The sequence below is a fragment of the Streptomyces sp. NPDC001770 genome (assembly GCF_053596135.1).
Window position 1 is genome coordinate 115,343 of sequence record NZ_JBSFFN010000007.1, and the last position, 57,671, is coordinate 173,013.

A 57,671-nucleotide genomic window follows, 5' to 3' on the forward strand; every position below is an offset into this window, starting at 1 on the left:
CGGCATCTCCACCTGGCTGCCGTCGCTCTACACCAAGGAATTCGGCCTGGATCTGACCACCGCCCTCGTCTACACCCTGGTCAGCAACGTCACCGGCCTGCTCGGCACCTTCGTCGTCGCGCTCCTCATCGACCGCGTCGGCCGCAGGCCCGCCCTGGTCGGCGCACTCGTCGGCACCGTGCTCTCGCTCGCCGTCCTCGCACTGGCCGGAGCGACCTCCGGCGGTCAGGTCGCCCTCTTCGCGTCCTGTACGACCTTCTTCCTCTACGCCATCAACGCGGCGCTCTACCTCTACTCGCCCGAGCTCTACCCCACCTCCACCCGGGCCAGGGGTGCGGCCTTCGGCGGCCTGTGGAACCGGATCGGCGTCATCCTCGGTCCCGTCACGGTCGGCGCGGTCATCGGCTCCGGCGGCGGCCTCCCCCTCGTCTTCGCCCAACTCGCCGTGGTCGCGGGGGTGGGCGCGGTGATCGCGTGGTTCGCGGTGGAGACGAAGGGGCGGACTCTGGAGGAGCTGAACTCCTGAGGGGGCCGGCCCCGCGAGCGGGGGTGCCGGCCTCGGCCGCGATCAGCCATGGGATGCGGCCCCTCCGCCAGTACCCCTCGTCGCCGACACGGCCGGACCGCAGGACCGTCTCCGCAGTCCAGGCGGTCATCCTCACGCACGGGATTCACTGCGTCGCGCTGTTCGCCACTCCCGGGGCCGCTGTGCGTGACGTGCGCCGCCCGTCGGCCGGAATCCGGTCGCTCCACGGGTGCGACGGCCCTGCGGCCACCCGTCCCCACCCTCATCGTCTCAGCAGTAAGATTCTCGGCACCGTGATAAATCGGCACGAGCCGTACGAGGTGATGACGATGGCCGCACCGAGGCCTGGGGACCGCGACGCCGTCGCGAAGGTGATCGAGGACTGGGCACGCGAGCGGCCCGAGCTGGACACGAGCCCACTGGAAGTGCTCGCGCGCCTCCACCGCTCGTTCCTCCGCTACAGCACGCGCCTCACCGCCTCCATCGAGCGCCACGGTCTCTCCGTCGCCGGGTTCGACGTCCTGACGGCGCTGCGGCGGGCGGGCGCGCCCTACCGTCTGACGGCGGGTCAGCTCGCTGATTCGGGGCTCGTCTCCTCCGCAGGGGTCACCCTGCGCATCGACCGCCTGGAGAAGGGCGGGCTCATCGTGCGGGAGCGGGTCGCCGACGACCGCCGGGTGGTCTACTCCCGGCTCACGGAGAAGGGCCTCGCCACGGTCGACACCGTCTTCTCCGAGCACCTCGACAACGAGGACCGGATGCTCGCCGGGCTCTCCCCGGCCGAGCGGCGCCGACTGGCCGTGCTGCTGCGCAAGCTGGAGGTCTCGATCCTCGACTCCGACGAGGAGCCGGCGGGCGCCGAATAGGCGGTGGCCCAGGAGAAGTGCCGCCTTTCCGGCGCCCGTGGTGGGTGCGGCGTCACTCGATGGGCAGTTCCAGCCCGCGTGCGTCGTCCGCCGAAACCACGGCGGAAGGAGCGGGCGGTTCCGCCTCGAAAGGCATGTTCGGGTCGTCGATGTCGACCAGGACAGGTACGTCCCCGATCTCGAACTCGATGTGACGAGGCGTCGGCGTGCCCGTTTCGGGCACCTGGACGACCACCTCGCCGTCCTCTTCGGGGTGTGTGAGCGAGACCAGGCGTACCCCGTCCTTCGTTCCGCCGTTGCCCCGCTCGGCCGTGGTCACCGAGTCGGGCACCTCCTCGTACGCCCGGTCCATCCCGCACAGGGACAGGGCGACGACGTTCTTCAGCTCACGGGCCGACCATTCCACGTACTTGCCGCGCGTCTTCTCGACCGCCGCTTCCGTGGAGGCCACCGCCTCGGGTCTCACCAGCTTGGCGAATTCCACGAAACTGCTCAGGCCCCCCTCGTCGTAGGTTTCCCAGACCTGGTTCCCGACCATGACGAACCGGGTGGTGTTCCCCAGCGTTTCGTAGCTTCCGGCGCAGTTGCCCCGCCGGTCGACGTGCAAGTCGATCCGGGTGCCCACGTCGTCCCTGACCTCCCCCTTCAGTCCGTAGGACCGGTACCCCCTGAACAGCGCCAGTGCCTCGGTCATGCGCTCCGCGTCGCTCGCGGACGGCACCGGCGAGGGCTTGCCCTCCGACCTTCCGGTGCCGCTCCCACCGCACGCGGTCATCGCCCCCGTCGCCACCACGCCGCACAACAGCACGGACAGAGTTCTCCGCGTCACCATTTCTGTGTCCTCCCCGATGTGCCACCTCGCCGGAAGTCCGGCGGGCTGATCAGCATCACATCAGCCCGGTCGGCAGTCCGCCCGGCGGGGGCGCGCTCGAGGCCGGGCGTGAGTGCGTCCTCCTGCGGGCCGGTCTGCCGCTGCTGGGTCTGACGCTTCGCGCACCAGACCTGATTCATCCGATGACCTCCTGTCCCACCCCTTCTCCGCGATGCTGTGCGCCGCTACCATCGGGCTGCGTTTGGGAGCGCTCCCACAACCCGCAATCGGCCCACTGCCACCCGTGTGGCGGTTCAGCTCGGAGAGGACTTTCCCCCGTGCGCTTGAGAGCCAGACCCCTAGCCGCCCTGCTGGCGGTGTTCGCCCTGTCAGCAGGCCTGTCGGGCATCGCCACCCCCTCGGTGGCGCAGCCCCGGACGTCGGGGACCGCCGCCACCGCGGCGGAAGCATCCGATCTGTCGTCGGCCACCACCCTGGCCGCGGACTCGTACACCTGGAAGAACGTCCGTGTCGACGGCGGTGGTTTCGTCCCCGGCATCATCTTCAACCGGAGCGAGAAGAACCTCGCCTACGCCCGTACCGACATCGGCGGCGCCTACCGCTGGGACCAGTCGGGCAAGCAGTGGAAGCCCCTGCTCGACGCGGTGGACTGGGACCACTGGGGCTACACCGGTGTGGTGAGCCTCGCCTCCGACCCGGTCCAGCCGAACAACGTGTACGTCGCCGCCGGGACGTACACCAACGACTGGGACCCGAACAAGGGCGCGGTGCTGCGCTCCGCCGACCGGGGCGCCACCTGGACGACGTCGGTGCTCCCCTTCAAGCTCGGCGGCAACATGCCCGGGCGCGGGATGGGCGAGCGGCTCGCCGTCGACCCGCACAAGAACTCGGTGCTCTACCTCGGGGCTCCGAGCGGCAACGGCCTCTGGCGGTCCACCGATTCGGGTGCCACCTGGGCGAAGGTCACCTCCTTCACCAACCCCGGGAACTACTCCCAGGACCCGACCGACACCAGCGGCTACGGCAACGACAACCAGGGCGTCACCTGGGTGACGTTCGACGGGCGCGGCGGCAGTTCCGGTACGGCGACCAAGAACATCTACGTCGGGGTGGCGGACAAGGACAACACCGTCTACCGCTCCACCGACGCCGGTGCCACCTGGTCGCGGATCGCCGGACAGCCCACCGGCTACCTGGCGCACAAGGGCGTCCTGGACGAGGGCACCGGCTACCTCTACCTCTCGCTGAGCGACACCGGCGGCCCGTACGACGGTGGCAAGGGGAAGATCGCCCGCTACGACACGGCCACCGGCACCTGGCTGGACGTCAGTCCCGTCGCCGAGGCCGACACGTACTACGGCTTCAGCGGGCTCACCGTGGACCGGCAGAAGCCCGGCACGCTGATGGCGACCGCCTACAGCTCCTGGTGGCCGGACACCCAGATCTTCCGGTCCACCGACAGCGGCGCGACCTGGACCACCGCCTGGCAGTACACGAGTTACCCCAACCGCTCCACCCGCTACACCCAGGACGTCTCCTCCGTGCCCTGGCTCACCTGGGGCGCCAACCCCTCGCCGCCCGAGACCAGTCCGAAGCTCGGCTGGATGACGGAGTCGCTGGAGATCGACCCGTTCGACTCCAACCGGATGATGTACGGCACCGGAGCCACGCTCTACGGCACCGAGAACCTCAAGAACTGGGACACCGGCAGCCAGTTCAAGATCACGCCCATGGTGAAGGGGATCGAGGAGACGGCCGTCAACGACCTGGCGAGCCCGCCCTCCGGCGCCCCGCTGCTCAGCGCGCTGCTCGACGTCGGTGGCTTCCGGCACACTAATCTCGACGCCGTGCCGGCGATGATGTACACCTCGCCCAACTTCACCTCCTCCACCAGCCTCGACTTCGCCGAGGCATCGCCCAACACCGTGGTGCGCGTGGGTGACGCGGACGCCGCGCCGCACGTCGCGTTCTCCACCGACAACGGCGCCAACTGGTTCGGCGGCTCCGACCCCTCGGGCGTCACCGGCGGCGGCACGGTCGCGGCGGCGGCGGACGGCAGCTCCTTCGTGTGGAGCCCGGCGGGCACCGGGGTGTACCGCACCACCGGCTTCGGCTCGTCCTGGACGGCCTCCACCGGCATCCCGGCCGGCGCCACCGTGGAGTCGGACCGCAAGAACCCGAAGAAGTTCTACGGCTACAAGTCCGGTGTCTTCTACGTCTCCACCGACTCCGGCGCCACCTTCACCGCGAAGCCGTCCACCGGCCTCCCGGCCGAGGGCAACGTCCGCTTCAAGGCCGTCCCCGGCACCGAGGGCGACGTCTGGCTCGCGGGCGGCGCAGCCACCGGCACGTACGGCCTGTGGCACTCCACCGACTCCGGCGCCACCTTCACCAAGCTGTCCAACGTGGCGCAGGCGGACTCCATCGGGTTCGGCAAGGCGGCCCAAGGCGCCTCGTACCAGACCCTGTTCACCAGCGCGAAGATCGGCGGGGTGCGCGGCATCTTCCGGTCCACCGACGCGGGCGCCACCTGGACCCGGATCAACGACGACGCGCACCAGTGGGGCTGGACCGGTGGGGCGATCACCGGCGACCCGCGGATCTTCGGCCGGGTGTACGTCTCCACCAACGGCCGCGGCATCCTCTACGGCGACTCCGCGGCCGGTGACACCGGCACCACCGACCCGGGCACCGACCCCGGAACCGATCCGGGCACGGACCCCGGGACCGACCCCGGCACCCCTGCCGGTGCGGCCTGCAAGGTGACGTACAAGATCACCAACCAGTGGTCGGGCGGCTTCCAGGGCGACGTCACCCTCACCAACACCGGCACCACCGCGATCGACGGCTGGAAACTCGCCTGGAGCTTCCCGGGCGGGCAGCAGATCTCCCAGGCGTGGAACGCCACGGTCCAGCAGACCGGCACCGCGGTGACGGCCACCGACGCAGGCTGGAACGGCAAGCTCGCGGCCGGATCCTCGGCGTCCTTCGGCTTCACCGGCAGCTGGACCGGGAGCAACGCAGCGCCGAGCGCCTTCACGCTGGGAGGCAAGAGCTGCACCCTCGGCAGCTGAGGTGAGCTGAACCGAGCGTCGCTTTCGCGCGTCTCCCCGCGCGGAAGCGACGCTTCCCTTTACACCATGCGGCGAGGCGGCTGGACGGGTACCCCCGTTGAGGATGAGTTATTTATTAGGTTAGCTTTACCTAAGTATTTACTTTACTCATCCACGATCATGGGAACAGAACATGTTCGGCTCCATTCGCGCGCGCCGTCACGCGCTCGCCGCCTCCGCCACCGTCGCCGCACTCACGCTCGCCCTGGGCGCCTGCTCGTCCGACGGCGACGACAAGGAGCCGGCGAAGTCCGCGGCGAAGAGCGACGCGGCGTTCCCCGTCTCGATCAAGAGCTCGCTCGGCACCGCGACCATCGACCAGAAGCCCGAACGCGTCGTCACCCTCGGCCAGGGCTCGGCCGAGACCGCCATCGCGCTCGGCACCACCCCGGTGGGCATCGAGAGTTACGCGTGGGGCAGCGACTCCTCCGGCTACCTGCCGTGGATCGACGAAGCCGTGAAGAAGAACGGCGACAAGCTCCCCACCCAGTTCACCGGTGGCGAGGAGATCGACTTCGAGGCCATCACCGAACTGGAGCCGGACGTCATCCTCGCCCCCTGGTCGGGCATCACGCAGAAGCAGTACGACGTCCTCAAGGACATCGCCCCCACCGTCGCCTACCCGGACCAGGCCTGGAGCACGGACTGGGACCAGCAGATCGACATCATCGGCAAGGCGCTCGGGCAGACCGAGGACGCCGACGGCCTGAAGACGACCATCGAGAAGGAACTCGCGGACGCCGCCGCGAGCCGGCCCCGGTACAAGGACGTGACGTTCTCGTACATCTACACCTCGGGCCCCGGCACCCTCGGCATCTTCAAGCCCACCGAGCAGCGCGTGACCATGGTCTCCAAGCTCGGTCTGACCGTCGACCCGGTCGTCGACACCTTCAAGGAGACCGAGGGCACCGACTCCGCCCTCATCGGCCTGGAGAACGCCGAGAAGCTGAAGGACAGCGACCTGCTCTTCACCTTCTACACCGACGACAAGACCCGTAAGGAGACCGAGGCGCAGAAGCTGTACGCCGCGATGCCCGCCGTCGCGAAGGGCGCGGTCGTCGCCTCGAACGACAACTCCTTCGTCACCGCCTCCTCGATCATCAACCCGCTGACCGTGCCGTGGGTGATCGACCGCTACCTGCCGCTCATCGACAAGGCCGTCGCCGCCGCCGGCAAGTAACCCCGCGGGAGCGTCCACCCTTCCATGGCAACCACCACGGTCGCGCCGTCGAGCGGTGCCGGTACCTCGCGTACCGGCACCGCCCGTTCGGCGTTCCTCATGCTCCTGGCGCTCGTCGCCCTCGGAATCGCGCTCTCGGCGAGCGTCATGTTCGGCAGCCGTGCCACCTCCCCCGGGGAGGTCGTGGACGTGCTCACCGGCCGCGCCGCCCCCGGCGTCACCGCCGTCGTCGAGAGCCGCTACCCCCGCACGCTCCTCGGCGTGCTGGCCGGAGCCGGTCTCGCCGTCGCGGGCACCCTCATGCAGGGCGTCTCCCGCAACCCCCTGGCCGAACCCGGCCTGCTCGGCATCAACGCGGGCGCCTCCGCCGGAATCGTCACCGCCACCGCGTGGTTCGGTGCCTCCGGCACCACCGCCACCATGTGGTGGGCGCTGCCCGGAGCCCTGCTCGCCGGAGTGCTCGTCCACGTCGTCGGTACGGCGGGCGCCGGTCCGGGCGTGGTGCGCCTGGTCCTGGCCGGCGCGGTCCTCTCGGCCGTCCTGATGGCGTACATCCAGGCCGTGACCCTCAGCAGACCGAAGGTCTTCGACAGCTACCGGTACTGGGTGGTCGGCGCCCTGGGCGGCCGGGACTTCGACGTCCTGTGGTCCGTGCTGCCGTTCGCGGCGGTGGGCCTGGTGATCGCCCTCCTGCTCGGCCCCGGTCTCAACGCCCTCGCCCTCGGCGACGCCACCGCCATCGCGCTCGGCTCGCGCCCCGCGCGCACCCGCGCCGCCGGACTCGTCGCCGCCACCCTGCTCAGCGCGGCGGCCACCGCCGCCGTCGGCCCGATCGCCTTCGTCGGTCTCGCGGTGCCCCATGTGGTCCGCGCGCTCGTCGGGGTCGACTTCCGGGCGCAGATCGTGTTCTCCGCCCTTCTCGGCCCCACGCTGCTGCTCCTGGCGGACGTGGTGGGACGGGTCGTCATGCGGCCCACCGAGCTGATGGTCGGCGTGGTGACCGCCTTCATCGGGGCACCCGCACTGCTCGTCGCCGTACGCAGGATGAAGGGGACGGCATGACCTCCACCACCCGGCCCGCGCGGCCGGCCCCCGGGCGGGCGCGGGGATACCTGCGCATCGGCACGACGGTGGCGATACCCGTCCGCAGGGCGTCCGTCCTGGTGGCCCTCGCGCTGGTGGTCCTGCTGCTCGCCGCCGCCGTCGCGACCCTCACCCTCGGGCGGCTGGGCGTCGACCTGGCCGACCTGCCGGCCGCGCTCACCGGCGGAGCGCGGGGCAAGGACCGCTTCGTGCTGGAACGCCTGCGCGGCCCCCGGCTGGTCACCGCCCTCGGCACCGGCGCCGCGCTGGGCCTCTCCGGCGCTCTCTTCCAGTCCGTCACCCGCAACCCCCTCGGCAGCCCCGACGTCATCGGGCTCTCCTCCGGGGCGGGCGCGGGCGCGGCCGTCGTCGCCCTGTTCTTCCCCGGCGAGGTCCCCGTGCCGGCCGGTGCCCTCGCCGGAGCCGTCGTCGCCATGGGGATCGTGTACGTCTCCACCGGCACCGGCTTCCGCAACCCCGCCCGGCTGGTGATCGCGGGCATCGGTGTGGCGGCGATCGGCGGCGCGATCACCCAGTACGTCGTCTACGCCGTCGAGCGGGACAAGGCCTCCGCGCTCACGTCCTACGTCAACGGCAGCCTGACGGCCCGGTCCTGGACGGACGCGGCCACCATCGGGGTGGTGCTCGCCCTGGTCGTCCCGGTCACCGCGCTGCTCGCCCGGCGGCTGGTCGTCGGCGAGATGGGCGACGACATCGCCGAAGGGCTCGGCTCCGGACCGAAGAGGACCAAGAGCGTCGCTATCGTCCTCGCCATCGTCCTCTCGGCGGGCGCGGTCGCCGTGGCCGGTCCCATCGCCTTCGTCGCGCTGACCGCGCCGCAGATCGCCAGACGCCTCACCCGCCTCTCCGGCCCGCACCTGCTGCTCTCGTCGCTGACGGGCGCCCTGCTGCTGGTGGTGGCCGACCTCTGCACCCAGCAGGTGCCGCTCTTCGACGACCTGCCGGTGGGCATCTGCACCATGGCGATCGGGGGCCTCTACCTCGGCGGGCTGCTGGTGCGGGAGTGGCGCAAGGGGGTGCTCTGAGCAGAGCGGGAGGCCCGCGACTGGTTCTCGTACAGGTTCGTGGACCATACTGCCCGCCGTGGAGCAGAGCATAGATGCGAAGACGAAGTCCGAGTTCGCCGCGGGAACAGACCCGGCGTACATTCCCGGCCTGACGGCCCCCGTTCCGGTACGGACCGGGGACGAGGAGGAGGCCGGCACGTCGGCGGAGGCGGCAGCCGACGACGCCGGGATCCAGGACGCCGTCCCGGCCGGGCCTTCCGCGACCACCGCCGAGGGGGTGGACGAGGACGTGGAGGACCGGGCCGGCGGGTCCGCCGCCTCCGGTACGGAGCCGACGGCCGCCGCCGACGACGCGTCCGGCGACGGTGACGTGCCCGCCGGTGCGTCCGCCGACGACTCCGCCGGTGCCGACGAGTCCGGTGCGCCGGCCTTCGAGATCAGCGACCGACGCGGGTCCATCCGTGTGGCCAAGGCGGGAATCCGGTTCACGCTCGACGACCAGGAGGCCGTCTTCGACTGGTCCGAGGTCTCCGCGGTCGAGGTGAGGACGGCCGGCCTGGCCCGCCGGTTCACCCTCACCGTGCACGTCTCCTCGCGCCGCTGGTTCAACGGCGAGGTGGTCGCGGAGAGCCGGAAGCGGCTGAAGGAGTGGCCGGAGGAGCTCGACGTGGTCCTGGACGCCTACTTCGAGGAGTCGGAGGAGTCCTGACACGGGACGGCGAACGGGAACGCCTGATTCCACCACCAGGAGGGCCGGGAGGCTGCGGAGGCCTGCCGGCCCTCCGTCACGCGCCCTGAGGGGACGTACGCCTCAGGGTGCGCGCATAATCGCGACCATGCCGAACACAGGTGGGGACATGGTCGGTCTGGGCCGCGGACTGTACGTCTGGCAGCCGCCGGAGAGGGGCTGGGGGCTGGCCAACTGCGGCCTGCTCGCCTCTGCGAAGGGGGCGTTGTGGATCGACACCCCCTACGACCGGGCGCTGGCCGGGCAGTTCCTCGCGGCGAGCGAGGAGCGCCTCCCCAAGGGCGTGTCGGTGGACCGGGTGATCGTCACCCACGCCAACGGCGACCACTTCTGGGGCGCCGGGGTCGTACCGGACGCCGAGATCATCGTCACGCGCGGGGCCCGTGAGCACATCCACTTCGAGCCCACTCCGCGGCAGCAGCACTCCCTGATCGCCTCCGGCGACCCCGATACGCCTCTCGGGGCCTATCTGGCCCGGCACTTCGGGGCCTTCGACTGGGCGGAGACCGAACCCGTGGTGCCCACCACGTACTTCACCGGCGAACTCGAACTGACCCTGGACGGCCACCCGGTACGGATCACCGCGCTGCCGCCCGCCCACACCACGGGCGATCTGATCGTCCATCTGCCGGACCACGAAGCGGTGTTCACCGGAGACGTGATCTTCGGCTCCACGCCCGAGCGGCCGGGCGACCACCCGTGCCACTGGGCCGGTCCGCTCGCCCACGTGATCGAGGCGTGCGAACGCGTCCTGGCCACCGGCGCCAGGACGATCGTGCCGGGCCACGGACCGCTCCTGGGTCCGGCCGGAGTCCGTGACCACATCGACTACCTCGGCCACGTTCGGACACGCGCCCACACCTTCCACGCGGCCGGAGTCCCCGCGCCGGAGGCGGCCCGCCGGATCGTCGCCGAGGGCCGCCACCCCGACCTGGGCCTGCCCGAGCGGCTGGCCGTGACGGTCGGCACCGAGTACCGGCACCTGAACGGCACCGAGCAGACGGGCGTGTTCGAGGTGATGTCCGAAGTCGCCTCGCTGGCTCAGGACATCGAGCGGGGCCTGGCCGGCCCGGCCCGCGCCTGATCCCGTACCCGTGCACGCCGCCGGCCGGCCGCCCCGGTCGCGGACGGGAACATCCTCCCCGGTCCCGGCCGGTCCGCTCCGCCGTACGCCCGCCCGGCCCGTCCGCCCGCGCGCAGGGCGACTGGATCGGCCCCGGCCTCTCCGGCTACGTTGATGCCGCGGCCAGAGCCGGCCCGGTACACGGCGGGGCCGATCCGGGGAATCGGATTCCCGGCCGTGTCGCTGGTGGGCCGAACGGGTGAGTAACGAGAGGATTGGCCGATGAACAGCGAGCGCAGCCGGCGCACCGTCGACCGGCACACGGACGAGGTGACCCTGTGAGCAGGTACGACAGGTACGACGCCACTGACGCACAGTGGGAGGGCCTGGCGCAGGTGGTTCCGCTGCGGGGCCGCAACGAGTGGCCCTCCCGGGTCGATCACGGTGCGATGGGGCAGGACAGGGCCGAGGAACAGCGCCGGCTGGTGGTGCTGCGGGTCCAGGTCTTCTCCGACGCCCGCGAAGTGGCCGAGTACCTCGTCGCCCAGGTCCCGGTCCTGCTGGACCTGACGGCGGCCGAGACGGACGTGGCCAAGCGCATTCTCGACTTCAGCAGCGGGGTCGTCTTCGGACTCGGCAGCGGCATGCACCGGGTGGACCGGAACGTCTTCCTCCTCGCGCCCATCGGCATGGAGGTGGAGGGCGTGACCCCGGCGGGCATCCCTCAATCGTAGGAAGCTCGTCCGGGCAAAACGGTTCGCCCGCCGGAGCCGTGCGTACGGTCCGGGCATGACCACCACAGCCCCTCCTCCGAGCACCACCCGCGTCTGCCCGCCCCGGGCCGCCCCCGACGCCCCGGCCCGGCCCGTCCGCCCCGTCGTCACCGAACTGCGGCTGGCCGCCTTCGCCTCGCACTGGCGCCGAACCCTGCCGCTGGGGCCGCTGACCCTGCTCACCGGCCCCAGCGGCAGCGGTACCTCCTCCGCGCTGCGCGCCTACGAGGCGCTGGCCCGGCTCGGCGCGGGCGACGCGCTGGAGGAGGTGTTCCCCGACTCCGTCTCCTGCGTGCCCGAACGCGCGGTGGCCGACACCGAGGGCCGGCGCGGGTTCCGCATCGGCTGCACCGTGGACGGTCCGGCCGGACCGGTCAGGCTCGACGTCGCGGTCCAGGCCGAACCCTCGCTGCGCATCGTGGGCGAGCGGCTCACGGCGGACGGGCAGATCCTGCTCAGCACCGCGCTGCGCGACCCGCGCCGCCCGACCGTGCAGGCCGCCTGGCACACGGCGGGCCAGGTGCCGGTGACCCGGGCCCCCCTCCCGGACGGCCGTCTCGCCACGGCGCTGCTGCCGCTGCGGGTGGCCGGCATCACCGAGGGCCAGTTACGCGTACTCGCCGCCGCCGAGCAGGTGGTGGTGGGCCTGCACTCGGCCTTCCCCTGCGATCCGTTGCCCCGGGGGATGCGCGGACCGGCCCGCGCCGGTGAGGATCGGCTCCGCCCCGGCTGCGACAACCTCGCCGCCGTGCTCGCCCGGACCCGTACACAGTGCGCACAGCGGCACGCCCGGCTGGTGGCCACCGCGGCGGCGGGGTGCGCGGGGCCGGTGACCGGGCTGACCACCCGGGACCTGGCGGACGGCACGGTGGAGGCCCTGGTGGGCCGCGGCGCCGGGCGCGCCACCCCGCTCGGGCGCCTCGGCGACGGCGAGCTGCGCTACCTCGCCCTCGCGCTGGTGCTGCTGACGGGACCTCATGTGCTGGAGGTGAACACCCCGGACGAGATCCCCTGGGCCATGCGTGCCCTCACCGTGCTGACGGACGGGTTCGACCGGGGGCTCGACGGGCGCCAGTCGGGCGAGCTGATCCGGCTCGCCGCCGGGATCTGCGCCGACGGGCACCTGCGGATGATCGGCACGGTGGGGGAGCCGGGCGCGGCACTGGCCGGCCGGACCGAGGGCGCGACAGTGGTAGACCTGTCCGGGTGAACGAACTCGATGTGGCACAGCTCCAGCAACGGCTCGCCTCCTTCGCCGAGTCCAGGCAGTGGGGCCAGTACCACACCCCCAAGAACCTGGCCGCGGCCCTCAGCGTGGAAGCCTCCGAACTGCTGGAGATCTTCCAGTGGCTGACCCCGGAACAGGCCGCGGCCGTGATGAGCGACCCGGGGACGGCGCACCGGGTGGAGGACGAGGTGGCCGACGTCCTCGCCTATCTGCTCCAGTTCTGCGAGGTGCTCGGAGTGGATGCGCTGGCGGCGCTGTCGGCGAAGATCGACCGGAACGAGACGCGTTTCCCGGTGCCGGGGCGGTCCGAAGCCCCTGAGCATCACTCTTCGGAGTGATCGACTTATCCACAATCGCCTTCGTATCCACAGATTTCCGAATTCCTCTGTCCTTTCGGTACCGCCTCACTCACTGTGGGTAATGGACTGGGTGACCGGGTTTTCACAGTGACGGGGGACAGGATGGAAGCGGAACGACTGGTCGAGATCGGACGGCGCGCGCTGGCGGAGAGCCGGGGCGCGGCGGACATCATGACCGAGGCATGGCAGGCCCAGGCGCTGGCGCGGGCCATCGGCGACCGGCTGGCCGTCGCCGGGCCCGCCGAGTTACGCGGTGACGCGCGTGGGCTCGGTGAGATCGGTGGGAGGGACTGGTCCGCGCCGGATTCGCCGGTGCGCCTCCCCGGGCAGGCGCGTGCGGCCCGGCTCACGGAGGTGGCCGACGTGTCGCGCACCCTCGACGGGCTGGCGCTGCTCCTCGGCGAGGCGGGCATGGCGCTCGTCGGGGTCGCCTGCGACACCGGCGAGGACACCCTCTACTGGCAGTGCATCGAGGCGATAGACGCCGCCGACGAGTCGATGGACCGGGTGCGGGGCATGCTCGGCCGCCTCGCCGAACAGGCGCGGGAGCGGGCGAGGGAGCGGGACGGCCCGTACGGCGCGATGCGGGGGTAGGCCCTGGGGGTGCGCTCCGAACTGCCGTCGTTCGGACTGCCGTCGTTCGGCCGGAGACCGGGCTGGGCGGCGTCCGGTGCGTGTGATCGCAAGGCGGAGGATCACCCCGACAAGTGGAAGTGCCGGGGTGATCCCGACAACGCGGCGAGCGGGCGTGCCGGGCGTCGCCGGCCAGGCGGGACTTTCGCAGCGCGCTTCAGAGGGCTCGGGTCGCGTCCGGTGCCGTGTCGTGACGGGAACGGACCCGGTCCGGACGGGCCTGTGCGGGGGAGGCGCGTCGGGAGCCGCGCGAAGGGAGCCGGGCGGGAAGAGGCAGGATGGAACCATGGATCTGCGCATTTTCACCGAGCCCCAGCAAGGGGCGAGCTACGACACCCTGCTGACCGTCGCCAAGGCCACCGAGGACCTCGGGTTCGATGCCTTCTACCGCTCCGACCACTACCTCCGCATGGGGGCCGGTGACGGCCTGCCCGGCCCGACCGACGCCTGGATCACGCTGGCCGGCCTGGCCCGCGAGACCAAGCGCATCCGCCTCGGCACGCTGATGACGGCGGGCACCTTCCGCCTTCCCGGAGTGCTCGCCATCCAGGTCGCCCAGGTCGACCAGATGTCCGGCGGGCGGGTCGAGCTGGGGCTGGGCGCGGGCTGGTTCGAGGAGGAGCACAAGGCGTACGGCATCCCCTTCCCGAAGGAGAAGTTCGGACGCCTGGAGGAGCAGCTGGCCATCGTCACCGGCCTGTGGGCCACCGAGGTCGGCAAGACCTTCAGCTACGACGGCACCTACTACCAGCTCACCGACTCGCCCGCGCTGCCCAAGCCGGCCCAGCCCAAGGTGCCGGTGCTGATCGGCGGACACGGCGCGGTCCGTACCCCGCGACTGGCCGCGCGGTACGCGGACGAGTTCAACATCCCGTTCGCCTCGCTGGAGGACACGGAGAAGCAGTTCGGCCGGGTCCGGGAGGCCGCGAAGGCGGCCGGGCGCGGACCCGACGACCTGGTGTACTCCAACGCCCTCGTGGTCTGCGTCGGCAAGGACGACGCGGAGGTGGCCCGCCGGGCCGCCGCCATCGGCCGGGACGTGGAGGAGCTGAAGGCCAACGGCCTCGCCGGTTCGCCGGCGGAGGTGGTCGACAGGATCGGGCAGTTCGCGGCGGTCGGGTCCTCGCGGATCTACCTCCAGATCCTCGACCTCGACGACCTGGACCACCTGGAACTGATCTCCTCGCAGGTCCAGTCGCAGCTGGGCCGATGAACCGGTGAGGTGACGCGGAGGAGTGGAAGGAGTGCCTGTGCGACCCGTCCGGAGATCCCTCGCCGACGCCCTCGCCGAGGGCCCGGTGGTGCTCGACGGAGGGCTCTCCAACCAGTTGGAGGCCCAGGGGTGCGAGCTGTCCGACGCGCTGTGGTCGGCGAGTCTGCTGGCTGACGCGCCCGAGCAGATCGAAGCCGCGCACACCGCGTACGCACGGGCGGGCGCGCAGGTACTCACCACGGCCGGCTACCAGGCGACGTTCGAGGGGTTCGCACGCCGGGGGACCGGACGCCGCCGGGTGCGGGAGCTGCTCGCGCGGAGCGTGGAGCTGGCCCGCCGCGCGGGCGACCGCTCCGGACGCGAGACCTGGGTCGCCGCCTCGGTCGGGCCGTACGGGGCGATGCTCGCGGACGGCAGCGAGTACCGGGGCGGGTACGGACTCTCCGTGCGGGAGCTGGAGCGCTTCCACCGCCCCCGGGTCGAGGTGCTGGCCGCGGCCGGACCCGACGTACTGGCGCTGGAGACGGTGCCGGACACGGACGAGGCGCGGGCGCTGCTCCGGGCGGTCGCCGGCACCGGAATCCCGGTGTGGCTCTCGTACACCGTCGCGGGCGGGCTGACCCGGGCGGGGCAGCCGCTGCGGGAGGCCTTCGCCGAGGCCGCCGGGAACGACCAGGTGATCGCGGTCGGGGTGAACTGCTGCGACCCCGACGACGTGGACGGTGCGGTCCGGTGCGCGGTGGAGGCGACCGGCAAGCCGGTGGTCGCCTACCCCAACAGCGGTGAGCAGTGGGACGCGCGCGCACGCCGGTGGACGGGCGCGAGCACCTACGGCGGCCCGGAACGGGTCCGCACCTGGACGCGGCACGGCGCACGCCTGGTCGGCGGCTGCTGCAGGGTCGGCCCGGAGCGGATCGCCACGCTCTGCCGCGTGCTGGAGAGGGGCGAGGGCACCGCCCACGACCCGGGCCCGGGCGGGGACCCCACGCCGGACGTCGGGGGCGCGGAAAATCCCTGGTGAGGAGGGGGCAGCCCGCCCATACTCGGACGGGTGTTCATGACGATCAGTACGACCGGCACCCCTGAACGCCCCGCGACCGACCTGGGCTTCCTGCTGCACAAGCATCCCGACAAGGCGCAGACGTTCTCCACCTCGCACGGCACGGCGCACGTCTTCTACCCCGAGGCGTCCCCCGAGCGGTGCACGGCCGCGCTGCTGCTGGAGGTCGATCCGGTCGCGCTGGTCAGGCGCGGCAAGGGCAAGGGGCGGGGCGGAGCCCCCGACGCGGCGCTCGCGCAGTACGTCAACGACCGCCCGTACGCGGCCTCCTCGCTGATGTCGGTGGCCATGACGACCGTCTTCAAGTCGGCACTGCGGGGCGACTGCCGGGCCATGCCCGACCGGGCCGGCGCACCGCTGCCGCTGCGGATCGAGGTGCCCGTCCTGCCCGCGCGCGGCGGCGGCGAGCTGGTGGCCAAGCTGTTCGGGCCGCTCGGCTGGGCACGGGTGGAGGCGGAACCCGTACCGCTGGACGAGCGGTTCCCCGAGTGGGGCGACTCACGCTACGTACGGCTCGTACTGGAAGGGGAGTTGAGGCTCTCCGACGCGCTGCGCCAGCTCTACGTCCTGCTCCCGGTGCTCGACGACGCCAAGCACTACTGGGTGGCGCCGGACGAGGTGGACAAGCTGCTGCGGGCCGGTGAGGGGTGGCTCGCCGCGCACCCGGAGCACCGGCTGATCACCAGCCGTTACCTCTCCCGCCGTTGGGGGCTGACCCGCCAGGCCGAGCAGGCGCTGGAACTCGTACGCCTCGCCGAGTCCGACGACCTCGACGTGGAGAGCGTGGACAACGCGGTGGACGAGACCACGGACACCCCGGAGCGCCCGGTGCCGCTCGCGCAGCAGCGGCGCGAGGCGATCCTGTCCGCCCTGCACGGTGCCGGAGCGGCGCGGGTCCTCGACCTCGGCTGCGGGCAGGGGCAGTTGGTCCAGGCTCTGCTCAAGGACGTGCGGTTCACCGAGATCCTCGGCGTCGACGTGTCGATGCGCGCGCTCACGATCGCCGCCCGCCGGCTCAAGCTGGAGCGGATGGGCGAGCGGCAGGCCCGCCGGGTCGCGTTGCTGCAGGGCTCCCTCACGTACACCGACGAGCGGCTGCGGGGATACGACGCGGCGGTGCTCAGCGAGGTCGTGGAACACCTGGACCTGCCGAGGCTGCCGGCGCTGGAGTACGCGGTCTTCGGCTCGGCGCGCCCCCGGACGGTGCTCGTCACCACGCCGAACGTCGAGTACAACGTGCGCTGGGAGACCCTTCCGGCCGGGCACGTCCGCCACGGCGACCACCGTTTCGAGTGGACCCGGGCCGAGTTCCAGGACTGGGCGGACGGCGTGGCGGACCGCTACGGCTACACGGTCGCGTTCACCCCCGTCGGGCCGGACGACCCCGAGGTGGGACCGCCCACCCAGCTGGCGGTGTTCACGCTGGCCGAGAGCGGTACCGCGAGCCGCAGCGAGAACGAGAGCACGAACCGGAGCACGAACCGGCGCGAGAACGAGAGAGCGAAGGAGGTGAAGGCGGCATGAACGGCACCAGCGACAGCAGCAGCGACAAGCACCTCGACACCACCAACACCACTGACACCACCAACACCACTGACATCACCAGCACCGACACCAGCACCACCGACACCAGCAGCACCCCCGGCGGTACGTCCGTCAGGCCCCGGACCCTGCCCGTGCCCGACCTCTCCCTCGTCGTACTGATCGGGGCCACCGGCTCCGGCAAGTCGACGTTCGCGCACCGGCACTTCAAGCCCACCGAGGTCGTCTCCTCGGACTTCTGCCGCGGCCTGGTCGCCGACGACGAGAACGACCAGAGCGCGAGCGGCGACGCCTTCGACGTGCTCCACTACATCGTCGGCAAGCGCCTCGAAGCGGGCCGGCTGACCGTCGTGGACGCCACCAACGTGCAGTCCGAGGCCCGCCGCAGGCTCGTCCGGCTGGCCAGGGAGTACGACGTGCTGCCGGTGGCCGTGGTGCTCGACCTGCCCGAGGAGGTCTGCCTGGCGCGCAACGCGAAGCGGCCCGACCGGGCGGACCTGCCGCGCCACGTCGTCCAGCGTCACCGGCGCGAGCTGCGCCGCTCGCTGCGCGGTCTGGAGCGTGAGGGCTTCCGCAAGGTGCACGTGCTGCACACCGAGGAGGAGACCGACCGGGCAACCGTCGAGCGCGAGCGCCGGTACAACGACCTGCGCCACCTCACCGGCCCCTTCGACATCATCGGTGACATCCACGGCTGCAGCAGTGAACTGGACTCCCTGCTCGCCGAACTCGGCTACACGGACGGCAGCCACCCCGAGGGGCGCACGGCGGTCTTCGTCGGCGACCTCGTCGACCGGGGCCCGGACAGCCCCGGGGTGCTGCGCCGGGTCATGTCCATGGTGGCCTCGGGCGACGCCCTCTGCGTGCCCGGCAACCACGAGAACAAGCTCGGCCGCTACCTCAAGGGCCGCAAGGTCCAGCACACCCACGGACTCGCCGAGACCATCGAGCAGCTTGAGCGCGAGGACGAGACCGCCCCCGAGTTCCGCAAGCAGGTCGAGGAGTTCGTCGCGGGGCTCGTCAGCCACTACGTGCTGGACGGCGGCGACCTCGTGGTGTGCCACGCCGGGCTGCCCGAGAAGTACCACGGCCGCACCTCCGGCCGGGTCCGCTCGCACGCCCTGTACGGCGACACCACCGGCGAGACCGACGAGTTCGGCCTGCCCGTGCGCTATCCGTGGGCCGAGGAGTACCGGGGCCGCGCCGCCGTCGTCTACGGCCACACCCCGGTTCCCACGGCCTCCTGGGTCAACAACACCCTCTGCCTGGACACCGGCGCCGTCTTCGGCGGCAAGCTGACCGCGCTGCGCTGGCCGGAGCGCGAGATCGTCGACGTACCCGCCGAGAAGGTCTGGTACGAGCCGGTCAAGCCGCTGGCGACCGAGGCTCCGGGGGGCAGGGAGGGCCGGCCGCTCGACCTCGGGGACGTCCACGGCCGCCGGATCGTGGAGACCCGCCACATGGGCCGGGTCTCGGTGCGCGAGGAGAACGCCGCCGCCGCGCTCGAAGTGATGAGCCGGTTCGCCGTCGACCCGAGGCTGCTGCCGTACCTCCCGCCGACCATGGCGCCGACCGCCACCTCCCACGAGGACGGTTACCTGGAGCACCCGGCCGAGGCCTTCGCGCAGTACCGGGCGGACGGCGTCACCGCGGTCGTGTGCGAGGAGAAGCACATGGGTTCGCGCGCGGTCGCCCTGGTCTGCCGGGACGCCGCCGCCGCCCGCGAGCGGTTCGGCACGGACGGGCCGGCCGGTGCGCTCTACACCCGTACCGGACGGCCGTTCCTGGACGACGCGGAGCTCACCGGGACGCTCCTCGGCCGGATCGGGGCCGCCGTCACCGCCGCGGGGCTCTGGGAGGAGTGGGACACCGACTGGGTCCTGCTCGACGCGGAACTGCTGCCCTGGTCGCTGAAGGCGGGCGGACTGCTGCGCTCGCAGTACGCCGCCGTGGGCGCCGCCGCCGGTGCCGCGCTCCCGCCGGCCCTCGCCGCGCTGGAGGCCGCCGAGGCCCGGGGCGTCGACGTGGCCCCTCTCGCCGGGCGCCAGCGGGAACGGGCCGGGGACGCAGCCGCGTTCACCGAGGCGTACCGGCGTTACTGCTGGAACACCGAGGGGCTGGAAGGCGTGCGGCTCGCGCCGTTCCAGGTCCTCGCGGTGCGGGGCCGTTCGCTCGCCGCCGAACCGCACGACGCGCAGCTCGGGTGGCTGGACCGGCTGGTCGAGCACGACCCGACCGGACTGCTCCAGGTCACCCGCCGGCTCGTCGTCGACACCGGCGACGAGGCGTCCGTCCGCGCGGGCGTCGACTGGTGGCTGGAGATGACCGGAAGCGGCGGCGAGGGCATGGTCGTCAAGCCGCTCGGCGCTCTCGTACGGGACGCCAAGGGGCGGCTCGTGCAGCCGGGGGTCAAGGTGCGCGGCCGGGAGTACCTCCGGATCATCTACGGCCCCGAGTACACCCGCCCCGACAACCTGGAACGGCTGCGCTCCCGGTTCCTCGGCCACAAGCGGTCGCTGGCGCTGCGGGAGTACGCACTCGGTCTCGAGGCGCTGGACCGGCTGGCCGGGGGCGAGCCGCTCTGGCGGGTCCACGAGGCGGTCTTCGCCGTCCTCGCCCTGGAGTCGGAGCCGGTCGACCCCCGGCTGTAGCGGACCGGGGCCGGCCCGGCTGTGACGCACGCCCCGCGATCGGCAGGCGGTTCGCGGGGTGAAGGGGGTGCCGCCCGGTGAGGATGAGGACATGGGATTCCATGTCGACTCCGAGGCCGGGCGGCTGCGCCGCGTCATCCTGCACCGCCCCGATCTGGAACTGAAGCGGCTCACCCCGAGCAACAAGGACGCGCTCCTCTTCGACGACGTGCTCTGGGTGCGCCGCGCCCGGCAGGAGCACGACGGCTTCGCCGACCTGCTGCGCGACCGGGGCGTCGAGGTCCACCTCTTCGGCGACCTGCTCCGGGAGGCCCTGGGCGTCCCGGTGGCCCGGCGGCTGGTGCTGGACCGGGTCTTCGACGAGAAGGAGTACGGCCCGCTGGCCACCGAGCACCTGCGCGCGGCCTTCGAGGAGCTGACCCCGGCGGAACTGGCCGAGGCGCTGGTCGGCGGGATGACCAAGCGGGAGTTCCTGGACCGGCACGCCGAGCCGGTCTCGGTCCGCTTCCACGTCATGGAGCCGGACGACTTCCTGCTCGGCCCGCTGCCCAACCACCTCTTCACCCGGGACACCTCCGCCTGGATCTACGACGGGGTCTCCATCAACGCGATGCGCTGGCCCGCCCGGCAGCGCGAGACCGTCCACTTCGAGGCGATCTACCGCCACCACCCGCTCTTCACCGGCCCCGACGCGGGCGTCTTCCACCACTGGTCGCAGGGCCAGCACGACTACCCGTCGACCATCGAGGGCGGGGACGTGCTGGTGATCGGCCGGGGCGCGGTGCTCGTCGGGATGAGCGAGCGCACCACCCCGCAGGCGGTCGAGATGCTGGCGCGCGGACTCTTCGACGCCGGGTCCGCGCACACGATCGTGGCGCTGGACATGCCGAAGCGACGGGCGTTCATGCACCTGGACACCGTGATGACGATGGTCGACGGCGATACCTTCACCCAGTACGCCGGTCTCGGCATGCTCCGCTCGTACACCATCGAGCCCGGCGACGGGCCCCGTGAGCTGAAGGTCACCGACCATCCGCCCGAGCACATGCACCGGGCCATCGCCGCGGCCCTAGGCCTGGACGCGATCCGCGTCCTCACGGCCACCCAGGACGTCCACGCCGCCGAGCGCGAACAGTGGGACGACGGCTGCAACGTCCTGGCCATCGAGCCCGGGGTGGTCGTCGCCTACGAGCGCAACGCCACCACCAACACCCATCTGCGCAAGCAGGGCATCGAGGTGCTGGAGATCCCGGGCAGCGAGCTGGGCCGGGGCCGGGGCGGCCCCCGGTGCATGAGCTGCCCCGTCGTACGCGATCCGGTGTAAGGGCTGCCCGGCCACTTCCGCCGGGTGGCAGGCCCCGCAGAGCTCTGTATAGCGATGCATTGCCTCGTATACACTTCCAGAGTTACGGTACGCCGAAGATCCCCGTCCGACCCAGGAGCAAGAACCATGGCCATAGACCTCGCAGGCCGTCACTTCCTCAAGGAGCTCGACTTCACCGCCGAGGAGTTCCTCGGGCTGGTCGAGCTGGCCGCGGAGCTGAAGGCGGCCAAGAAGTCGGGGAGCGAGGTCCAGCGGCTGCGCGGCAAGAACATCGCGCTGATCTTCGAGAAGACGTCCACCCGCACCCGCTGCGCCTTCGAGGTCGCCGCCGCGGACCAGGGTGCCTCCACCACGTACCTGGACCCGTCCGGTTCGCAGATGGGGCACAAGGAGTCCGTACGGGACACGGCCCGCGTGCTCGGCCGGATGTTCGACGGCATCGAGTTCCGGGGCGACAGCCAGCACGCGGTCGAGGAGCTCGCCGCCTACGCCGGCGTCCCGGTCTTCAACGGCCTCACCGACGAGTGGCACCCCACCCAGATGCTGGCCGACGTCCTCACCATGGTCGAGCACACCGCCAAGGACATCCGCGACGGCGGCTTCGCCTTCGCCTACCTCGGTGACGCCCGCTTCAACATGGGCAACTCCTACCTGATCACCGGCGCGCTGCTCGGCCTGGACGTGCGGATCGTGGCGCCCGAGGCGTACTGGCCGCACGAGGACATAGTGGCGCGGGCCCGGGAGCTGGCCGCCGGCAGCGGCGCGAAGATCACCCTCACCGAGGACATCGCGGAGGGCGTGGCCGGCAGCGACTTCATCGCCACCGACGTCTGGGTCTCCATGGGTGAGCCCAAGGAGGTCTGGGCCGAGCGCATCGCCGCCCTCGCCCCGTACACCGTGACCATGGACGTGCTGCGCGCCACCCGGAACCCCGACGTGAAGTTCCTGCACTGCCTGCCCGCGTTCCACGACCTCGGCACCGCGGTCGGCAGGGAGATTCACGCCGTGCACGGGATGACCGAGCTGGAGGTCACCGACGAGGTCTTCGAGTCGGCCCACTCGGTGGTCTTCGACGAGGCGGAGAACCGGATGCACACCATCAAGGCGATCCTCGTCGCCACGCTCGCGGGCGCCTGAGCGGAACGACCGGGCACGACGGACGCGGACGGCTTCCACGACCCCGTCCGGTCTGCATGGTGATGCATCCAATTGGGTGAACATGCGCGTCGGCGGCTACCATGGTCCGTCTCGTTGGGGTCCGAGCTTGCAGGCTCGGGCCCCATTGCCATGCACGGCACCGCTCTCCACTGCGCGCCGCGCCCCCCACGGCGCCGCGCCCCCGCGGTGCGCCGTGCGTGGTCCCCCCACCGCACCACCAGAGAAGAGAAACGCCGCATGAGCGCGCAGCGCACGATCCGGCCGGGCCCACCCAGCTCCGGCCCGCGCCGCAAGAGCCCCGAACAGCTGGTCGCCGAGTCCGGTGCCGACCTGGAGGGGCACGGCCTCAAGCGCACCATGGGCCTGTTCCAGCTGGTCTGCTTCGGCATCGGGGCGGTCGTCGGCACCGGCATCTTCGTCGGGCTCTCGGACAGCGTCTCGGAGGCCGGCCCCGCGGTTGTGATCTCGTTCGTGCTGGCGGCGATCACCTGCATCTTCACGGCGTTCTCCTTCGCCGAGCTGGGCGGTGCGATCCCCGTCTCCGGCAGCTCCTACTCCTTCGCCTACGCCACCTTCGGCGAGCGCACCGCGTTCCTCGTCGGCGGCTGCCTGCTGCTGGAGTACGGCGTCTCGGTCTCCGCGGTCGCGGTGGGCTGGAGCCAGTACGTCAACGAACTGCTGCACAGCCTCTTCGGGGTGCAGCTGCCCGAGGCGCTCTCCGGCGGCCCCGCCGACGGAGGTGTCGTCAACCTGCCGGCCGTCCTGGTGATCGCCATGGCCGCCGCGCTCCTCGTGCGCGGCGTCCGGGAGAGTGCGGGCGCGACCGCCGCGATGGTGGTCCTCAAGATCTCCATCCTGATCGCGTTCTGCGCCATCGCCTTCACCGCGTACCAGCACGACAACCTGTCGCCGTTCGCGGGCAGCGGCATCTCCGGGATCACGTCCGGGGCCTCGCTGGCCTTCTTCTCGTACATCGGCTTCGACGCGATCACCACCGCCGGTGAAGAGGTCAAGAACCCCCGGCGGAACATCCCCGTCGCGATCATGATCTGCCTCGGCCTGGTCACACTGCTCTACTGTGCCGTCGCCGTCGCCGCCATCGGGGCGCTCGGCCCGGAGAAGGTCGCCGACACACCCGCCGCGCTCTCGGCCGTGGTCAACCAGGTCACCGACTCCACCGTGGGCGGCGGCATCGTCGCGTTCGGCGCGGTCGTCGCCATCGCCTCGGTGGTGCTGGCCGTGATGTACGGCCAGACCCGCATCCTCATGTCGATGGCCCGGGACGGACTGGTGCCGAGGATCTTCGAACGGGTCTCGCCGAAGACCCACACCCCGGTCGCGAACACCTGGATCGTCGCCGCCGTCTTCGCGGTCCCGGCCGCCTTCTCCTCGCTCGACGCGGTGGTGAACCTGACCACCATCGGCACCCTGGGAGCGATGGCCGTCGTCAACCTCGCCGTCATCCAGCTGCGCCGCCGCAACCCCGGACTGAAGCGCTCCTTCCGGGTGCCGCTCTACCCGGTCAGCCCGGTCCTGGGCGTCGCGTTCTGCCTGTACCTGATGTACGGGACGGGCTGGGAGGCCTGGGCCGAGTTCGCGGGCTTCCTGGTCGCGGGCTCCCTGCTGTACTCCTTCTACAGCCGGAGCCGCTCGCGCCTGGTCAGCTCAGCGGAGCCGGACCCGGCTGGGCAGGCACCACCGGCAGCGTGAACCAGACCGCCTTGCCGTGCTCCGTGGTGCGGTGACCGCAGGCGGAGCTGAGGGTACGGATGAGCAGCAGACCGCGCCCGTGCTCCTGCCAGGGATCCGGCATGGTGTCCGGGCCCGCGGCGGCCAGCCCGCCCGGCGGTTCGGGGTCGCGGTCGTGGACCTCCACCTGGCAGCCGGTCGGCAGCAGCTCCACCACGAGCTCGATGGGCTCGTCGCTGTCGGTGTGCTCGACGGCGTTGGTGACCAGCTCGGCGGTGAGCAGCTCGGCGGTGTCACTGTCCGGGGGTGCGTCGATGTCGTTGAGCGCGCTGCGGACAAGGGCGCGGGCGATCGGCACGGCCGCGGTCGTGTGCGGCAGCTCGATGCGCCAGGAGGCGGGTGCGGGATCGACGGGCGGCAAGACGTCTTCCGTTCGGGTCGCGGGATTCCTTGCGCGGAAGCCTTCCGGTGACAGCGGGGCCGTCGCGCGGTGCGCGCGGCCGTCCATGTGCGGATGGCTTCCGTGTTCCAACCTACGGATCGGGACGTCCATGTACAGGGGCCACCCGACCGGTATGAAAAGGACTTTCGGGCCACACTCTCACGAACCGCCCGACCCGTGGCTGTGAGGACAGTCACTCTACGCGGCACCGGGTGGTGCCCGTACACCCTGTGTGGTCGCACGTGCGCGGCCCACGCCCCGGACGCGGGACGGGGCCCGGCCGTCCGTGCGGACGGCCGGGCCCCGTCGGGGTGCCGGGTGTTGCGGGGTGGATCAGTAGGGCTTGACCAGCACGTGGGCGGCGCCCGGGATGCCGATCTTCAGCAGCTCGTCCTCCTCGGGCGTCGTCGGGTTGCCGGTCTCCTGCTTGAGAACCGCCCGCGACAGGCTCTGCACGAACATCGCGCGGGGCCGGCGCCGGGCCTCCCACGCGGCGAGCGCCGCCGGGACGTCGGCCTCGGCGTCCAGCGACCGCGCCAGGACGAGGGCGTCCTCCACGGCCATCGCCGCGCCCTGCGCCAGCTGCGGCGCGCTGGCGTGCGCGGCGTCGCCGGCGAGGACGATCCGGCCGACGTGCCAGGGCTCCTCGACGGTCACCTGGGAGATCCGGGAGTACACCACGGCCGCCGGGTCGGTGACGTGCTTCACCGCCTCGGCCACTGGCCCGCCGAACGCGGTGAGCCGCTCCACGAGCTCCTCGTGCGCCCGCTCCGGGTCCGGCCGGAAGTCCGGCTCCTCGCCGAAGACCGCGCCCAGGTACATCAGCTCGTCGGTGATCGGGGTGAGCAGCGCCTTGGCGTCCTCGTTGCCCGCGCTCATCACGACGCCCTGGACCTCCGGCAGCCGCGGCACGGTGACGCGCCAGTTGGCGAAGCCCGTGTACTCGGGGGTGTACGCGTCGCCGTACAGCCGGGTCCGCAGCGGGGAGCCGATGCCGTCGAAGCCGACGACCAGGTCCCAGCGGGCGGACGAACCGTCCGACAGGGTCACGTCGACCCCGGCGCCGTCGTCGGACAGCTCGGTGATCGTCGTGCGGTAGGAGACGGACGCGCCCGCGGCCGCCGCGGCCTCGGCGAGGATCCGCGCCAGCTCGGGCCGGGGTATGCCGTTGTTCGACGGGGCGTCGTCCATGCGCGGCTGCGGGATCTTCGCCAGCGGGGCGCCGGCCGGGTCGCAGATGGTGAGGATCTCCCACTCGAAGCCCGCTTCGAGGCAGGCTTCCAGGGTCCCGATCTCCCGCATGACGTGCAGGGCGTTGGACGGCTGGATGATGCCGACGCCGAGAGCCTCGACGCCGTCGCGCACTTCGGCGACCTGAACGGTGTGACCGCTCCGGGCGAGCGCGGTGGCCAGGGTGAGGCCGCCGATCCCGCCACCGTGGATCAGCACGCGCAGGGGTGTTGCCATGTCTGTTCTCTTTCCGAGGAGGTCGAGGGGTGTGGAACGGGGGGAGGGCGCGGCCGGCACGCGGTCAGCCGACCGCCGCCGGCAGGGCCATCAGATGGTCGACCAGGGCCAGCAGCACGTCGCGGCCGAAGGACCGCTCGCGCACGTCCCCGACGAGGAGGGGGACGTGCGGGTCCAGGTCGAGCGCCGCGCGGATCTCCCCGGGGCTGCGGGTGTTGTGCCCGTGGAAGCAGTTGATCGCCACCACGAACGGGATGTCCCGGCTCTCGAAGAAGTCGATCGAGGCGAAGCTGGTGTCCAGCCGGCGGGTGTCGGCGATGACGACACCGCCCAGGGCCCCGTTGACCAGGTCGTTCCACATGAACCAGAAGCGTTCCTGGCCCGGCGTCCCGAACAGGTAGACCACCAGCTCGGGGCTGACCGTGATGCGGCCGAAGTCCAGCGCGACCGTCGTGGTGCTCTTCTGGCCGACACCGGCCAGGTCGTCCACGCCGATGCTGGCCTTGGTCAGGAACTCCTCGGTGCGCAGCGGGGCGACCTCGCTGACCGCGCCCACCAGGGTGGTCTTTCCGACGCCGAAGCCACCGGCGATGAGTATCTTGACGGCGCTGGGCGCCGTTTGAGGCGTTGTCATCTTGCTCAGAGTCTCCGGAGTCCGTCACGTACGGCGGCCAGCAGGCCCATGTCGGCCCCGCCGGAGGCCCGTGCCACCGAGAGCGGGGCGCGGGCCAGCAGCAGGCCCTGGGAGACCAGATCCGCCAGCAGGATCTTGGTCACCGAGATCGGCAGGTCGAGATCGGCGGACACCTCGGCGACCGCGGCGGGGTGCACGCAGCGGTCGAGGATCATGCGGTGTTCCGGCTGGAGCCGGACCGGCCGCAACGGTGCACCGTGCTCGTCCCGCGGCTCGCGCGCGGTCGTCAGCACGGTGATGAGGGTGAAGTCGTCCCGCTCGGGAGCGGTCCGGCCCCGGGTGATCGTGTACGGGCGCACCATGGTGCCCGCACCGTCGTCCTCATACGCGTCGGTCTCGTCGTCGTCCCAGTAGGGCGTCACACCCGCTGCCCGTCCCCGGTGCCGAAGGCGTCGAACTCGCCGCGCACGGGTGCGGTGAGCTTCTGGCCGACCTGCTGGACCAGGTTGTGCATGGCCAGCGACATCACCTCGGCGTCCACCTCCTGCGAGGCGACGACGGCGAGGTGGGTGCCCTGGCCGGCGGTGATGATGAAGAGCCAGAGGTCGGCCAGCTCCACGATGACCTGGTGCACCGTGCCGCCCCGGAACAGCTGGCCAACGCCACGGGCGAGGCTCTGCTGCCCGGTGCAGATCGCGGCGAGCCGCTCGGCGTCGGACCGGTCGATGGTCCGGGAGTGGCTCACGACCAGTCCGTCGTCGGACAGCAGCACGGCGTTGACGGTCTCGGCCACCGAGTCCACCAAGCCGTCGAGCAACCAGTCGAGATCCTGGAGCGTGGCCGTTGTGCGTGTCATGACCGTTCTTCTCTCGGGTTGAGGGGCGAAGGGGGAGGGGGAGTCTGCGCGGACGTCCCGTCGGCCGAGCGCGCCTCGCGCGACCGCCGCTGGAACGCTCCGATCGCCGCACCGGCACGCCGGGGAGCCGGCCTGAGCAGGGGGTTCTCGTCCCAGCTCGGGGTCCTGGGCGCGGCGGCCTGACGGCCGGCCGCGGGGTCTACCCGCAACTCGTCGACCAGGCTGGCCTGACGGACCCGACGGGGGAGCGGGGGCTCCGAACCGGGTGCCGGGGCGTCCCCGCCGGGCGGGAGCGCCGGATGGCCCAGGACCTCGGGCTGCCGGTCGCCGCCGTGCGCGTGGTTCCCGTAGGGCGAGGTGTCCGCGTCCGTGTCCGGGTAACCGCCCGGGTACGACGGCTGCTCCTGGTACGGCTCCTGGTACTGCTCCTGGTAGGCGGGCCCGGGCTCGGGGAACTGCCCGGCCCCCGCGTCCTGGTCCCCGAAGCCGTGCCCCGGCACCGGGTACTGTCCGGCCGCCGTCATGTAGGGCTGCTCCTGGGCGGGGTACCCCTGGTCGCCGGGCGCGTAGGGGGCCGAGGGCCCGTAGGCCTGGTCGCCCGGACCGTAGGGCGGCCGGCCTCCGGAACCGTAGGAGCCCTCGGGGGTGCCGTACGACTCCTGCGCGGGGGCGTAGGAGCTGTCGGCGTAGGACTCCTGTCCGTACGGATCCCCGGGGGCCGAGTACGGGGGTTCCGGGACGGTGTACGTACCCGACTGGACCGGCCGGTCCGTGTCCGGGGCGGCGGGGGGCCGGGCCTCGGACACGACGGGGGGCGCGGACCGCTGGGAGCGGGCGGCGGCGTGGTCGACCAGGGCGGTGACCCCGGCCATGGCCCGGCCCTGGACGCGGGACGGCAGCGCTCCGGTGGAGGCGGGGGCCTCCTCGCGTACGGGCTCCGGCGCGGGGGCCGGGGCCGCGGACACGGCGGCGACCGGGCGCCCGGTCGGATGGGCGACGGTGAGCTCGTCGGGGACGAGGACGACGACCCGGGTGCCGCCGAACGCCGACGAACGGAACTCCACCCGCAGGTCGTGCTGGTGGGCGAGGCGGGAGATCACGTGGAGGCCGAGCCGGATGTCCTCGGAGTGGGCGAGCACGTCCATCCGGGGCGGCCGGCTCATCAGCTCGTTGGCTTCCGCCAGTTGGTGCTCCTCCATGCCGAGTCCGCGGTCCTCGACCTCGATGGCCAGGCCTCGGCTCACCTTGGCGGCGCGCACCTCCACCGGGCTCGGCGGCCGGGAGAACGCCAGCGCGTTCTCGATCAGTTCGGCCAGTACGTGCGAGACCGGACCGACGGCGCGCTCGGAGAGCCAGGGCGTTCCGTCGAGGTCGAGCACCACCCGCTGGTAGTCCTGCACCTCGCCCTGGGCGGAGCGCATGACGTCCAGCAGCGGAACGGGCTTGCGCCAGCGCCGGTGCGGGGCGCCGCCCGCCAGGATGACCAGGTTCTCCTCGTACCGGCGCAGACGCGCGGTGAGGTGGTCGAGGTCGAAGAGGCCGTCGAGCACCTCGGGGTCCTCGTGCTTGCGCTCCAGCTCGTCCAGCTTCTTGAGCTGCTGGCCGATGAGCTGCTGGGTGCGGCGGGCGATGCGCTGGAGGAGGCGCTCGAACCCGCGGTGCTGGTCGGCCTGTTTGACGGCGGCGGCGAGCGCGCTGGTGCGGGCGAGGTTGAGCGCGTCGCCGAGCTGGGTGATCTCGTCGCCGGCCTTGCCCTTGCGGTCCGACTCGATGGCGCGGGCCTCGGCCTCGACATCGATCTTCTCGCCCTTGCCGAGCCGTTCGACGACGTCCGGCAGGGTGCGTTCCAGCTCTTCCGCGCGGTCCTGGAGACCCTTGATGCGGCGGCGCAGGTTACGCGTGAGCCGCCAGGTGGTCAGGACGACCGCGATCACGGCCAGCAGGCCGACCACCGTGGTGACCACCATCTTGACCAGCAGCGACACGATGGTGTTCTTGCCGATCGAGACCACCAGCGAGGTGCGGTGTTCGAGCAGGCTCACCAGTTGGGGGGTGACCTCGTCCATCGTCGAACGCCAGGACTTCTCCGAGGCGGCGATCCGGACGAACCCCTTGGAGTCGGCGTCGCGGGGCGCGAGGATCTGCGACTCCAGCTTCGTCTTCGTCTTCCAGGCCTCGCCACCGGCGATCTTGTTCCACATCGCCCGCTCGTCGGCGGGGAGGTTGGGGAGCACCTTGGTGGAGTACTGGAAGGACTGGCCGGTGATCTCCTTGCGCAGCTCCGTGAGGTCGGCGGTGCTGAGCTTGCCGTCGGACCAGCCGCGGGCCAGCAGTGCGTCCGAGCGGGAGACCATCTCCTTGACCCAGAAGAGGTCGACCAGCGGCGCGGACGCCGTGGTCACCTCGCCGTCGTCCACCTGGCTGAGGGCAGCGAAGAGCTGGAGGTCGACCGCGATGAGGTCGGTGTAGTAGCCGTAGACGACCGCCTGCTGCTCGTCGTCGCCCTGGTCCACCAACGTCCGTTGCGCGGGGAGCTGGTTGATGGACTCTCGGGCCTTGCCGACGGCCTCGCGCACCTTGGCGGGGGCGCTGTCGGCGGAGATGTCCGAGACGGACTGGAAGGTCTCGATCGCCTTGTCGGTGAGCTTGCGCTGCCGCTGGAGCGCCTCCTTCGAAGCATCGGGATCGGCCAGCGCCTCTGCGCTGAGCCGCCGTTCCTCCTGCAGGTTGTAGTACACGATGTTGGACGGCTGGCCGGCCTTCTGGGCCAACTGCCCCTGAGCTGCCTGCCGCTGGAAGTCGAGCAGGATCTGACCACTGGTGACCGCCCAGAGGGCCGCGAGGGCGATGCCGGGGACGATGGCCAGGATGAGCAGGGCTGTCCGCAGCGACATGGGGGTCGAGTCGGTGCGCCGAGACGCGCGCGTGCGCAGGGCATTCTCCTTGACGTGGGTGACGGTCTCACGACCAGTCAATTCCGTTGAGAACTTCGACACATAGATACTAGGCACAGTGAAAAAATGAAGAGAAAGTGGGCTCACATGAACAACACCGGTCCCACATATCCCTCACACGCGTAGGGCTCGCGCGGAGGGGCGCCCGGGGACCGCCCGGGTGGACATGGGCTGCCGCCGCACCTCGTGCGGCGTGCCGGTCGGGTGAACGCCGCCGGGGGATATATCCATACTCAGTGCCTCATTCTCCGGACACCCCGCTGTGATCGCGCTCGTCCTCTGCCACTTCGCCCTGGCGGCCTGCGCCGGTCCCCTGGTGCACCGGCTGGGCAGCCGTGCGTTCGTCGTGCTCGCGCTCCCCCCGGCCGCCACCACGGTCTGGGCCTTCACGTTGTGGACGAGCGCCGCCGACGGACGGGCCGACACCTGGTCCTGGGAGTGGATCCCCGCCTACGACGTCTCCGTCGACCTGCGGCTCGACGCCCTCGCCGAGCTGATGGTGCTGCTCGCCGCCGGGGTCGGCACCCTCGTGCTCCTCTACTGCGCCTCGTACTTCGCCGACGACACCCCCCAACTGGCCCGGTTCGCGGGGAACCTGCTGGCCTTCGCCGGCGCCATGCTCGCGCTCGTCCTCGCCGACGACCTGATCACGCTCTACGTGTTCTGGGAGCTGACCACCGTCTTCTCCTACCTGCTGATCGGGCACACCAGCGAGAAGAAGCAGAACCGCAGATCGGCGCTCCAGGCCCTCACCGTCACCACCTTCGGCGGCCTCGCCATGCTGGTCGGGTTCCTGATCATCGGCAGGGCGGCGGGCACCTACCGGATCTCCGGCATCGTCGCCGACCCGCCCACCGCCACCGTCGCCGTCCAGGTCGCCGTCGCGCTGGTCCTGGCGGGCGCGCTGTCCAAGTCCGCGATCTGGCCGTTCTCCCTCTGGCTGCCCAACGCCATGGCCGCCCCCTCCCCGGTCAGCGCCTACCTGCACGCCGCCGCGATGGTGAAGGCCGGCGTCTACCTCGTGGCCCGGCTCGCCCCCGCCTTCGCCGACGTACCGCTGTGGCGCCCGGTCGTCCTCGTGCTCGGCGCCGCCACCATGCTGCTCGGCGGCTGGCGCGCGCTGCGCCTGCACGACCTCAAACTCGTCCTCGCCTACGGCACGGTGAGCCAACTCGGCTTCCTCACCCTGCTGGCCGGGGACGGCAGCCGGGACGCCGCGCTCGCCGCCGCCGCGATGATCCTGGCGCACGCCGTGTTCAAGGCCCCGCTCTTCCTCGTCATCGGGATCGTCGACCACGCGACCGGCACCCGCGACCTGCGCCGGCTCTCCGGCGTCGGCCGCTCCCTGCCACTCGTCTGCGCGGTCGGCGTGCTCTCCGCCGCGTCCATGGCCGCGCTGCCCCCGATGCTCGGATTCGCCGCCAAGGAGGCCGCGTTCGAGGCACTCCTGCACGGGGACACCGCCGACCTCTGGACCCTGGCCGCCACCGTGGCGGGCTCCGCGCTCACCACCGCGTACGCACTCCGGTTCGTCTGGGGCGCCTTCCTCCGCAAGCCGGGCACCGCCGACACCCCCGTCCACCGGGTCTCCGCCGCCTTCCTCGCCCCGCCCGCCGTGCTCGCCGTCACCGGGCTGGTGCTCGGGCCCGGGATCGGCTGGACGGACCACCTGTTCGCCTCGTACGCCGACGAGTTGCCCGCCACCGCGTACCCCTACCACCTCGCGCTCTGGCACGGCTTCACCACCGCACTGCTGCTCTCCGCCGTCGCCTGGGCGGGCGGCGCCCTGCTCTTCGCCGCCCGCGCCCCCGTCCGTACGCTCTCCCGGCGCATCGCCTGGCCCACCGCCGACAGCGTCTTCGGCCACCTCCTGCTCGGCCTGGAACGCCTCGCCCTCCAGATCACCGGCCTGGTGCAACGCGGTTCGCTCTCCGTCTACCTCGCCACCACCCTGCTCGTCCTGATCGCCGGACAGCTCGCGGTCCTCGTCACCGACCGCCCCTGGGACGGCGCCTCCGCCCCCCGGCTCTGGGACTCCCCGCTCCAGGGCGCCCTGGCGGTCCTCACCAGCGCCGCGGCCCTGCTCTGCCTCACCGTGAGCCGCCGCATGAAGGCCGTGGTGCTCGCCGGACTCACCGGCTACGGCACCGCGCTGCTCTTCGTCGTCCAGGGCGCCCCGGACCTGGCTCTGACCCAGTTCTGCGTCGAGACCGTCTCGATGATCGTGTTCGTGCTGGTGCTGCGGCGGATGCCGGTGCACTTCCAGGAGACCGTCAGCTCCTGGCGGCGGGCCGTACGCATCCCCGTCGCCCTCGCGGCGGCGGCCACGTTCGGGGTCGCCGTCTGGGTCTCCGCCGCCGCACGCACCGCCGAACCGGCCGGCGCGGCCATGGTGGCGGAGGCCGCGAGCCACGGCCTCAAGGACGTCGTCGCCACCATCCTGGTCGACCTGCGTGCCTGGGACACCATGGGTGAGTCGGCGGTGCTCGCCGCCGCCGCGGTCGGCGTCACCAGCCTGATCTACCTGCACCGCAGGAGCGAGCAGCCACCCGCCTCCGGCGAGGAGCCCCCAGGCCGTACCCCCTCCGCCGCCCCGCCACCCGCCGGCGTCCCCTCGCTCACCGCCACCCCGGCACCCGGCACCGCCTGGTCGCTCTCCCGCGACGGCGAGGGACTCGCGGGGCTCCCGCAGGGCGACGAGGGCGCCCCCGAGCGCGACTGGCTCGCCGCCACCTCCACCCTCGCCCCCGAACACCGCTCACTGGTCTTCGAAGTGGTGGCCCGGCTGCTGTTCCACCCCGTCCTGGTCCTCTCCGTCTACCTCCTCTTCTGCGCGGAGAACATGCCGGGCGGCGGGTTCGTCGCCGGACTGGTCGGCTCCGTCGCCCTCATCACCCGCTACCTCGCGGGCGGCCGGTTCGAGCTCGCGGAGGCGGCGCCGCTGCCCCCCGGACTCGTCACGGGCATGGGCCTGTTCCTCTCCACCGGTGTCGCCCTGCTCGGGCTCTTCGACGGCACGGTGCTGCACGCCTGGACCTACCACGGCCACCTGCCGGTCCTCGGGGACTACCACCTCGGCACCTCGGTGCTCTTCGACTGCGGGGTCTACCTGCTGGTCCTCGGCGTCGTCCTCGACATCGTCCGCGCCCTCGGCGCGAAGATCGACCGGCAGATCGAACGGGCCGCCGCGCTGCGGCACCAGGGCCCGGCCGAGGCGGGGGGCGGCGCCCGGTGACCGTCAGCGCCTCCCTGCTCGCCACCGCCGTCGTGCTCTGCGCGGTCGGCGGCATCCTCATGCTCACCCGGCCGCTGACCCGCATCCTGCTGGGCGCGGTGGTTATTGGCAACGGCATCAACCTCCTCGTGCTCTCCGGCACCGGCTCGGCCGGCGCGGCGCCCCTGCTCTACGGCGTACCGCTGCGCGAGGTCACCGACCCGCTGCCGCAGGCCATCGCCCTCACCGCGATCGTCATCACCCTCGCCACCACCGCGTTCCTGCTCGCCATGGCCTACCGCAGCCACCAGCTGACCGGCACCGACGAGGTCCACGACGACCTGGAGGACCGGCGCATCGCGCTCCGCGCCGAAGTACGCGGCGAACGCGCCCAGCTCATCGAGGAGTACCGGACCGGGGACACCCCCACCAGCGAGGAGCGCACCCGCTACCTGGAGGAACGCCGCCGCCTGCGCCACCGGCTGCGCGCCGACCGTGCCCTCCAGGCCCGGGGCCGGGACGCGACCGGTGACCTCTGGCACGACGTGCTCGGCGCCGACCCGGAGGACTACGCGGAAGCAGCCGGTGCCGGCCCTTCTCCGGACGAGCCCCCCCACCGCCCCCGCCCGGGAGACGACCACCCAGGAGACGCCGGATGAACGCCCTCGTCCCGCTGCCGGTGCTGCTGCCGCTCTGCGCCACCGGACTCAGCCTCGCCTTCGGCACCCGGCTCAAGCGCTTCCAGCGCTTCATCAGCGTCGCCGTGCTCACGCTCGTCCTCGGGCTCTCCGCCGGACTCATGGCCGCCACCCAGTCGGAAGGGCCGCTCTCCGTCCACCTCGGGGACTTCGCCCCGCCGCTCGGCATCACCCTGGTCGCCGACCGGCTCTCCGCCCTGATGCTGACCGTCTCCTCGGCCGTCACCCTCTGCGTGCTCGTCTACTCCCTCGGGCAGGGCATGGCCGACCGGGACGAGGAGACCCCCGTCGCCGTCTTCCACCCCGCCTACCTCATCCTGGTCGCCGGGGTCTCCTGCACCTTCCTCGCCGGAGACCTCGTCAACCTCTACGTCGGCTTCGAGATCATGCTCGTCGCGAGCTTCGTGCTGCTCACCCTCGGCGGCACCGGGCCCCGGGTGCGCGCCGGATCCACCTACGTGATCATCTCGCTCTTCTCCTCGATGCTCTTCCTCACCGCCATCGCCATGACCTACGCGGCGACCGGCACCGCCAACTTCGCCCAGCTCGCCCAACGGCTCCCCGAACTCCCGCTCGGCGTACAGACGCTGATCCAGGCGATGCTGCTGACGGTCTTCGCCATCAAGGCCGCCGTCTTCCCGCTCGGCGCCTGGCTCCCCGACTCGTACCCCACCGCGCCCGCGCCCGTCACCGCCGTCTTCGCCGGGCTGCTCACCAAGGTCGGCGTCTACAGCATGCTGCGCACCGAGACGCTGCTCTTCCCCGGCAACCGGGTCGGCGACCTGCTGATGGCCCTCGCCCTCGCCTCGATGATCGTCGGCATCCTCGGCGCCGTCGCCCAGACCGACCTCAAGCGGCTGTTCTCCTTCACCCTGATCAGCCACATCGGCTACATGATCTTCGGTATCGGCCTCGCCACCCGCCAGTCCTACGGCGGCGCGATCGTCTACGTCACCCACCACATCACCGTGCAGACCACGCTCTTCCTCGTCGCCGGGCTGATGGAACGCCGGGGCGGCACCACCGAACTCACCCGGACCGGCGGCCTCGCCCGGGCCGCCCCGCTGCTCGCCGTGCTCTACCTCGTCCCCGCCCTCAACATGGCGGGCATCCCGCCGTTCTCCGGATTCATCGGCAAGCTCGGCCTGATGCGGGCCGGTGTGGCCGACGGCAGCGTCTGGGCCTGGCTCCTGGTGGCCGGCTCCACGGCGACCAGCCTGCTCACGCTGTACGTGATGGCCAAGGTCTGGAACCTGGCGTTCTGGCGCGACGCCCCGCCCGGACAGGCGCTCGACGGCACCGTCCTGGAGGCCGACTCCGACGAGGACGACGACGACACGGACGTGGGGCCGGACCGCATGCCCGGCACGGGCGACGAGCCGGTGAGCCAACGGCCCGGACCGGCCGGACGCGCGTTCGCCGCCACCCTGCACGGGCGCGCCATCACCACCACGACCCGGCTGCCCCGCACCATGGTCGCGGCCACCGCCGCCGGAGTCGCGATCAGCCTCTCCTTCACCGTCTTCGCCGGACCGCTGACCACCTACACCGACCGGGCCGCCGCCGAACTCCTGCGGCGCACCCCCTACATCGAGGAGGTGCTCGGCCGGTGAGCCGCCGACTCCCGCACGTGCCCGGGACGCCACCGCTCAGCCTCACCCTGGGCAGGAGCGGGCGCCGCGTGCTCGACCTGCCGCTCATCGGCTGGCTCACCCTGATCTGGGTGATGCTCTGGTCCACCCTGACCTGGGCCAACGTCCTCATCGGGGTGATCGTCGCGGTGGCCGTCTGCCTGGCCTTCCCGCTGCCCCGGGTCGACCTCGGGCTGCGACTGCACCCCTGGGGCATCCTGGTGCTCGCCGGCTACCTGCTCTACGACATGGTCACCTCCGGGGTGAGGGTGGCCGGGCAGATCCTCGCCGGCAGGCCGCACCGGGCCGCCGTCATCGCGGTACCGCTGCGCTGCCGGAGCGACCTGATGCTCGCCGCCACCGCCGTCGCCGTCTCCAACGTGCCGGGCGGTGCCATCGTCGAGGTGCGCCGCTCCACCGCCACCGTCTTCCTGCACGTGCTCGACGCCGACCGGCCCGCCGAACTCGACGCCGCCCGCCGCTCGGTGTGGCGGATGGAGGCCCTGGCCGTACGGGCCTTCGGGACCCGGGACGAGATCGCCCGGGTCGCGGAGCCGCCGCCTTCCCACCCGACGACCGGGAGCGCCCCCGCATGACCACGACCGAGAACACCGACCGCTGGCTGCTGTACGTGGCGGTGGCGATGATCGTCGTCGCCGGGCTGCTGCTGCTCGCGCGCATCTGGCGCGGCCCCTCGATGCTCGACCGAGCGCTCTCGCTCGACGTGTGCGCGGCCCTGATCATCGCCGGGCTCGGCGCCCGCGCGGCCCTGGTCCGCGACACCTTCTACTTCCCGATCATGCTGGTGCTGGCGTTCCTCGGCTTCACCGGGTCCGTCGGCATCGCCCGCTTCATCGCGGTACGCGACCGCCCGCGTCCGCGCCGACCGCCGGGCCGCCCCACCGGCACGAAGGAGATGGGACCGTGACCACCTGGCTCACCGTCGTCGACACCGCCGGCGCCGTCGCCATCCTGCTCGGCGCGGCGACCTGCCTGCTCGGCACCTTCGGCATGCTCCGGCTGCCCGACGTCCTCTCCCGCAGCCACGCGGCGACCAAGCCGCAGACCCTCGGCATCCTGCTGGTGCTCATCGGGGTGGCGATGCGCCTGCGCAGCGGGATGGACCTCGCGACCCTCGCCCTGATCCTCTTCTTCCAGATGATGACCGGCCCGGTGGCCGCGCACCTGGTGGCCCGGTCCGCGTACCGGACCGGCCAGATCGACCACGACGACCTGCTCTTCGACGACCTGGACACGCAACTCACCGAGGAGCGCTGACCCTTGACCTGCCCGGCGGCGGAGTGCCCGTGCCGTGGCCTCGCGGACGTCCATGCCCTTCGGCGCGGTATGCCCGGAAACAGAAGCGTGTCATGATGCGGGTCGACTGCCGGACGCTGGGGGGCGTATGGGAAGCACGGGTACGGTGCTGCGCGAGTTGCGCGGGGCACAGAAGACGGCCAAGGGCGTCTCGCTCTATTCGAGGTACGTGAACAGGCCCGCCGGCCGGGTGCTCGCGGCGGCGGCCTTCCGGGTGGGGCTCACGCCCAACCAAGTCACGCTGGTGAGCGCCGCGTTCACCTTCGCCGCCCTCGCGGCCCTCGCGCTCGCCGGGCCCTCGTGGGCGCTCGGGGTGCTCGTCTGGGCCGGACTGGTGGTGGGTTTCGCCTTCGACTCCGCCGACGGCCAGCTCGCCCGGCTCACCGGACGCGGCGGCCCGGACGGGGAGTGGCTCGACCACGTGGTGGACTGCGCCAAGATGATCCTGGTCCACACGGCCGTACTGATCTCCCTCTACCGCTCCGACGCCTACAGCGTCGGCGAACAGCGCGGCGAGGCATGGCTGTTGCTGCCGCTGGGATTCCTCTTCACCGCCGTCCTGACCTTCTGCGCCGGACTCCTGCGCGAGCAGCTGGGCAAGGCGGCGCAGCGCGCGGGCGCCGGGGCCGCCGCCCCCGCCGGACCGGTCTCCCCGGTCCGCGCCGTGGCGCTGCTCCCCGCCGACTACGGGGTCTTCTGCCTGGTCTTCCTGCTGCTCGGCGAGCCCGCGGCCTTCCTGGCGGGGTACGCGGTGCTCGCCGTCGTGCACGCACTCTTCCTGGTGGCCTTCCTGGCCAAGTGGTTCAGGGAGCTGAGAGCGCTCCGGGCCGCGTGACGAGCACGTCCAGCGCCTTGCGCAACTGGGTGCTGGACGTGTGCACGGTGTACGGGAAGTAGACGACCTCCACGCCGACTTCGGCGAAGTCGCGTTCGAGCTTCTTCCCCTTCTCCGTACCCCGCCAGTCGTCGCCCTTGAAGATCACGTCGAAGCGGACCTGCTGCCAGGTGTCGATCTTCTCCGGCACGGTCTCCACGAACGCGGCGTCCACGTGGCGGATGCTGCGGACGATCTCCAGCCGCTCCGGCAGCGGGATCACCGGCCGGTGGCCCTTGGCCAGCTCGGCCATCTCGTCGGAGACGACCCCGGCGACCAGGTAGTCGCACTGACTGCGGGCATGACGAAGGATGTTGAGGTGACCCACGTGGAACAGGTCGTACACGCCCGGCGCGTACCCCACCCTGTGCTGCACCATCCGTTCTCTCCCCCCAGGTGAACGTCATGTGCTGATGTTTCCAACGACCTTACTGTGAAGAACACTTGTGCAACCCGTGAACGGATAAGCTCGACGCGGGGCTGTTCCCTCGGGGAACAGGGGGCCGTTCCGGGGGGAAGGCGATCGTCCGATGTCCGCTGCCGCACCACACATGCCGCTGCACGACCGCAGAATCCTGGTGGTCTCGACCAACTACGCGCCCGAGCTGACCGGCATAGGCCCGTACGCCACCCAGCTCGCCGAACACTGGGCGGCCACGGCAGCGCGCGCCGACGTGCTCACCGGGATGCCGCACTACCCGTCCTGGCGGACCGACGCGGAGTACCGGGGCGTGTGGCGCACCACGGAGAGACGCGAAGGGGTCCACGTCCACCGCCGGCGCCACTACGTACCGCCCCGGCAGACCGCGCTGCGCCGGGGCCTCTTCGAGCTGACCGTCCTCGGCCACGGACTGCTCGCCCCGCCGCCCGGCCGCCCGGACGCCGTCGTCGCCCAGATGCCGAGCCTCGCGGGCGGCGTCGTCGGCGCCCGGATCGCCCGCCGCCACGGTGTCCCGTACATCCCCGTGGTCCAGGACCTGATGGGCGCCGCCGCCGCCCAGAGCGGCATCCGGGGCGGCGGCAGGGCGGCGTCCGCCGCCGCGGCGGCCGAGCGGTACGCGCTGCGCGACGCGACGCTGGTCGGCGTCATCCACGAGAGCTTCGTGCCCGGCGTGACCGCGCTCGGCGTGGACCCCGCCCGCATCCGTACCGTCCCCAACTGGACCCACGTGACCGGCCCCACGGCCGACCGGGCGGCCACCCGCGCCCGCCTCGGCTGGCACCCCGACACCCCCGTGCTGCTCCACTCGGGAAACATGGGGCTCAAACAGGGGCTCGACGTGCTCGTCGACCTCGCCCGTCTGGCGCCCGACGTCCGGGTGGTCCTGATGGGCGACGGCAACCAGCGCGAGGCACTGCGCGCACGGGCGGCCGGGCTGGCCAACCTCGACTTCCTGCCGCCCGCCGCGGCCGAGGACTTCACCGACGTCCTCGCCGCCGCCGACGTCCTCGCCGTCACCCAGCGCGCCTCCGTCCTCGACATGTCCGTCCCCTCCAAACTCACCTCGTACTTCGTCTCCGGGCGGCCCGTCGTCGCCTCCGTGGCCGGCGGGGGCGGCACCGCCGAAGAGGTCCGCCGCTCCGGTGCCGGCGTGCTGGTGAGCCCCGAGGACCCGGCCGCCCTGCTCGCCGCCGTACGCGAGCTGGCCGCCGACCCCGCGGAGGCCGGCCGGCTCGGCGCACGCGGAGCCACGTACGTCGCACAGCACCTGAGCCGCGAGGCGGGGCTCGCCCGTTTCGACGCCCTGCTCGCCGAGGCACTCGGGAACGCACAAGGGAGCACACGCCGATGACCCATCCGATCCGACCCCTGGACGACCAGGACGAGCCGGCGCTCCTGCGCGACCAGTTCCGCCAACTGCTGCGCTACCGCAGTTTGCTGGCCACCGGGGTGCTCCTCGGGCTCCTCGGGGGCGGCTACCTCGCCGTCGCGGGCGACGAGACCTGGTCGGCCACCGGCGAGGTACTGGTCCGCTCCGCGACCGCCGACCCCTTCGCCACCGGAGCCTCCGCCGACAAGGGCATCAACATCGGCTCCGAGCGCCAGACCGCCGTCAGCGACACCGTCGGCACCCTCGCCTCCCGCACCCTGGCCGCCAAGGGCGACAAGGTCTCCTCCCGCGACCTGCTCGCCGGGCTCCAGGTCACCAACCCGCCGAACACCCTCACCCTCCGGTTCGCCTACACCGGCGCCACCCCGCAGCAGGCGCGCGACCGCGCCGAGGCCCTCGCCACCGCCTACCTCGCCAACCGGAAGCAGCTCACCGAGGACAGCATCGAGAACATGGCGAACGGCTACCGCGCCCAGCTCAAACCGCTGGAGGAGAAGCGCGACCAGCTGGAGGAGCAGATCGGCGCCTCCACCGCCGACGACGTCACCAGCGCCCGCGCGAGCCTCATCGTCTCCATCTCCGGACTCAGCCAGAAGATATCCGAGTTGAAGGCGCTGGACGCCACCCCCGGCTACCTCAACAAGAAGCCGGTGACGCCCACCGCACCCACCGGCGCGAGCCTGCCGCTCCTCCTCGGCCTCGGCGGAGTCGTCGGCCTCGCCCTCGGACTGCTGCTCTCCTGGGTCCGCCTGGTCTTCGACCCGACCGTACGCTCCACCCACGAGCTGGTCCGCTCGCTCGGCGCCCCCCTGCTCGGCACCCTCCCGAGGGAGCGCGCAGCCGCCGCGGCCCTGCTCGCCATCGGGCGCGGCGGCAGCAGACTCGCCGAGGAATACCGCGCGGTGGCCTTCCGGCTCGCCTACGACCCCGCCTTCGCCGACAACCGCCGGCTGCTGGTCACCGCCCCGCGCGGGGACAACTCGGCCGCCACCGCCGCGGCGGCCAACGTCGCCGCCGCCTTCGCCGAGATGGGCCGCGACGTCCTCCTCGTCGAGGCGGACCTGCGGACCCCCTCCCTCGCCCGCGACCTGGGCCCGGCGGTCAGCGAACCCCGGCCCCGGTGGGCCTCGGACGACAAGCGCGGCTGGCCCGCCGGCAGCCGTACCAACGTCGACGTGCCCGGCTCCGGTGCCTTCGCCCTGGTGGCGGGTGCCCAGGTGGACAACGTCCCCCGCGCCCTCACCTCGGCCCCGGTCGGACGGATCGTCGCCGAGGCGGACGCGCCCGGAGCCGTCGTCATCGTGCTCGCCCCGCCCATCCTCTCGTACGCCGACGCCGTCGCCCTCGTGGACCGGGTGGGCGGCGTCATGATCGTCTGCGACCCGCGCGAAGTGCACCGCAGCGACCTGGAGCGCATCCGCGAGGTCGTCGGCGCGGCCGGCGGCCACCTGCTCGGGGTGCTCCTGCACCCCGGACGCACCCGGCGGGCCCGCAAGGAGCACAGGAAGCACCAGAAGTCCGCCGGACGGCGCGGCGGCGGTGGCGGACAGGGGCCCGAACCCGAGCAGGCCGAACGGCCGGAGATCACCGGCGACCCGGCGGAGACGATGGGGCTGCGCACCTTCACCGTGCCGCCCGCCCGCCGGTGAGGGCCCGCGGCGCGGTCGTCAGCTCCGTCGCGGACCAGGGGGTCGCCGCCCTCACCAACATCCTGGTGCTCATCGCGGCGGCCCGGCTCTCCACCGTGGCCGGCTTCGCCCGGTTCTCCGCGGTCTACCTCGTCTTCACCGTGCTGCTCGGCGTCTTCGGCGCCTATACCGGCCAGCCGCTCGTCCTCACCCGGGGCGGCGAGGCGGTCCGGAACGCCTGCCGCTCCGCGGTCGCCTTCGCCCTGCTCGCGGCGTCCGTGCTCGGCGCCCTCCTCGCGGGCGGGGCCCTCCTCGTCCCGGGGGACACCGCCCGCGCCCTGGTGGCGCTCGGACTCGTCCTGCCGGTCGTCCTCGGCCAGGACGCGATGCGGTACGCCTTCTCCACCCTCAGGCTGCCGCACCTCGCCCTCGTCGCCGACCTGCTCCGCCTCGGCTGCGTCCTGGGGGCGCTCGGGACGCAGAGCCACGGAGCCGGGGCGGCGCGGCTGGTCGCCGTCTGGGGGCTCTCCGCCCTTCCCGCGCTGCTGCTCTCCGCCGTGCTGCTGCGCGGCCGCACCGCCGGGGCCCGCACCGAACTCCGTCCCTACTTGCGCCGCGGTCACCTGGGGCAGCGGTTCGTCGTGGAGTTCGGGGTCGGCAACGCCACCAGCCAGCTCTCCGTGCTCGGCCTCGGCACGGTCGGCAGCCCGCTCGTGGTGGGCGCCCTGCGCGGCGCGACCACCCTCTTCGGACCGCTCAACGTCCTGTTCACCTCCGCCACCAGCTTCGGACCTCCGCTGCTGGCCCGGGTCGGCGACGAGCGGCGCCGGATACGGGCCACCGCCGCGCTCGCCGGGGTGCTCGCCACGACCGCCGCGCTCTGGGCCACCGCCCTCGCGCTGCTGCCCGACAAGGCCGGCGCCCAACTCCTCGGCGAGACCTGGTCGTCCGCCGCCGCGCTGCTGCCCGCGACCGGCAGCCAGTACGCGGCGATGGCCTTCGGCACCTGCGGACTCCTCGCCCTGCGGATGCTCGACCCGCGCACCACGCTCTCCATCCAGGTGGTGTTCTCGCTCGCCGCCGTCGTCTTCCTGATCGCCGGTTACGCGGCTGCCGGGGTCACCGGCGCCGCCTGGGGGCTCTGCCTGGGCTCCGTCTGCAAGGCCGTCGCCACCTGGGCCCGGGTCGCCAGGCTGCGGCGCGCGGACGGGGCCGGTACGGGGGCCGTCAGCGCGGCCGCTGTTCGCTCCGCTCCGTGAACGTGGTGACGAACGCCAGGCAGAGCGCCGCGATGGCGAGCTTCCCCACCGACTGGAGGAGCGGGCCGCGCAGCAGGATGAAGGTGTAACCCGCCACCAGCGGCGCCGCGATCGCCAGCACGCTCCCCGGCCCGGGCCCGGCCCGGGTGACCGCGAGCGCGTACCGCCGGTCGGTGCGCGCGGCGACGTACCCGATCAGCGCGAGCCCCCCGGCCATCCCGGCCGGACCGAAGTCCACCCAGAACTCGGTCCACAGCGGGGCCGAGAGGTTGGTCATGTTCATCCCCATCCACTGCCCCACCCGGACCCCGGTGTCCTCCGGCTTCCCGCTCCACACCGCGCGCGGTACGAAGAAGAGCGCGGAGCCCGCCAGCTGGCGGCCGTACGTGTGGCCCCGGGTGCCCACCCAGGCGATGGTGTTGGCGAACATGACCGTCTGGTCGTAGTCCTTCGTCGCCAACGGCTCGAAGGCCGAGGCCGACTGCACCGGCCGGTACCCCGAGTCGTCGTACCGGAACCGGTCCGCGTACGGGAAGAGCACCAGCGCCCCCACGACGCCCAGCGCCAGCACCGTCCGGTACACCGCCGCGCTGCTCGGGAACGCCGTGAAGAGCAGCGAGACGAGCACCGTGAGGAACCAGTAACGCGCGTTGGATATCGGGTTGTTGACGATGAGGTTGAGCGCCAGCAGCGCGGTCCACGCCAGCACCGTCGACGGCGAGCGGCGGGCCCGGCGCGAGGTCACCAGACGACGCGTCCAGAAGAGCAGGGCCAGCAGCGCCGGTACCGTACCGAAGCCCTTCAGGAACGCCGAGCCGACGTTCGACTCGGTCGAGGCGACCCCGCTCTCCGCCACCGACGCGCTGATTTCCTGCCGGCTGCTGAAGAAGATCGCGGGCCCGCCCAGCTTCACCACGTAGTACCCGCTCGCCGCGAACGCCAGCAGCAACAGCAGCCGCAGCCTGGTACGGCTCGCGATCGCGGGCCGGCCGTGCCGTGACCGGGAGGAGGGGGAGCGGCGCCGGAGCGGGCGGCGCGAGGCCAGCAGCGCACCCAGGTCGAACGCCGAGCACCCCACCAGGACCATCGCGGTGGCCGTCACCAGATCCGCGCGGGGCCCCACCAGCGGAGTCGGCGTCTGCCCGATCACCGCCTGCGCCAGCGGCGCGACACCCATCGCGATGTACACGAACATCCAGAACACGCCCTGGAGCAGCCGCCGCCGGGTGGAGAGGATCATCGTCGCCAGCCGGGCGCCCGCGTAGCACGTCAGGACCAGTTGCAGCCAGAACACGGTGTCCCGGCTGCCCGTCCCCGGCTGCGCGGCGACCACCGCGGGCAGGAAGACGACCAGGCCCAGGATCAGCGGCACCGCCAGCGCGCGCGACAGCATCGCCCAGGCGAGCGGCCTCGTCACGGGCTCCAGGGTCCGCCGGACCGTGGCCGCGCGGGCCACGCGGGCCGCACCGGCCTTCGAGGCCGAAGCCGTGTCGTACACGGACGTCATGCGCCCCCCGTTCCGTGGACCTGCGAACACCTTAACGAATCAAGCCACTTGAGGGGGCACGATGACTACTCTGTGAACAGCCGGCCGAGGTTGAGGGGAACCCTGGTGAAAATCCTGCACGTCGTCACGCTGCACACTCCGGACCACGCGTTCGGCGGGCCCACCCGAGTGGCGCTCAACCTCTCCAAGGTCCAGCGGGCGGCCGGTGACGACGCGCGTGTCATGGCCCTGGGCGACGGCTTCGGGTCCGGCGAACTGCCCAGGGAAGTAGAAGGAGTTCCGGCCCTCCTTCACCGCGCCCGGCACGTACTGCCGATGTTCGAGGTCAGCGGGATCACGTCCCTCGCCCTGCTGCGCGCCGCCCGCCGCGCCATGCGCGACGCGGACCTCGTCCACGTACATCTCATGCGCGACCTGGTGACCCTGCCCGTCGCCCTCCTCGCGCTCGCGACCCGTACCCCGCTGGTCGTACAGACCCACGGCATGATCGACCCCACCGAGAAGCCGGTGGCGAAGCTGACCGACCTGCTCGGCGTACGGAAGGTGCTCCGCGAGGCGGACGCCGTGCTGCACCTCACCGAGACGGAACGCCTCGACGTCAACGCGGTGGCCGCGCCGGTCGCCCTCACCCGCACGGTCCGGCTGGTGAACGGGGTACGCCCCCAGGAGCGCAAACCGGCCCGCGAACCCGGCCGGCCGCCCACGATCCTCTTCCTCGCCCGCGTCCAGGAGCGCAAGCGCCCCGAGGACTTCGTCGCCGCGATGCCCGCCGTGCTCGCCCGACACCCGGACGCGCGCTTCGTGTTGGCGGGCCCGGACACCGGGGCCCTGGCGGGCACCCTGGCACTGGCGGAGAAGCTCGGCGTCACCGGCTCCCTCGACCACGTGGGCCCGCTCGGCCACGAGGAGGTCCTGGCGGCGGGGCGCGAGGCCGACGTCTACGTGCTCCCGTCGATCGAGGAGCCCCTCGGGGTCTCGGTCCTGGAGGCGATGTCGGTCGGCACCCCGGTCGTCATCACCCGCACCTGCGGCCTCGGCCCGGACGTGGCCAAGGCCGGGGCGGGCCGGGTGATCGACAGCCGGGTCGGCGAGGACGCGGCCAACGCCGCCAAGGTCGCCGAGGCCGTGCTGGAGCTGCTGGAGCCGGAGGCCGCCGCCGAGGCCGGCAAGGCCGCCTGGGACCTGGTCAACGCCGACTTCACCATCGACGTGGTCACCGCCACGCTGCGCCGGACCTACGAGGACGTGGTCGGGCACAGGCGACGGCGGGGGTGATCCCTCAGCCGGTCCGGAGGTCGTGCACCTCGACGGTGGGCCGGGGCCAGGGGCGCTCGAACGCTTCGGAGGAGAGGGAGGCGGTCGGCAACTCCGCGCAGGGGCTGAAGCGGACGGTGGTGCCCGTGGAGCCGGTCGTGCCATGGCCGGTGACCGGTGACCGGTGACCGGTGACCGGTGATCGGTGACCGGTGACCGGTGATCGGTGACCGGTGATCGGTGACCGGTGACCGGTGATCGGTGACCGGTGACCGGTGACCGGTGACCGGTGTCAGGTCCGTCACCGGGACACCGCCTTCGTAGCGTTGCGTCCAGGCGCCGCCCGCCCGCCGGTTGGTGTGGACGAGCCACTCGCTGAGCGGGCCGCCACGACCGACATTCATGAAGGGATTCTCCCGTCCGGGCGGACCCGGGTGCCACCGGCCGGGCGAAGACGGATGAGGGGCCCCGAAGCCGGGCCCCTCATCCGTCCTCCTGCCGATCAGCCCTGGTACGCGTCCAGTTCGGCGAGGAAGCTCTCCCGGACCGAGGGCGCCGCCCACGAGACCTCGATGGCGTTCCGCTGGAGGAGGACCAGCTCCTCGTCCGAGAGGGCGGCGGGGCCGCGCAGCGCCGCGAGGTTCTCGGAGACGTAACCCGGGAAGTACGCCGGGTCGTCGGAGTTGACCGTGACCTTGACGCCCTGGTCGAGGAGCGCGCGGATCTCGGCGGCCTTCAGGCCGTCCGTGACATGGGAGTTGGAGATCGGGCACACGGTGAGGCCGATGCCGCGCTCGACGATGCGGGCCACCAGCGCCGGGTCCTCCAGAGCGTTGACGCCGTGGTCGATGCGGTCGACCCCGATCTCGTCCAGCACCTGGCGGATGTGCTCCGTGGAGTTCTGCTGGTCGACGTCGCAGTGCATCGTCAGCCGGAAGCCCTCGGCGCGCGCCCGGGCGAAGACCTCACGGAACTTCACCGGCGGGTTGCCGGCCTCGTCGGAGTCCAGGCCGACGCCGATGATCCACTCCTTGTACGGCAGGGCCTGGACGAGCGTGGCCATGGCGAACTCGGCCTGGAAGTCCCGCAGGAAGCACATCACCAGACGGCCCCGGAAGCCCGTCGCCCGCTCGGCGTCGTCCAGTGCGCGGGTCAGGCCCCGGATGACGGTGTCGAAGGCGACACCGCGCGCGGTGTGGGCCTGCGGGTCGAAGAAGATCTCCGCGTAACGGACGTTCTGTGCGTGCGCCTTGGCCGCGTAGGCGGCGGCGAGGTCGTAGAAGTCCGCCTCGGTGCGGAGCACGGACATGCCCTCGTAGTAGACGGCGAGGAAGCCGGGCAGGTCGTCGAAGTCGTACGCCTCGCGCAGCGCGGCCTCGTCGGCGTACGGCAGCTCGACGCCGTTGCGGCGGGCGAGCGCGAACTTCAGTCCGGGCTCCAGCGTGCCCTCGATGTGCAGGTGCAGTTCGCACTTGGGCAGACCCGCGACGAAGGGGTCCACGGTGACGGTCTCGGTCATGGCGATCTCCTCGGGGGGACGGGTCACTTGGCGGTGGCCGGGCGCAGGACGTCGACGACGTCCTGGGTGTGGTAGCTGACGACACCGAGGTCGGTGACGGCGTACTCGGGAATGGCGGTGATCTCCAGGAAGATCAAGTAGCCGAACGCGGAAGGAAGTTCGCAGCCGAGCGCGCGGGAAGCCGCTTCCAGGCGGTCCTCCGCGTCGGCCATCTCCTCCGGGGTGAGGTCGGCGACGATTCCGGCCACCGGCAGCGGCAGGAACTCCTTGATCACACCGCCGTCCACGACGACCTGGCCGCCGCCGTGCTCGGAGAGGTGGTTCACCGCCAGGGCCATGTCGGCCCGGTCCGCGCCGACGCAGACGATGTTGTTGTCGTCGGGGGCGGCCGACGAGGCGATGGCGCCCGACCGCAGCCCGAAGCCGTTGATCATCGCGGTGACGGTGGCGCCGCCGTTCTTGCCGTACCGCTCGGAGACCGTGACGTACAGCGCGTCCTGCGCGAGGTCCGCGCGGACCGTGCCGTCGACCACCGGCAGCGTCATCTCGACGCCCTTGCGGACGAACGGGACGGTGCGGTCCATCTCCACGACCAGCACCCGGGCCTCGTCGCCCTCGGCGGCGATGCCGACGCCCTCCGGCGCGAGCGGTGCCACCTGGAAGGCGGGGGAGAGCGCCGCGGTGCGTACGGGTGGCTGAGGGGCGCGCAGGGTGCGGCCGTTCTCCGCGACCAGCTCGCCGCGTGCGAACACCCGCTCCACCTGGAAGGACTCGGGGGAGTCGACGATCAGGACGTCCGCGAAGCGGCCGGGCGTGATCGAGCCGACGAGGTGGTCGATGCGGTACATCTCGGCGCAGTTCAGCGTGGCCATCTGGATCGCCTCGACCGGGCGGACACCGGCCTTGATCGCCATCCGGACCAGCTTGTCGAGGTGGCCCTCGCGGATGATGTCGGCGACGTGCATGTCGTCGGTGCAGAACCCGACGTGCCGGGACTGGGCGCCGAACTCGGTGACGGTGCGCACGTTCTCGTTCATGAAGTGCGCGACCGAGGACTCGCGGATGAGCAGCGACATGCCGGCCCGCAGCTTCTGGAGGGCCTCCTCGGCGGTGTAGCTCTCGTGGTCGAGGCGGACGCCCGCCGCCGACAGCGCGTTGATGGTGGTCTGCGCGGCCATCGGGGCGCAGCCGAAGATCGGCAGCCGGTTGCGGTGGGCGAGTTCGAGGGCGCGCAGCACCTTCTCGTCCCGGTTGAGGACGAACTCCGCGACCGTCTCCCACACCCCGAAGCACTCGGCCCAGCCCTGGGTCTCCTCGTGCTCCTCGGGACCGAAGGAGAACCCGACCGTGGTCTCGGGCAGGGTGTACGGGGTCTTGAACGGAGCGCCCCAGAAGATCTTCATCGGGCTCGCGTCGGCCTCCCGCAGCGCCTCGCGCACCCCTTCGAGACCGGCGACGACGAGGAACTGGTCGAGACCGGAGATCACCGAGGTGGTGCCGAAGCGGACCGCGGCGTCGGCGAACATCGTCACCGAGAGCTTGGAGCACTCCAGGTGGAGGTGGCCGTCGATGAGCCCGGGGGTGAGGTACTTGCCGGTGGCGTCGACGATCTCGGTATCGGGCCCCTCGTACGCGCTGACGTCACCGGTGGCGGCCACGCGCTCGCCGGTGATCGCGACGTCGGCCGGGTAGATCTCGCCGGTGTGGACGTTGACGAGCTGCCCGCCCTTGATGATCCGGTCGGCCTTGACGACCCCTTCGGAGGCGTCGATGAGGCTGCGGAGGCTGGGGTGGTTCATGGGGTTCGCTCCAGGGCGCGTACGAGAGGTGGGGGAGGGGGCACGTGCGGGGTGCATGTGCGAGGGGTGCGGGCTTCGGGCGCCCGGGGTTCAGGCGCCCGAAGCCCGGGCGTCCGGGCTCCAGGCCCGAGGCCCGGGCGGCTGTGCTTCAGGCGTTCAGGACGAGCTCGGCCTCGGCGCGTACGGTGCGGCGGGCGAGCAGCCAGTAGACGGCGCCCGCGACGAGGGCACCGGCGAAGACCGACAGGTCCAGGCCCCCGGCCGCGTCGGAGAGCGGGCCGACGAACACCGTGGAGTCGACCCAGAGCACCGCCGCCCCGAAGCCGAGGAGCACCGCGATCAGTCCGGCCGGGCGTACCCCGCCCTTGTGCCAGTAGATTCCCTTGCTCCCGGTCTCCCGGGGGAAGAGCGAGGGCACGTGGTAGCGGCCGCGGCGCAGCGCCCAGTCGGTGAGGTAGACGGCGGCCCACGGGCCGAGCCAGAGCACGATCAGGCTGAGGAAGTTGGACAGCAGGGTGTAGAAGTCCGAGGAGAACACGGCCCACAGGGTGATCGCGGTGCACAGGGTCAGGTCGATGAAGACGACCATCCACCGCTTGATCGGGAGGCCGACGGCCAGCAGGTTCAGGCCGGAGGAGTACATGTCGGTGGTGTTCACCGCGAGCAGCGACACGATCGCGAGCAGCAGGTACGGGGTGACGAACCAGCCGGGCAGGACCTCGGGGAGCCCCGAGATCGGGTCGGCGGCGTTGGTGGTCGCGGTGGCCACGGCGGCGCCGAGGATCTGCAGCGCGATGTTGGGCACCATGCCGCCCAGCGCGGCGCAGGCGAACACCTTGCGGGGCGCGGCGCCGGCCGGGAGGTAGCGCGAGTAGTCGCTGCCCATGTCCGCCCAGGACAGCCCGCCCGAGGCGGTGACCATGGCCAGGACCAGGGAGATCGTCACCACCGAGGGGGCCGCGCCGTGGGTGGCGAAGTCCGCCTTCGGGAAGACGAGGAACGCCATGACGACGAACATCGCGGCGAAGATCCAGGCGAAGTACTTCTGCACCTTCATGATCAGGTGGTAGCCCGAGAGCGGCAGGAGCATCTGGAGCCCGGCCGCGACCGCGATGGTCACCAGCTTCAGCGGGGTGCCCGTGGAGACGCCCGCCTGGTCGAGGAGGGCGAGTCCGGCGAGCACGATGAGGACCATGCCGCCCGCTTCGAAGCCGACCAGCATCACCCAGCTCAGCAGCGCGGGCAGCCGTCCGCCGTTCGGCCCGAAGGAGGCCCGGGAGACGGAGTGCGTGGAGGTGCCGGTGCGCGGGCCCTGGAGGCTGGTCAGGCCGGTGACGGTGAAGCCCAGGATGTTGCCGACCACGATCAGCGCGACGGCGTACCAGAACGACAGGCCGAAGGAGACGACCAGCGCCCCGTAGACGACCGTGAAGACGGTGGTGTTCGTACCGGCCCACAGCCCGAAGAGTCGGCCGGGGCCGCCCTGGCGTTCGGCGGCGGGGACGGCGTCGATGCCCCGCTGCTCGACCGTGAAGACGGACGTCTGGGGCGACGGGGGTGTCTGGTCGGCAGCGTGGGCGGTGGATCCGGGCGGGGCGGTGGCGGTGGCCTCGGCCATGGTCGGCAGACGTCCTTTGCGGACTCGCGTCCCGGCCTGGAGGGACGGGACGAGGGATGTACGGGGAGCCCGGAGCGAGCCGGGTGACCGCACGACGGTGTGCGGGGATGGTGCTACGGGGGAGGGGTGGAGCGGTACGGCGAGGGCCGCGCGGCGCGGCTCGGGCGGGGGACCCGGCGCGCCGCACGGGTTGCCAAAACGTTTTGGCAACAACCCGCAGAGAAGTGCGTAAACGTTTTGGCAATGGTTCGGACCGTACTGCCTAAACGTTTTGGCAGTCAACCGGTAGGCTCTCCGCCATGTCAGACGTCACAGAGCCGGACCCGCGCGGTACGCCCCGCAAGCCCCGCACCTCCGGCCCTGCGAAGACGGGTGGCACGGCGAGGACGGGTGGCACGGCGAAGGCCCCCGGCGCCGCGAAGACGGGCGGGCTGCGCGAGGTGGCCCGGCGCGCCGGCGTCTCGGTCACCACCGCTTCGCACGCCCTGAACGGCGTCGGCCGGGTCGGCGCCGAGACCCGGGAGCGCGTACTCGCGGTCGCCGCCGAGATCGGCTACCGCGCCAACCCCAACGCGCGCGGGCTGCGCGGCGCCCGCACCGGCCTGCTCGGCCTGACGCACCGCTCCGCCGTCGAGGGCGGCGTCACCGACATCGAGTACTTCGTCAAGATCGTCAACGCCGCCACCTGGACGGCGATGGCCCACGACTACTCCCTCGTGCTCGTCCCGCCCTCGCTCGACGGCCGCCCCTTCGAGTCGCTGCCGCTGGACGGGACGATCGTCATCGACCCGCTCACCGACGACCCGCTGCTCACCCGGCTCTCCGGCATGGGCGTCCCCGTCGTCACCACCGGCCGCGACCTGGCCCGCAAGGACGCCTTCCCCTGGGTCGACAACGAGCTGTCCACCTGCGCCCTCGCCGCCTTCGACCACCTCGCCGCCACCGGCGCCCGCCGGATCGGCCTGCTGACCGGATCGACCGGCCAGTCCTACGACGAGGACGCGGCCCGCGCCTACCGCGACTGGTGCGCCCGCACCGGGAACCCGGTCCTGATGGACCGCGCGGAACCCGGCACCGACTCCACCGACGCCGCCCGCCGGCTCCTCGACCGGCCGGACCGCCCCGACGCGCTCTACGTCGTCATGGAGAAGTTCGGGTTCGCCACCCTCGCCGTCTGCCGTGAACTGGGCCTCGGCGTACCCGAGGACGTCCAGATCGTCGTCGGCGCCGACGGCGAGTTCGCCCGGAGCGCCCGCCCCGCGCTCACCGCGCTGGACCTGGCGCCCGAGGAGATCGGCAAGCAGGCGGCGCAGCTCCTGATAGAGCTCGTCCAGGGCGGCGGCGCGGTGGCCGGGGGCGGTCCCCTGCATCGGCTGGTACCGGCCACGCTGCTGCGGAGGGCGTCGACGCGGGAGCCGGTCTGAGGTGCGCGGCGGGGGCGGGGGCGGTGGGGGTGCGGCCGGGGCGCGACCGGGCGCGACTGGGCGCGGTCTCCTCCGCCAGGTCAACCCTGCCGCTGCTCCCGTGACTTGGCTATTCGTTTCCACTTTCTGACGTCGAGGCGGAGCTTCAGGGCGTCGGAGTGGTATTCCAGTGCCTCCTCGCCGGAGTGGCGGTCGTGCGGCCCGAACCGTGCGGTCGCCGGACGAAGTGGCTGGTGACCCAACTTCCGCCGTGCGAGGCACCGCATCCGACGCCCTGCGCCGATCCACCAGGAACCGCGGGACAGCCCTTGGGTGCCCGACAGGGCGAGCGGCTACCGGGCGCTCTTCCCGCCGATCCGGACTCGCGGTATCGAGGGCCTTTCCTCTTCGTTCAGGAGTACGGCTGCGTCGTCGGGCATGGGCAGGTTACAGGTCAACAACTTGACTTGCCCCAGGGGCTGTTCAATGGAATGGATCGCCGCCACGTCGCTGATGCGCATGAGCGGGCCGTCGGACGCCATGCTGTCCGGGCTCTTTTCCGTGTGCCTGCAATGAAACCTTATTTCTGATACTGGCACCAAAAGGAAGTGGTCGTTATGTTGCCGGAGAGTCGTGACTCGACAGCCACAGACTACGCAAAACTCCACCGGTACCTCTCGCGCGTTACCCAGGCTCTTGTTGATGAGGGAGTTGCACCGCAGGAGCAGTGGGATGAAGTCGGAGGAACGGCCTATTATTGGACAGAAAGCAACCCGAACCCGGGTGATGCACCGTGGGAAAATGGATTTCTTTTGCTTTATGGGGCCAGGGGGGTGCCATGGGTGGGGATGGACCACCCCGGATGAAACGGGTGAACCGAAACTCGACATTATAAGATGGCTAAATGTTTCCCCTACGGTTGCACCGGAAGTGCTGGTACGGCATTTCCGCTTGCTGATTTCCGGGGATATCGACACCTGCTGAATTTGTCCTTCGAAATCTTGGAGTTTCCAGTAAGTGCGTTATGGCAGAGGAAGCCCCTGTTCGATGAGCAGGGCTTCTTCGTGGGTGGGGCGTGGTTGTTGTGGGGTAGGGGCAGGCAGCGGACGGCTTGTTGTTGCTCGATGAGGTCGTGATGCCGTCGGTGCTTGGGCTGATGGAACTGCGTGAGGCGCGGGCGAGGCAGGAGTTGGAGTCCTGGACGGAGGTCTTGGAGCGGGCTCAGGCGGAGGGGGATGCCGCCCGGGAGCAGGTCGAGCGGGCTCGGGTGGGGCGTGAAGAGCTCGTGTCGGTGCTGGCCGAGGGGCACGGTGGATCCGGCGGTTTCCTTAAGAAAGCGGTAGCCTCCATGCCTGATTCTGTTTCGTCACCCAGGCAGAGGCTATTTTGATAGAACGTCAGAGCTTTTTCCTGAGCATGTATATTCCCCTTCTGGAGGTCATGGGGAATTGGTTGGTTCTGTACTGAGAGATTCCGCCAAGTCTGGTTTGGTGTCAAACCTTCGTGACAGTCTGCTGTTTCTCCAGTAGACCGTTCGGCATATTGAAGTCGACGAGGGTAGGCGGCTGACCGGTGCACCATCAGCGCACCCCCCGAGGGCCGCGCGGGTGTTGGCGCGGCCCTCAGCCAAGCCGACTCGGGACCGGCTCAACCAGTCGGCTTCTCCCGCGACTTGAGCGCGATCTGCCACCGGTAGAAGCTCATCGCCAGGGCGAAGTCCAGCCCCGCCCGCCCGTCCAGGAAGCCGCGCCGGTAGACGTACATGTACGCGAACGACACCAGCGGCTTGAACGGGGCCTTGTGGAACAGCTGGCCCTGGCGGGACTTGACCCGGCGGACCTGTTCCTTGACGTCGGGGTGGTGTTCCAGCCAGGCCTCCCAGTCGGAGTACCGGTTGTGGCGCTCGAACCACGCGGTCACCGGGTCGAGGTCCTGGTGCTCGATCGGGTTGCGCAGCGCCTGGGCGGAGTCGGCGACGGGCTGGTAGTGGCCCTCCACCTCGCCGATGCCGGGGGCCGCGAGGTCGCCGACCTCCGGGTAGGCGCAGCGGGTGCGGTCGGTCAGGGAGCGTTTGCGGATGGTGTAGCCGTGGCGCAGCCGTTTGCCGGAGAACCAGTAGCCGAGCGGGATGTCGTACGCCGCGGGCTTCGGTGCGGCGGGGTCGGCGAAGATCGTGCGGAGTTCGGCGAGGAGTCCGGGGCTGAGGCGTTCGTCGCCGTCCAGGACGAGGATCCAGTCGATGTCGGTGCGGACGTTCTCCAGGCACCACTGCTTCTTGCGGGGGTGGCCGCCGTCCCAGGTGTACTCGACCACCTCGGCGCCGCACTCGGCGGCGATCTTCGCCGTGTCGTCGGTGCTGTGCGAGTCCACCACGACGACCGCCTCGAAGTGGCCGAGCACGGAGTTGACCGCCTCGGCGATGTTGAGGCCCTCGTTCTTGGTGGGGATCGCCACGGCGATGGGCAGCTTGCTCAACTCTTGTCTCCTTCGGGCAGCCAGGCGTAGCAGCCTGTGGAGGTGAAGGTGCGGGCGGCGGCGGGGAGGGTGATCCGCACCGGCTGACCGCTGGCGGAGGAACCCTGGTCGAGCACCTTGCCGCCGGCTCCTTCGGTCCGCCAGGTGCAGGCGGGGGTGGGGGAGACCGAGCGGTAGCGGCCCGGGCGCAGTTCCTTGCCGGTGTGGGTGCCGTCGGCGTAGCCGAGCGCGGCCTCGTCCACGAGGTCCTGGTGTCCGGTGCAGAGGTGGGTGACGGCGGGTGCGGCGTCGGGTACTTCGCCGGTGACGATCGAGCCGACGGCGATCCGGCGGTCGGCCTTGACCAGGAAGTCGAGCTTGTCGCAGGTCTCCTGGCCGGTCTGGAGGACGGCGGCCGGGTCCATGCCCTTGGGCACCCGGTCGGTGAGGTACTCCTTCTCCTTCTTGGTGAACGTGCCGGTGGCGGGCGTGAGTTCGTCGGTGGGGACCTTGGGGCCTTCGGCTGCGGGTGCGGTGGGGGACGCGTCGGTGTCCCCACCGGACGTCGGGGCGTCGGTCGGTGCGGCGGCCGAGGGCCCCGCGACGGAGGGCCCGGAGGCCGCGGGGCGGGGTGCCGCCGCGGCCTCCGGGTCGTTCCCGTCGTGGGACGAGCCGCACGCGGCCAGCGCCGCCGTCAGGATGACGACGGCGGCGCCGGCCAGGAGCGGGTTCCTCATCAGCCCGTCCTGAGGGCGTAGTGCGCGGCGATCTGGGCGGCGCTCAGCGCCGTCGGGTAGACGGCGGTCTCGTCGAGCTGACCGGCGAAGAAGGTACTGGTCGGGGCGGACGGCCAGCCGCTGAGGCTGTCGCCGCCGACCCGCCAGTACCCCTCGAAGTTCTGGTTGGTCTTGTACGAGGAGTTGGAGGCCCGCAGCACGCCGTCGACGTAGAGGGCGATGCCACCGGTGCCCTGGGTGGCGACGACGTGGTGCCACGCGCCGTTGTTGTAGGCGGCGGGGGTGGTGATGGTGCGGGTGGAGCCGTCGTGGACGCCGAACACCAGCTTCCCGTCGTTGGTCATGTAGACGTGCTTGTCGTAGTTGGTGCTGTTCTGCATCGTCAGGTTGCCGTACCCGATGAGCTTGCCGCCCTTGGTCGTGGTCGTCTTGAACCAGGTCTCGACCGAGAAGGCGCCCGGCTTGGCGTGCCTGCGGTTGCTGTACGCGTACTCGTCGGTGCCGTTGAACCCGATGGCCGTGGAGGCACCCGCGATGGCGGCCGGGGTCTGCCGGTAGGACGGGGCGTTGCGCAGGAAGCCGTTGTCCAGCCCGGTCCCGGTGTCCGCCGCGAAGGTCGAGGTGCCCTCGTCGTAACGCCAGTAGAGCGAGGCGCCGTCCGCCAGCACCTTCGCCGGGTACGCCTCCGCCGCCGAGGCCACGGTGGCCGACAGGGCGGGGGACTTGGCGCTGGTGTTGGTACCGTCGCTCGCGGTGATCCGGTACGAGTGGGTCTCCCCGGCGGCGACCGCCGTGTCGGTCCAGCGCAGTTGCGGCCGGTCCCAGAAGAGCGAGGTCCCGGTCGTGGTGTACACCGGGGTGGTCGCGCCGTCCTTGTAGATGCGGTAGGTCAGCAGGCCGTCGTCGGTGTCCGAGCTGGTCTGCCAGTTGACCTCGATCTGCCCCGGGACGACGGTCGACAGCTGCACGTTGGGCACCCACGGGGCCCCCGTGTCGGGGCCGTCCGCGAACCTGGTCAGCCCCTGCTGGGCCGCCCCGTTGACGGTGGTGAACTCGCCGCCCACCCACAGGTAGTGGTGTCCGCCGGTATCCGTCTGTGCCATCACCCGGGGGCCGACCGGCTCACCGATGCCGTCGTTGGTGTCCGGGAACCAGGGCAGCAGCTTGGGGTCGTCCACCGACTGCGCCAGCAGGTGGTGGCGCGGCTGGTCGGGGAACTCGCCCATACTGGCGCAGTCGTGGGCGTGGCTCCCGCTGTAGAGCACGCCCGAATGGACCAGCACGGCCTGGGTCGCGCCCAGGCAGGTGTCCCGCCAGCGCTGCTGGAAGTCGTCGAGGTCCACGGCGATGCGCCCGTCGAACACCCCACCGCCGGTGCCCTCGTTGGCCGTGTAGAAACCGGTCGCGTCGGTGGTGATGTCCTGCACCGTGGAGGTGTTGGGGACGAACCCGGGATAGGCGGTCGTCACCGCCCCGGTAGTGGCGTCCGCCACGGCCAGTGCGTGCGAGGTGGTGCCGTTGACGGTGAAGAAGTCACCGCCGAGCAGCACGTGTTGGCCGTCCGGGGTCACCTCGACCGCGCGGGCCACCTCGTCGGCGTTGGCGGTGAACGGCAGCAGGGCGGCGCCGGTGGTGACGGCGGCGAACTTCTGGCGGGTCTGGCCGCCCACGCTGTTGAAGTCACCGCCGAAGTACACGGTGTCGTCCGTGACGGCGATGGCGCGGACGGTCGCCGACACGGCGATCTTGAAGTCGCTGCGCGGGGTGCACGTCGCCGTGTCGATCGCCACGATGTTGCTGACCCCGACACCGTTCACCGAGCCGAACTGCCCGCCCGCGTACAGCGTCGCGCCGTCCGGCGAGAGGGTGAGTGCCCGTACGGTCGCGGTGCCCGAGGAGAGCGTGAACGACAGCGAGCAGCCGTTCGGCGCGCCGGTCGCCGCGTCGAAGGCGGCGAAGTTCACCGCGGGTGTCTCCGAGGTGCCGGCGGCGGCGTCCGGTGGGCGCACCGTGGAGAAGGTGCCGCCGGCATAGACCGTGTCGCCGGTCGCGGCCATCGACCAGACGATGCCGTTGGTCTGCCAGGTGGAGAGATCGTCGGCGGTGATCGACACCGGCGGCGTCAGCGAAGCCGCCGGGGAGGTCCCGACCGCGGTCGCGGTCAGGGCTCCGCCCAGCAGGCAGAGAGCGGCGGAAGCGGCGCGCTTGCGGCCACGTCCGGCGGATCTCCGCCCCGTACGTCCGTTCATCATTCAGCTCCGAAGGTGAGAACGAGCTGCGGCCGGTAGGCCGCGGTGGTGACCTCGCTCGACCAGATACGGAGGCTGTCCGTACCCGTGTTGGTCAAGGCGAGTGATGTGGTGGAGCCGAGGGCCCCTCCCAGGGCCGGCGCGTCCAGTGCCACCGAGTAGCCGGTGGACACGGCACTCGCGCCGGTGATGGTCCCCAGCACGGTCGCACCGAGCGCCGGCCGGGTGTTGTAGGTGACCGTCGATTCGGTCCAGG

Annotated in this window: 47 protein-coding genes (2 of these 47 running past the window's edge); 31 read left to right on the forward strand and 16 right to left on the reverse strand. The window is 71.7% G+C overall.

Annotated features, from left to right (window positions below; translation table 11 throughout):
• Together ACWCSV_RS09135 and ACWCSV_RS09140 are read left to right on the forward strand one after the other, a co-directional pair.
• Nucleotides 1-526, forward strand: the end of a protein-coding gene (locus ACWCSV_RS09135; RefSeq protein ID WP_451140059.1) for an MFS transporter. It extends 839 nt beyond the left edge of the window; the window shows 526 of its 1,365 coding nt (coding positions 840-1,365); the start codon falls outside the window, past its left edge; its stop codon occupies nt 524-526.
• Between the two features lie 323 nt (nt 527-849).
• Nucleotides 850-1,392, forward strand: coding sequence for a MarR family winged helix-turn-helix transcriptional regulator (locus ACWCSV_RS09140; RefSeq protein ID WP_451140213.1), 543 nt, complete (start codon nt 850-852; stop codon nt 1,390-1,392).
• A gap of 52 nt (nt 1,393-1,444) precedes the next feature.
• Here the strand turns inward: ACWCSV_RS09140 and ACWCSV_RS09145 are convergent, their stop codons facing one another.
• Nucleotides 1,445-2,224, reverse strand: a complete 780-nt coding sequence (locus ACWCSV_RS09145; protein ID WP_451140061.1) for a hypothetical protein — start codon at nt 2,222-2,224, stop codon at nt 1,445-1,447.
• 317 nt (nt 2,225-2,541) lie between these two features.
• On the opposite strand from ACWCSV_RS09145, the gene ACWCSV_RS09150 reads away from it, so the two are divergent.
• From ACWCSV_RS09150 to ACWCSV_RS09230, 17 genes are all read left to right on the forward strand, one after another.
• The gene (locus ACWCSV_RS09150) at nt 2,542-5,298 is read left to right on the forward strand and encodes a cellulose binding domain-containing protein (RefSeq protein WP_451140063.1); all 2,757 of its coding nucleotides are present in this window, start codon (nt 2,542-2,544) and stop codon (nt 5,296-5,298) included.
• Nucleotides 5,299-5,470: 172 nt separating this feature from the next.
• Entirely contained in the window at nt 5,471-6,517 is a 1,047-nt protein-coding gene (locus ACWCSV_RS09155; RefSeq protein WP_451140065.1) for an iron-siderophore ABC transporter substrate-binding protein, read from the forward strand.
• 24 nt (nt 6,518-6,541) lie between these two features.
• A complete protein-coding gene (locus ACWCSV_RS09160) occupies nt 6,542-7,579 on the forward strand; it encodes a FecCD family ABC transporter permease (RefSeq protein ID WP_451140067.1) in 1,038 nt (345 codons plus the stop codon).
• The gene (locus ACWCSV_RS09165; protein ID WP_451140069.1) at nt 7,576-8,646 is read left to right on the forward strand and encodes a FecCD family ABC transporter permease; all 1,071 of its coding nucleotides are present in this window, start codon (nt 7,576-7,578) and stop codon (nt 8,644-8,646) included. Before ACWCSV_RS09160 ends, ACWCSV_RS09165 begins: the two co-directional genes overlap by 4 nt.
• A gap of 58 nt (nt 8,647-8,704) precedes the next feature.
• Nucleotides 8,705-9,337: a hypothetical protein gene (locus ACWCSV_RS09170; RefSeq protein WP_451140071.1), complete on the forward strand. Its 633-nt coding sequence runs from the start codon at nt 8,705-8,707 to the stop codon at nt 9,335-9,337.
• A 127-nt stretch (nt 9,338-9,464) separates the two neighbouring features.
• Entirely contained in the window at nt 9,465-10,460 is a 996-nt protein-coding gene (locus ACWCSV_RS09175) for an MBL fold metallo-hydrolase (RefSeq protein ID WP_451140073.1), read from the forward strand.
• Nucleotides 10,461-10,777: 317 nt separating this feature from the next.
• A complete protein-coding gene (locus tag ACWCSV_RS09180) occupies nt 10,778-11,173 on the forward strand; it encodes a cell division protein SepF (protein ID WP_451140075.1) in 396 nt (131 codons plus the stop codon).
• Between the two features lie 55 nt (nt 11,174-11,228).
• Nucleotides 11,229-12,422, forward strand: a complete 1,194-nt coding sequence (locus tag ACWCSV_RS09185; protein ID WP_451140077.1) for an ATP-binding protein — start codon at nt 11,229-11,231, stop codon at nt 12,420-12,422.
• Nucleotides 12,419-12,778: a nucleotide pyrophosphohydrolase gene (locus ACWCSV_RS09190; protein ID WP_451140079.1), complete on the forward strand. Its 360-nt coding sequence runs from the start codon at nt 12,419-12,421 to the stop codon at nt 12,776-12,778. The genes ACWCSV_RS09185 and ACWCSV_RS09190 overlap by 4 nt, the downstream gene beginning before the upstream one ends.
• Before the next feature lie 123 nt (nt 12,779-12,901).
• Nucleotides 12,902-13,393 carry a DUF6099 family protein gene (locus tag ACWCSV_RS09195; protein ID WP_451140081.1) on the forward strand — a complete coding sequence of 164 codons (492 nt, stop codon included), beginning with the start codon at nt 12,902-12,904 and terminating at the stop codon, nt 13,391-13,393.
• A gap of 325 nt (nt 13,394-13,718) precedes the next feature.
• Nucleotides 13,719-14,645 carry an LLM class F420-dependent oxidoreductase gene (locus ACWCSV_RS09200; protein WP_451140083.1) on the forward strand — a complete coding sequence of 309 codons (927 nt, stop codon included), beginning with the start codon at nt 13,719-13,721 and terminating at the stop codon, nt 14,643-14,645.
• Nucleotides 14,646-14,682: 37 nt separating this feature from the next.
• Nucleotides 14,683-15,666, forward strand: a complete 984-nt coding sequence (gene mmuM, locus ACWCSV_RS09205; protein WP_451140215.1) for a homocysteine S-methyltransferase — start codon at nt 14,683-14,685, stop codon at nt 15,664-15,666.
• Nucleotides 15,667-15,696: 30 nt separating this feature from the next.
• The gene (locus tag ACWCSV_RS09210; protein ID WP_451140085.1) at nt 15,697-17,229 is read left to right on the forward strand and encodes a 3' terminal RNA ribose 2'-O-methyltransferase Hen1; all 1,533 of its coding nucleotides are present in this window, start codon (nt 15,697-15,699) and stop codon (nt 17,227-17,229) included.
• Nucleotides 17,226-19,898, forward strand: coding sequence for a polynucleotide kinase-phosphatase (locus ACWCSV_RS09215; RefSeq protein WP_451140087.1), 2,673 nt, complete (start codon nt 17,226-17,228; stop codon nt 19,896-19,898). The genes ACWCSV_RS09210 and ACWCSV_RS09215 overlap by 4 nt, the downstream gene beginning before the upstream one ends.
• Nucleotides 19,899-19,989: 91 nt before the next feature.
• Nucleotides 19,990-21,222, forward strand: a complete 1,233-nt coding sequence (locus ACWCSV_RS09220) for an arginine deiminase (RefSeq protein ID WP_451013277.1) — start codon at nt 19,990-19,992, stop codon at nt 21,220-21,222.
• 126 nt (nt 21,223-21,348) lie between these two features.
• A complete protein-coding gene (gene argF, locus ACWCSV_RS09225; RefSeq protein ID WP_451140089.1) occupies nt 21,349-22,359 on the forward strand; it encodes an ornithine carbamoyltransferase in 1,011 nt (336 codons plus the stop codon).
• Nucleotides 22,360-22,617: 258 nt separating this feature from the next.
• The gene (locus ACWCSV_RS09230) at nt 22,618-24,090 is read left to right on the forward strand and encodes an APC family permease (protein WP_451140091.1); all 1,473 of its coding nucleotides are present in this window, start codon (nt 22,618-22,620) and stop codon (nt 24,088-24,090) included.
• Here the strand turns inward: ACWCSV_RS09230 and ACWCSV_RS09235 are convergent.
• From ACWCSV_RS09235 to ACWCSV_RS09260, 6 genes are all read right to left on the reverse strand, one after another.
• Nucleotides 24,041-24,490: an ATP-binding protein gene (locus tag ACWCSV_RS09235; RefSeq protein ID WP_451140093.1), complete on the reverse strand. Its 450-nt coding sequence runs from the start codon at nt 24,488-24,490 to the stop codon at nt 24,041-24,043. The genes ACWCSV_RS09230 and ACWCSV_RS09235 overlap by 50 nt on opposite strands.
• A 354-nt stretch (nt 24,491-24,844) precedes the next feature.
• Nucleotides 24,845-25,978 (reverse strand): FAD-dependent monooxygenase, encoded by a 1,134-nt coding sequence (locus ACWCSV_RS09240; protein WP_451140095.1) that lies wholly within the window; start codon nt 25,976-25,978, stop codon nt 24,845-24,847.
• 64 nt (nt 25,979-26,042) lie between these two features.
• Nucleotides 26,043-26,612, reverse strand: a complete 570-nt coding sequence (locus ACWCSV_RS09245) for a GTP-binding protein (RefSeq protein WP_390957929.1) — start codon at nt 26,610-26,612, stop codon at nt 26,043-26,045.
• Nucleotides 26,613-26,617: 5 nt separating this feature from the next.
• Entirely contained in the window at nt 26,618-27,034 is a 417-nt protein-coding gene (locus ACWCSV_RS09250) for a DUF742 domain-containing protein (protein WP_451140097.1), read from the reverse strand.
• Complete coding sequence (locus tag ACWCSV_RS09255) at nt 27,031-27,468, reverse strand: roadblock/LC7 domain-containing protein (protein WP_266710071.1); 438 nt, start codon at nt 27,466-27,468, stop codon at nt 27,031-27,033. Before ACWCSV_RS09255 ends, ACWCSV_RS09250 begins: the two co-directional genes overlap by 4 nt.
• Nucleotides 27,465-30,362: a nitrate- and nitrite sensing domain-containing protein gene (locus tag ACWCSV_RS09260; protein ID WP_451140099.1), complete on the reverse strand. Its 2,898-nt coding sequence runs from the start codon at nt 30,360-30,362 to the stop codon at nt 27,465-27,467. Before ACWCSV_RS09260 ends, ACWCSV_RS09255 begins: the two co-directional genes overlap by 4 nt.
• 322 nt (nt 30,363-30,684) lie before the next feature.
• Here ACWCSV_RS09260 and ACWCSV_RS09265 point away from each other — a divergent pair, with 322 nt between their 5' ends.
• The 7 genes from ACWCSV_RS09265 to ACWCSV_RS09295 all read left to right on the forward strand — a co-directional run bounded on the left by ACWCSV_RS09265 (nt 30,685) and on the right by ACWCSV_RS09295 (nt 38,117).
• Nucleotides 30,685-33,657 (forward strand): Na+/H+ antiporter subunit A, encoded by a 2,973-nt coding sequence (locus ACWCSV_RS09265; protein ID WP_451140101.1) that lies wholly within the window; start codon nt 30,685-30,687, stop codon nt 33,655-33,657.
• A complete protein-coding gene (locus ACWCSV_RS09270; RefSeq protein ID WP_451140103.1) occupies nt 33,654-34,295 on the forward strand; it encodes a Na(+)/H(+) antiporter subunit C in 642 nt (213 codons plus the stop codon). Before ACWCSV_RS09265 ends, ACWCSV_RS09270 begins: the two co-directional genes overlap by 4 nt.
• Nucleotides 34,292-35,947, forward strand: a complete 1,656-nt coding sequence (locus ACWCSV_RS09275; RefSeq protein WP_451140105.1) for a Na+/H+ antiporter subunit D — start codon at nt 34,292-34,294, stop codon at nt 35,945-35,947. Before ACWCSV_RS09270 ends, ACWCSV_RS09275 begins: the two co-directional genes overlap by 4 nt.
• A complete protein-coding gene (locus ACWCSV_RS09280) occupies nt 35,944-36,561 on the forward strand; it encodes a Na+/H+ antiporter subunit E (RefSeq protein WP_451140107.1) in 618 nt (205 codons plus the stop codon). Before ACWCSV_RS09275 ends, ACWCSV_RS09280 begins: the two co-directional genes overlap by 4 nt.
• Nucleotides 36,558-36,893 carry a monovalent cation/H+ antiporter complex subunit F gene (locus ACWCSV_RS09285; protein ID WP_451140109.1) on the forward strand — a complete coding sequence of 112 codons (336 nt, stop codon included), beginning with the start codon at nt 36,558-36,560 and terminating at the stop codon, nt 36,891-36,893. Before ACWCSV_RS09280 ends, ACWCSV_RS09285 begins: the two co-directional genes overlap by 4 nt.
• A complete protein-coding gene (gene mnhG / locus ACWCSV_RS09290) occupies nt 36,890-37,243 on the forward strand; it encodes a monovalent cation/H(+) antiporter subunit G (RefSeq protein WP_450773118.1) in 354 nt (117 codons plus the stop codon). The genes ACWCSV_RS09285 and mnhG overlap by 4 nt, the downstream gene beginning before the upstream one ends.
• 127 nt (nt 37,244-37,370) lie before the next feature.
• Entirely contained in the window at nt 37,371-38,117 is a 747-nt protein-coding gene (locus tag ACWCSV_RS09295; RefSeq protein WP_451140111.1) for a CDP-alcohol phosphatidyltransferase family protein, read from the forward strand.
• Here ACWCSV_RS09295 and ACWCSV_RS09300 read toward each other — a convergent pair.
• On the reverse strand, nt 38,086-38,535 hold the full coding sequence (locus ACWCSV_RS09300) for an adenylyltransferase/cytidyltransferase family protein (protein WP_327178558.1): 450 nt from the start codon (nt 38,533-38,535) through the stop codon (nt 38,086-38,088). The two genes, ACWCSV_RS09295 and ACWCSV_RS09300, sit on opposite strands and share 32 nt — an antisense overlap.
• 151 nt (nt 38,536-38,686) lie before the next feature.
• On the opposite strand from ACWCSV_RS09300, the gene ACWCSV_RS09305 reads away from it, so the two are divergent.
• From ACWCSV_RS09305 to ACWCSV_RS09315, 3 genes are read left to right on the forward strand one after another with little or no spacing between them, the layout of a single operon-like run.
• Complete coding sequence (locus ACWCSV_RS09305; protein WP_451140113.1) at nt 38,687-39,949, forward strand: glycosyltransferase; 1,263 nt, start codon at nt 38,687-38,689, stop codon at nt 39,947-39,949.
• Nucleotides 39,946-41,637, forward strand: a complete 1,692-nt coding sequence (locus tag ACWCSV_RS09310; protein ID WP_451140115.1) for a lipopolysaccharide biosynthesis protein — start codon at nt 39,946-39,948, stop codon at nt 41,635-41,637. The genes ACWCSV_RS09305 and ACWCSV_RS09310 overlap by 4 nt, the downstream gene beginning before the upstream one ends.
• Nucleotides 41,634-42,875, forward strand: a complete 1,242-nt coding sequence (locus ACWCSV_RS09315; protein ID WP_451140117.1) for a hypothetical protein — start codon at nt 41,634-41,636, stop codon at nt 42,873-42,875. Before ACWCSV_RS09310 ends, ACWCSV_RS09315 begins: the two co-directional genes overlap by 4 nt.
• Here ACWCSV_RS09315 and ACWCSV_RS09320 read toward each other — a convergent pair.
• Entirely contained in the window at nt 42,844-44,382 is a 1,539-nt protein-coding gene (locus ACWCSV_RS09320; RefSeq protein WP_451140119.1) for a hypothetical protein, read from the reverse strand. The genes ACWCSV_RS09315 and ACWCSV_RS09320 overlap by 32 nt on opposite strands.
• 105 nt (nt 44,383-44,487) lie before the next feature.
• On the opposite strand from ACWCSV_RS09320, the gene ACWCSV_RS09325 reads away from it, so the two are divergent.
• Nucleotides 44,488-45,657, forward strand: a complete 1,170-nt coding sequence (locus ACWCSV_RS09325) for a glycosyltransferase (protein ID WP_451140121.1) — start codon at nt 44,488-44,490, stop codon at nt 45,655-45,657.
• A gap of 481 nt (nt 45,658-46,138) precedes the next feature.
• On the opposite strand, the gene ACWCSV_RS09330 is transcribed toward ACWCSV_RS09325, so the two are convergent.
• The 3 genes from ACWCSV_RS09330 to ACWCSV_RS09340 all read right to left on the reverse strand — a co-directional run bounded on the left by ACWCSV_RS09330 (nt 46,139) and on the right by ACWCSV_RS09340 (nt 50,572).
• Nucleotides 46,139-47,155 carry an adenosine deaminase gene (locus ACWCSV_RS09330; protein WP_451140123.1) on the reverse strand — a complete coding sequence of 339 codons (1,017 nt, stop codon included), beginning with the start codon at nt 47,153-47,155 and terminating at the stop codon, nt 46,139-46,141.
• 23 nt (nt 47,156-47,178) lie between these two features.
• Nucleotides 47,179-48,954: an adenine deaminase C-terminal domain-containing protein gene (locus tag ACWCSV_RS09335; protein WP_451140125.1), complete on the reverse strand. Its 1,776-nt coding sequence runs from the start codon at nt 48,952-48,954 to the stop codon at nt 47,179-47,181.
• 148 nt (nt 48,955-49,102) lie between these two features.
• Complete coding sequence (locus tag ACWCSV_RS09340) at nt 49,103-50,572, reverse strand: purine-cytosine permease family protein (RefSeq protein WP_451140127.1); 1,470 nt, start codon at nt 50,570-50,572, stop codon at nt 49,103-49,105.
• 299 nt (nt 50,573-50,871) lie between these two features.
• Between ACWCSV_RS09340 and ACWCSV_RS09345 the strand changes: the two genes are divergently transcribed.
• The gene (locus ACWCSV_RS09345; protein WP_451140129.1) at nt 50,872-51,996 is read left to right on the forward strand and encodes a LacI family DNA-binding transcriptional regulator; all 1,125 of its coding nucleotides are present in this window, start codon (nt 50,872-50,874) and stop codon (nt 51,994-51,996) included.
• A 1,626-nt stretch (nt 51,997-53,622) separates the two neighbouring features.
• Here ACWCSV_RS09345 and ACWCSV_RS09350 read toward each other — a convergent pair.
• The 4 genes in view from ACWCSV_RS09350 to ACWCSV_RS09365 are tightly spaced (each overlapping or abutting the next) and all read right to left on the reverse strand, a layout consistent with a single transcriptional unit that may run on beyond the window.
• On the reverse strand, nt 53,623-54,450 hold the full coding sequence (locus ACWCSV_RS09350; RefSeq protein WP_451140131.1) for a glycosyltransferase family 2 protein: 828 nt from the start codon (nt 54,448-54,450) through the stop codon (nt 53,623-53,625).
• On the reverse strand, nt 54,447-55,166 hold the full coding sequence (locus tag ACWCSV_RS09355; protein WP_451140133.1) for a hypothetical protein: 720 nt from the start codon (nt 55,164-55,166) through the stop codon (nt 54,447-54,449). The genes ACWCSV_RS09350 and ACWCSV_RS09355 overlap by 4 nt, the downstream gene beginning before the upstream one ends.
• Complete coding sequence (locus ACWCSV_RS09360; protein ID WP_451140135.1) at nt 55,166-57,418, reverse strand: LamG-like jellyroll fold domain-containing protein; 2,253 nt, start codon at nt 57,416-57,418, stop codon at nt 55,166-55,168. The genes ACWCSV_RS09355 and ACWCSV_RS09360 overlap by 1 nt, the downstream gene beginning before the upstream one ends.
• Nucleotides 57,415-57,671, reverse strand: partial view of a DNRLRE domain-containing protein gene (locus tag ACWCSV_RS09365; protein ID WP_451140137.1) — the 3' portion only. It continues 2,557 nt past the right edge of the window; the window shows 257 of its 2,814 coding nt (coding positions 2,558-2,814); its start codon lies beyond the right edge, outside the window — the gene reads right to left on this strand; it ends in the stop codon at nt 57,415-57,417. The genes ACWCSV_RS09360 and ACWCSV_RS09365 overlap by 4 nt, the downstream gene beginning before the upstream one ends.

What these genes read in the sequence shown, in the direction of transcription:
- ACWCSV_RS09140 (WP_451140213.1), top strand. Translation starts at nt 850, where the DNA reads ATGACGATGGCCGCACCGAGGCCTGGGGACCGCGACGCCGTCGCGAAG.
- ACWCSV_RS09145 (WP_451140061.1), bottom strand. Translation starts at nt 2,224, where the DNA reads ATGGTGACGCGGAGAACTCTGTCCGTGCTGTTGTGCGGCGTGGTGGCG.
- ACWCSV_RS09155 (WP_451140065.1), top strand. Translation starts at nt 5,471, where the DNA reads ATGTTCGGCTCCATTCGCGCGCGCCGTCACGCGCTCGCCGCCTCCGCC.
- ACWCSV_RS09160 (WP_451140067.1), top strand. Translation starts at nt 6,542, where the DNA reads ATGGCAACCACCACGGTCGCGCCGTCGAGCGGTGCCGGTACCTCGCGT.
- ACWCSV_RS09165 (WP_451140069.1), top strand. Translation starts at nt 7,576, where the DNA reads ATGACCTCCACCACCCGGCCCGCGCGGCCGGCCCCCGGGCGGGCGCGG.
- ACWCSV_RS09175 (WP_451140073.1), top strand. Translation starts at nt 9,465, where the DNA reads ATGCCGAACACAGGTGGGGACATGGTCGGTCTGGGCCGCGGACTGTAC.
- ACWCSV_RS09185 (WP_451140077.1), top strand. Translation starts at nt 11,229, where the DNA reads ATGACCACCACAGCCCCTCCTCCGAGCACCACCCGCGTCTGCCCGCCC.
- ACWCSV_RS09195 (WP_451140081.1), top strand. Translation starts at nt 12,902, where the DNA reads ATGGAAGCGGAACGACTGGTCGAGATCGGACGGCGCGCGCTGGCGGAG.
- ACWCSV_RS09200 (WP_451140083.1), top strand. Translation starts at nt 13,719, where the DNA reads ATGGATCTGCGCATTTTCACCGAGCCCCAGCAAGGGGCGAGCTACGAC.
- ACWCSV_RS09215 (WP_451140087.1), top strand. Translation starts at nt 17,226, where the DNA reads ATGAACGGCACCAGCGACAGCAGCAGCGACAAGCACCTCGACACCACC.
- ACWCSV_RS09220 (WP_451013277.1), top strand. Translation starts at nt 19,990, where the DNA reads ATGGGATTCCATGTCGACTCCGAGGCCGGGCGGCTGCGCCGCGTCATC.
- argF (WP_451140089.1), top strand. Translation starts at nt 21,349, where the DNA reads ATGGCCATAGACCTCGCAGGCCGTCACTTCCTCAAGGAGCTCGACTTC.
- ACWCSV_RS09230 (WP_451140091.1), top strand. Translation starts at nt 22,618, where the DNA reads ATGAGCGCGCAGCGCACGATCCGGCCGGGCCCACCCAGCTCCGGCCCG.
- ACWCSV_RS09240 (WP_451140095.1), bottom strand. Translation starts at nt 25,978, where the DNA reads ATGGCAACACCCCTGCGCGTGCTGATCCACGGTGGCGGGATCGGCGGC.
- ACWCSV_RS09245 (WP_390957929.1), bottom strand. Translation starts at nt 26,612, where the DNA reads ATGACAACGCCTCAAACGGCGCCCAGCGCCGTCAAGATACTCATCGCC.
- ACWCSV_RS09255 (WP_266710071.1), bottom strand. Translation starts at nt 27,468, where the DNA reads ATGACACGCACAACGGCCACGCTCCAGGATCTCGACTGGTTGCTCGAC.
- ACWCSV_RS09260 (WP_451140099.1), bottom strand. Translation starts at nt 30,362, where the DNA reads ATGTCGCTGCGGACAGCCCTGCTCATCCTGGCCATCGTCCCCGGCATC.
- ACWCSV_RS09275 (WP_451140105.1), top strand. Translation starts at nt 34,292, where the DNA reads ATGAACGCCCTCGTCCCGCTGCCGGTGCTGCTGCCGCTCTGCGCCACC.
- ACWCSV_RS09285 (WP_451140109.1), top strand. Translation starts at nt 36,558, where the DNA reads ATGACCACGACCGAGAACACCGACCGCTGGCTGCTGTACGTGGCGGTG.
- ACWCSV_RS09295 (WP_451140111.1), top strand. Translation starts at nt 37,371, where the DNA reads ATGGGAAGCACGGGTACGGTGCTGCGCGAGTTGCGCGGGGCACAGAAG.
- ACWCSV_RS09300 (WP_327178558.1), bottom strand. Translation starts at nt 38,535, where the DNA reads ATGGTGCAGCACAGGGTGGGGTACGCGCCGGGCGTGTACGACCTGTTC.
- ACWCSV_RS09305 (WP_451140113.1), top strand. Translation starts at nt 38,687, where the DNA reads ATGTCCGCTGCCGCACCACACATGCCGCTGCACGACCGCAGAATCCTG.
- ACWCSV_RS09310 (WP_451140115.1), top strand. Translation starts at nt 39,946, where the DNA reads ATGACCCATCCGATCCGACCCCTGGACGACCAGGACGAGCCGGCGCTC.
- ACWCSV_RS09320 (WP_451140119.1), bottom strand. Translation starts at nt 44,382, where the DNA reads ATGACGTCCGTGTACGACACGGCTTCGGCCTCGAAGGCCGGTGCGGCC.
- ACWCSV_RS09330 (WP_451140123.1), bottom strand. Translation starts at nt 47,155, where the DNA reads ATGACCGAGACCGTCACCGTGGACCCCTTCGTCGCGGGTCTGCCCAAG.
- ACWCSV_RS09335 (WP_451140125.1), bottom strand. Translation starts at nt 48,954, where the DNA reads ATGAACCACCCCAGCCTCCGCAGCCTCATCGACGCCTCCGAAGGGGTC.
- ACWCSV_RS09340 (WP_451140127.1), bottom strand. Translation starts at nt 50,572, where the DNA reads ATGGCCGAGGCCACCGCCACCGCCCCGCCCGGATCCACCGCCCACGCT.
- ACWCSV_RS09345 (WP_451140129.1), top strand. Translation starts at nt 50,872, where the DNA reads ATGTCAGACGTCACAGAGCCGGACCCGCGCGGTACGCCCCGCAAGCCC.
- ACWCSV_RS09355 (WP_451140133.1), bottom strand. Translation starts at nt 55,166, where the DNA reads ATGAGGAACCCGCTCCTGGCCGGCGCCGCCGTCGTCATCCTGACGGCG.
- ACWCSV_RS09360 (WP_451140135.1), bottom strand. Translation starts at nt 57,418, where the DNA reads ATGATGAACGGACGTACGGGGCGGAGATCCGCCGGACGTGGCCGCAAG.